Origin of the sequence: Streptomyces sp. NPDC006372 (genome assembly GCF_040612515.1) — a bacterium.
In the GTDB taxonomy this organism is placed as follows: Bacteria; Actinomycetota; Actinomycetes; order Streptomycetales; family Streptomycetaceae; genus Streptomyces.
The window spans coordinates 339037-396707 of sequence record NZ_JBEXQJ010000001.1 but is presented as its reverse complement, the minus strand read 5'-3'; the positions used below and the strand labels follow the sequence as shown (position 1 = coordinate 396707).

The 57671-nt window shown below is 71.6% G+C and carries 48 protein-coding genes and 3 pseudogenes (2 of these 51 only partly in view); 18 read left to right on the top strand and 33 right to left on the bottom strand.

The features are described 5' to 3' along the window. Positions 1-29, top strand: partial view of a FadR/GntR family transcriptional regulator gene (locus tag ABZ016_RS01805; RefSeq protein ID WP_356914551.1) — the end only. The gene continues 679 nt to the left of window position 1, outside the view; 29 of the gene's 708 nt are visible here — the last part of the coding sequence; its start codon lies beyond the left edge, outside the window; its stop codon occupies positions 27-29. A 24-nt stretch (positions 30-53) separates the two neighbouring features. On the opposite strand, the gene ABZ016_RS01800 is transcribed toward ABZ016_RS01805, so the two are convergent. After that, a complete protein-coding gene (locus ABZ016_RS01800; protein ID WP_356914550.1) occupies positions 54-1130 on the bottom strand; it encodes a MerR family transcriptional regulator in 1077 nt (358 codons plus the stop codon). A gap of 156 nt (positions 1131-1286) precedes the next feature. On the opposite strand from ABZ016_RS01800, the gene ABZ016_RS01795 reads away from it, so the two are divergent. Both ABZ016_RS01795 and ABZ016_RS01790 read left to right on the top strand, forming a co-directional pair. Next, positions 1287-2165 (top strand): hypothetical protein, encoded by an 879-nt coding sequence (locus ABZ016_RS01795; RefSeq protein WP_356914549.1) that lies wholly within the window; start codon positions 1287-1289, stop codon positions 2163-2165. Between the two features lie 66 nt (positions 2166-2231). Further along, positions 2232-3602 (top strand): MFS transporter, encoded by a 1371-nt coding sequence (locus tag ABZ016_RS01790; protein ID WP_356914548.1) that lies wholly within the window; start codon positions 2232-2234, stop codon positions 3600-3602. 27 nt (positions 3603-3629) lie between these two features. On the opposite strand, the gene ABZ016_RS01785 is transcribed toward ABZ016_RS01790, so the two are convergent. From ABZ016_RS01785 to ABZ016_RS01740, 10 genes are all read right to left on the bottom strand, one after another. After that, a complete protein-coding gene (locus tag ABZ016_RS01785) occupies positions 3630-4229 on the bottom strand; it encodes a hypothetical protein (RefSeq protein ID WP_356914547.1) in 600 nt (199 codons plus the stop codon). Continuing rightward, positions 4204-5031 (bottom strand): FkbM family methyltransferase, encoded by an 828-nt coding sequence (locus ABZ016_RS01780; protein WP_356914546.1) that lies wholly within the window; start codon positions 5029-5031, stop codon positions 4204-4206. Before ABZ016_RS01780 ends, ABZ016_RS01785 begins: the two co-directional genes overlap by 26 nt. Continuing rightward, the gene (locus ABZ016_RS01775) at positions 5028-5249 is read right to left on the bottom strand and encodes a Trm112 family protein (protein WP_356914545.1); all 222 of its coding nucleotides are present in this window, start codon (positions 5247-5249) and stop codon (positions 5028-5030) included. Before ABZ016_RS01775 ends, ABZ016_RS01780 begins: the two co-directional genes overlap by 4 nt. Then, on the bottom strand, positions 5246-6151 hold the full coding sequence (locus tag ABZ016_RS01770) for a hypothetical protein (protein ID WP_356915031.1): 906 nt from the start codon (positions 6149-6151) through the stop codon (positions 5246-5248). The genes ABZ016_RS01775 and ABZ016_RS01770 overlap by 4 nt, the downstream gene beginning before the upstream one ends. A gap of 15 nt (positions 6152-6166) precedes the next feature. Beyond that, a complete protein-coding gene (locus ABZ016_RS01765; RefSeq protein WP_356914544.1) occupies positions 6167-6940 on the bottom strand; it encodes a class I SAM-dependent methyltransferase in 774 nt (257 codons plus the stop codon). Beyond that, on the bottom strand, positions 6937-8340 hold the full coding sequence (locus ABZ016_RS01760; protein ID WP_356914543.1) for a condensation protein: 1404 nt from the start codon (positions 8338-8340) through the stop codon (positions 6937-6939). Before ABZ016_RS01760 ends, ABZ016_RS01765 begins: the two co-directional genes overlap by 4 nt. Next, complete coding sequence (locus ABZ016_RS01755) at positions 8337-12470, bottom strand: alpha-(1->3)-arabinofuranosyltransferase (protein WP_356914542.1); 4134 nt, start codon at positions 12468-12470, stop codon at positions 8337-8339. Before ABZ016_RS01755 ends, ABZ016_RS01760 begins: the two co-directional genes overlap by 4 nt. Next, the gene (locus ABZ016_RS01750) at positions 12467-13219 is read right to left on the bottom strand and encodes a class I SAM-dependent methyltransferase (RefSeq protein WP_356914541.1); all 753 of its coding nucleotides are present in this window, start codon (positions 13217-13219) and stop codon (positions 12467-12469) included. Before ABZ016_RS01750 ends, ABZ016_RS01755 begins: the two co-directional genes overlap by 4 nt. A 23-nt stretch (positions 13220-13242) precedes the next feature. Then, entirely contained in the window at positions 13243-14394 is a 1152-nt protein-coding gene (locus tag ABZ016_RS01745; protein WP_356914540.1) for a glycosyltransferase family 4 protein, read from the bottom strand. Between the two features lie 218 nt (positions 14395-14612). Then, on the bottom strand, positions 14613-15608 hold the full coding sequence (locus tag ABZ016_RS01740; protein WP_356914539.1) for a DUF3068 domain-containing protein: 996 nt from the start codon (positions 15606-15608) through the stop codon (positions 14613-14615). A 215-nt stretch (positions 15609-15823) separates the two neighbouring features. Here ABZ016_RS01740 and ABZ016_RS01735 point away from each other — a divergent pair, with 215 nt between their 5' ends. From ABZ016_RS01735 to ABZ016_RS01720, 4 genes are all read left to right on the top strand, one after another. Further along, positions 15824-15976, top strand: a complete 153-nt coding sequence (locus ABZ016_RS01735; RefSeq protein ID WP_356914538.1) for a hypothetical protein — start codon at positions 15824-15826, stop codon at positions 15974-15976. A 3-nt stretch (positions 15977-15979) separates the two neighbouring features. Next, on the top strand, positions 15980-17224 hold the full coding sequence (locus ABZ016_RS01730) for a helix-turn-helix domain-containing protein (RefSeq protein ID WP_356914537.1): 1245 nt from the start codon (positions 15980-15982) through the stop codon (positions 17222-17224). Positions 17225-17406: 182 nt separating this feature from the next. Continuing rightward, a complete protein-coding gene (locus ABZ016_RS01725; RefSeq protein ID WP_356914536.1) occupies positions 17407-18180 on the top strand; it encodes an IclR family transcriptional regulator in 774 nt (257 codons plus the stop codon). Then, positions 18177-19058, top strand: coding sequence for an SMP-30/gluconolactonase/LRE family protein (locus tag ABZ016_RS01720; protein WP_356914535.1), 882 nt, complete (start codon positions 18177-18179; stop codon positions 19056-19058). Before ABZ016_RS01725 ends, ABZ016_RS01720 begins: the two co-directional genes overlap by 4 nt. 43 nt (positions 19059-19101) lie before the next feature. Here the strand turns inward: ABZ016_RS01720 and ABZ016_RS01715 are convergent, their stop codons facing one another. The 7 genes from ABZ016_RS01715 to ABZ016_RS01685 all read right to left on the bottom strand — a co-directional run bounded on the left by ABZ016_RS01715 (position 19102) and on the right by ABZ016_RS01685 (position 26847). Continuing rightward, entirely contained in the window at positions 19102-20502 is a 1401-nt protein-coding gene (locus ABZ016_RS01715) for an FAD-dependent monooxygenase (RefSeq protein ID WP_356914534.1), read from the bottom strand. Between the two features lie 202 nt (positions 20503-20704). Then, a complete protein-coding gene (locus ABZ016_RS01710; RefSeq protein ID WP_356914533.1) occupies positions 20705-21862 on the bottom strand; it encodes an MAB_1171c family putative transporter in 1158 nt (385 codons plus the stop codon). After that, positions 21859-23055 (bottom strand): MAB_1171c family putative transporter, encoded by a 1197-nt coding sequence (locus ABZ016_RS01705; protein WP_356914532.1) that lies wholly within the window; start codon positions 23053-23055, stop codon positions 21859-21861. Before ABZ016_RS01705 ends, ABZ016_RS01710 begins: the two co-directional genes overlap by 4 nt. Continuing rightward, entirely contained in the window at positions 23052-23552 is a 501-nt protein-coding gene (locus tag ABZ016_RS01700; protein ID WP_356914531.1) for a toxin, read from the bottom strand. The genes ABZ016_RS01705 and ABZ016_RS01700 overlap by 4 nt, the downstream gene beginning before the upstream one ends. Positions 23553-23684: 132 nt before the next feature. Beyond that, positions 23685-24275, bottom strand: a complete 591-nt coding sequence (locus tag ABZ016_RS01695; protein WP_356914530.1) for an XRE family transcriptional regulator — start codon at positions 24273-24275, stop codon at positions 23685-23687. A 734-nt stretch (positions 24276-25009) separates the two neighbouring features. Then, a complete protein-coding gene (locus ABZ016_RS01690; protein WP_356914529.1) occupies positions 25010-26239 on the bottom strand; it encodes a DUF6545 domain-containing protein in 1230 nt (409 codons plus the stop codon). After that, on the bottom strand, positions 26236-26847 hold the full coding sequence (locus ABZ016_RS01685) for a toxin-antitoxin system, toxin component family protein (protein ID WP_356914528.1): 612 nt from the start codon (positions 26845-26847) through the stop codon (positions 26236-26238). Before ABZ016_RS01685 ends, ABZ016_RS01690 begins: the two co-directional genes overlap by 4 nt. A 239-nt stretch (positions 26848-27086) precedes the next feature. On the opposite strand from ABZ016_RS01685, the gene ABZ016_RS01680 reads away from it, so the two are divergent. From ABZ016_RS01680 to ABZ016_RS01665, 4 genes are all read left to right on the top strand, one after another. Next, complete coding sequence (locus ABZ016_RS01680; RefSeq protein ID WP_356914527.1) at positions 27087-28442, top strand: extracellular solute-binding protein; 1356 nt, start codon at positions 27087-27089, stop codon at positions 28440-28442. Next, entirely contained in the window at positions 28439-29380 is a 942-nt protein-coding gene (locus tag ABZ016_RS01675) for a sugar ABC transporter permease (RefSeq protein ID WP_356914526.1), read from the top strand. The genes ABZ016_RS01680 and ABZ016_RS01675 overlap by 4 nt, the downstream gene beginning before the upstream one ends. Continuing rightward, positions 29377-30210: a carbohydrate ABC transporter permease gene (locus ABZ016_RS01670; protein ID WP_356914525.1), complete on the top strand. Its 834-nt coding sequence runs from the start codon at positions 29377-29379 to the stop codon at positions 30208-30210. Before ABZ016_RS01675 ends, ABZ016_RS01670 begins: the two co-directional genes overlap by 4 nt. Before the next feature lie 82 nt (positions 30211-30292). Then, a complete protein-coding gene (locus tag ABZ016_RS01665) occupies positions 30293-31804 on the top strand; it encodes an alpha-N-arabinofuranosidase (RefSeq protein WP_356914524.1) in 1512 nt (503 codons plus the stop codon). Positions 31805-31820: 16 nt separating this feature from the next. On the opposite strand, the gene ABZ016_RS01660 is transcribed toward ABZ016_RS01665, so the two are convergent. Together ABZ016_RS01660 and ABZ016_RS01655 are read right to left on the bottom strand one after the other, a co-directional pair. Continuing rightward, the gene (locus tag ABZ016_RS01660; protein ID WP_356914523.1) at positions 31821-32756 is read right to left on the bottom strand and encodes a hypothetical protein; all 936 of its coding nucleotides are present in this window, start codon (positions 32754-32756) and stop codon (positions 31821-31823) included. Between the two features lie 262 nt (positions 32757-33018). After that, complete coding sequence (locus ABZ016_RS01655; protein WP_356914522.1) at positions 33019-35997, bottom strand: beta-galactosidase; 2979 nt, start codon at positions 35995-35997, stop codon at positions 33019-33021. Between the two features lie 81 nt (positions 35998-36078). On the opposite strand from ABZ016_RS01655, the gene ABZ016_RS01650 reads away from it, so the two are divergent. Beyond that, complete coding sequence (locus ABZ016_RS01650; protein ID WP_345659485.1) at positions 36079-36537, top strand: Rrf2 family transcriptional regulator; 459 nt, start codon at positions 36079-36081, stop codon at positions 36535-36537. Between the two features lie 289 nt (positions 36538-36826). Continuing rightward, complete coding sequence (locus ABZ016_RS01645; protein ID WP_356914521.1) at positions 36827-37480, top strand: DUF4360 domain-containing protein; 654 nt, start codon at positions 36827-36829, stop codon at positions 37478-37480. Positions 37481-37525: 45 nt separating this feature from the next. Here ABZ016_RS01645 and ABZ016_RS01640 read toward each other — a convergent pair whose 3' ends face one another. Beyond that, positions 37526-38299 carry an alpha/beta hydrolase gene (locus ABZ016_RS01640; RefSeq protein WP_356914520.1) on the bottom strand — a complete coding sequence of 258 codons (774 nt, stop codon included), beginning with the start codon at positions 38297-38299 and terminating at the stop codon, positions 37526-37528. A gap of 131 nt (positions 38300-38430) precedes the next feature. Here ABZ016_RS01640 and ABZ016_RS01635 point away from each other — a divergent pair, with 131 nt between their 5' ends. Continuing rightward, complete coding sequence (locus ABZ016_RS01635; RefSeq protein WP_356914519.1) at positions 38431-38982, top strand: YciI family protein; 552 nt, start codon at positions 38431-38433, stop codon at positions 38980-38982. A 55-nt stretch (positions 38983-39037) separates the two neighbouring features. On the opposite strand, the gene ABZ016_RS01630 is transcribed toward ABZ016_RS01635, so the two are convergent. The 3 genes and pseudogenes from ABZ016_RS01630 to ABZ016_RS01620 all read right to left on the bottom strand — a co-directional run. Further along, complete coding sequence (locus ABZ016_RS01630; RefSeq protein ID WP_356914518.1) at positions 39038-39811, bottom strand: intradiol ring-cleavage dioxygenase; 774 nt, start codon at positions 39809-39811, stop codon at positions 39038-39040. A gap of 943 nt (positions 39812-40754) precedes the next feature. After that, positions 40755-40941 (bottom strand): annotated as a pseudogene (locus ABZ016_RS01625) (DUF397 domain-containing protein). A 32-nt stretch (positions 40942-40973) separates the two neighbouring features. Beyond that, a pseudogene (locus tag ABZ016_RS01620) lies at positions 40974-41435 on the bottom strand (Scr1 family TA system antitoxin-like transcriptional regulator); the annotation flags it as partial. Between the two features lie 48 nt (positions 41436-41483). Here ABZ016_RS01620 and ABZ016_RS01615 point away from each other — a divergent pair. The 3 genes and pseudogenes from ABZ016_RS01615 to ABZ016_RS01605 all read left to right on the top strand — a co-directional run bounded on the left by ABZ016_RS01615 (position 41484) and on the right by ABZ016_RS01605 (position 43071). Further along, positions 41484-41947, top strand: a pseudogene (locus tag ABZ016_RS01615) (ATP-binding protein). Positions 41948-42039: 92 nt separating this feature from the next. Further along, positions 42040-42579 (top strand): RNA polymerase sigma factor, encoded by a 540-nt coding sequence (locus ABZ016_RS01610; protein ID WP_356914517.1) that lies wholly within the window; start codon positions 42040-42042, stop codon positions 42577-42579. A gap of 87 nt (positions 42580-42666) precedes the next feature. After that, complete coding sequence (locus tag ABZ016_RS01605; protein ID WP_356914516.1) at positions 42667-43071, top strand: hypothetical protein; 405 nt, start codon at positions 42667-42669, stop codon at positions 43069-43071. 59 nt (positions 43072-43130) lie between these two features. On the opposite strand, the gene ABZ016_RS01600 is transcribed toward ABZ016_RS01605, so the two are convergent. Continuing rightward, on the bottom strand, positions 43131-46322 hold the full coding sequence (locus ABZ016_RS01600; RefSeq protein ID WP_356914515.1) for a BTAD domain-containing putative transcriptional regulator: 3192 nt from the start codon (positions 46320-46322) through the stop codon (positions 43131-43133). Between the two features lie 265 nt (positions 46323-46587). Between ABZ016_RS01600 and ABZ016_RS01595 the strand changes: the two genes are divergently transcribed. Then, complete coding sequence (locus tag ABZ016_RS01595; protein WP_356914514.1) at positions 46588-47574, top strand: arabinan endo-1,5-alpha-L-arabinosidase; 987 nt, start codon at positions 46588-46590, stop codon at positions 47572-47574. A gap of 103 nt (positions 47575-47677) precedes the next feature. On the opposite strand, the gene ABZ016_RS01590 is transcribed toward ABZ016_RS01595, so the two are convergent. From ABZ016_RS01590 to ABZ016_RS01555, 8 genes are all read right to left on the bottom strand, one after another. Beyond that, entirely contained in the window at positions 47678-49474 is a 1797-nt protein-coding gene (locus ABZ016_RS01590) for a histidinol-phosphate transaminase (protein ID WP_356914513.1), read from the bottom strand. Positions 49475-49635: 161 nt separating this feature from the next. Then, entirely contained in the window at positions 49636-50784 is a 1149-nt protein-coding gene (locus ABZ016_RS01585; protein WP_356914512.1) for an aldose epimerase family protein, read from the bottom strand. Positions 50785-50842: 58 nt separating this feature from the next. Next, the gene (mmsB, locus tag ABZ016_RS01580; protein WP_356914511.1) at positions 50843-52087 is read right to left on the bottom strand and encodes a multiple monosaccharide ABC transporter permease; all 1245 of its coding nucleotides are present in this window, start codon (positions 52085-52087) and stop codon (positions 50843-50845) included. Next, positions 52084-53634 (bottom strand): multiple monosaccharide ABC transporter ATP-binding protein, encoded by a 1551-nt coding sequence (mmsA, locus tag ABZ016_RS01575; RefSeq protein ID WP_356914510.1) that lies wholly within the window; start codon positions 53632-53634, stop codon positions 52084-52086. The genes mmsB and mmsA overlap by 4 nt, the downstream gene beginning before the upstream one ends. A 46-nt stretch (positions 53635-53680) precedes the next feature. After that, positions 53681-54793, bottom strand: a complete 1113-nt coding sequence (chvE, locus tag ABZ016_RS01570; RefSeq protein ID WP_356914509.1) for a multiple monosaccharide ABC transporter substrate-binding protein — start codon at positions 54791-54793, stop codon at positions 53681-53683. A gap of 142 nt (positions 54794-54935) precedes the next feature. Next, entirely contained in the window at positions 54936-55904 is a 969-nt protein-coding gene (locus tag ABZ016_RS01565; protein WP_356914508.1) for a hypothetical protein, read from the bottom strand. Positions 55905-56029: 125 nt separating this feature from the next. After that, positions 56030-57049, bottom strand: a complete 1020-nt coding sequence (locus ABZ016_RS01560; protein WP_356914507.1) for an alcohol dehydrogenase catalytic domain-containing protein — start codon at positions 57047-57049, stop codon at positions 56030-56032. A gap of 64 nt (positions 57050-57113) precedes the next feature. After that, positions 57114-57671 carry the 3' portion of a mandelate racemase/muconate lactonizing enzyme family protein gene (locus ABZ016_RS01555; protein WP_356914506.1) on the bottom strand. The gene runs 606 nt beyond the window's last position, so only the last 558 of its 1164 coding nucleotides appear in the window; its start codon lies beyond the right edge, outside the window — the gene reads right to left on this strand; the stop codon is at positions 57114-57116.

The window sequence follows — 57671 nt, the reverse complement described above, 5'->3', positions numbered from 1 at the left end:
TGGACTGGGAGCCGGAGGAAGAGGCCTGATCCCGCCCGGCACCCTCGGCCGTTTCACGCCTCGACCAGGTCCGCCACGACACAGCTGACGTTGTCCGGCCCGCCCGCCTTGTTCGCCGCGCCGACCAGTGCCTCGACCGTCTCGTCCGGGGTGATCTGCGAGGTGAGGAGGTCGTGGATCCGGTCGTCGGGGACGACGCCCGGCAGGCCGTCGGAGCACAGCAGATAGCGGTCGCCGGGGTGGGCGTCGTGCAGGCGGAGGTCCGGGAGCGTGTCGGCGTCCCCGCCCGTCAGGGCCTTCAGCAGCAGGGCGCGCTGAGGGTGGGAGGCCGCTTCCTCGGCGGTCAGCCGGCCCTCGTCGACCATCGACTGGACCATCGTGTGGTCATGGGTGATCCGGAACAGTTCGCCGTCGCGCAGCAGGTAGACACGGGAGTCGCCGATGTGCACCAGGGCCAGCCGGGAGCCCGTCCACAGCGCGGCGGTCAGGGTCGTGCCGACGTCGTCGGCGCCGTCGGCCACGGCCCGGACGGCCTCGGCCGCTCCCCGGACCGCGTCCTCCAGGAGGTTGAGGACCCCGCCCGCCGGGATCTCATCGGTGTCCAGGAAGCGCAGCGCGTCCACGGCGGCACTGCTCGCGGGCCCGCCGGCCGGCCCGAAGCCGTCGGCGACCGCCAGCAGCCGCGTGCCCGCGTACGCCGTGTCCTGGTTGGCCGGACGCACCCGGCCGGTGTCCGAGTGGGCGGAGTAGCGAAGTTCCAGCATGGCGATGTCCTTTCCGGACTCCGGTGAGTCCGCCGTCAGGTGATCGACCAGGAACGCGGCGAGGTCCCGCCGTACCGCCGTCTCCGCCTCGACCCGCGCCCAGTAGGCGCGGATCTCCCGGGAGGCGGCCGTGGAGTCACGATCGTGCAGCCGGCACACCTCGCGGATCTCGGCCAGCGGCATGCCCAGCCGCCGCAGCCACGCCACCAGCCGGGCCCGCTCCAGCTGCGTGACCGCGTAGTACCGGTATCCGCTGTCCGGGTCCACCCGGGCGGGCGGGAGCAGGTCCAGCTCGTCGTACAGGCGCAGTGCCTTCGGCGAGAGCCGGCAGGCCTTCGCGAACGCGCCTATCGTCAGCATGTCCATGCGCCCCCCCTGGGCTCCGCGCGTTCCTCGCGCTCTCCTGGTTCCGCCACCGATGCTGGGGCTTCACCGAAGGTGAAGGTCAAACAGGCTGTCCCGGTTCCGGGGCGGCTTGTTAGCCTGCGCCGGATCGATCGTTCGTCCGAGGATGGAGTCGCCGTGGCCGGCACCCCGCGTATCGCGCTCGTCACCTACGACCCCCGGGGCGAGGAGAGCAAGGACCGCGACCTGCCGGTGCTCGCGGGCGCCCTGCGGGAGGCCGGGGCCGAGACGGCCGTCGTCCACTGGGACGACCCCTCGGTCGACTGGGCCGGTTTCGACCTCGCCCTCATACGGTCCACCTGGGACTACAGCTGGCGGGCCGAGGAGTTCACCGCCTGGGCCGAGCGGTGCGGGCAGGTGACCCGGCTGCTCAACCCGGTGGACGTCGTGCGGTGGAACGCCGACAAGAGGTACCTCGGCCGGCTCGCGGACGCCGGGGTGCCCGCCGTGCCCACCCGGTACTTCGCCCCCGGCGACCCGGTCGAGCTGCCCGCCGGCCACGAGTACGTCGTGAAGCCCACCTCCGGCGCGGGGGCGCGCTATGCCGCCCGCTACCCGGCCGGGGAACGCGACGCCGCCCTGCGGCAGACCGAGCGGATGCACGCCGAGGGGTTCACCGTGATGGTGCAGCCGTACCTCACCGGCATCGAGACGCACGGCGAGCGCGCCCTGCAGTTCTTCGGCGGACGTCTGCTGCACGCCAGCCGCAAGGGCGCAGTCCTCGCGCCGGACACCCCCTACGACGCCGACAAGATCGCCCACCCGGACCTCCGCCCCTGGGAGCCGACGGCGGCGGAACTCGACGTCGCCGAGCGGGCCCTGGCCGCCGTACCCGGGCAGCCGGAACTGCTCTACGCGCGCGTGGACCTCGTCACCGGCGAGGACGGGCGGCCGTGCGTGATGGAGCTGGAGCTGATCGAGCCGAACCTGTTCCTGTGGCTGCACCCGGACTCCGTGCCGCTGGTCGTGAAGGCGGTCCTGGCCGCCGCCGGCTGATCACCACGGACCACCACCTGTGGGGCGTACGTCCCTGTTTGGGGCTTTTGGTGTAGTGGTAGCTCCATGCCCTCCGAGCGACACTCCTGGGCACCGCTGCTCGCGGTGTGCGCCGGGTACTTCATGGTGATCCTGGACGTGACGGTCATCAACGTCGCCGTTCCGGTGATCGGCCGGGAGCTGTCGGCCTCGCTCACCGGCATCCAGTGGATCACCGACGGATACACCCTGGTCTTCGCCGGGTTCCTGCTGACCGGCGGCGCACTGGGCGACCGGCTCGGCAACCGCCGGGTGTTCTGCGCCGGCGTGGCGGTGTTCACCGTGGCCTCGGCGGCCTGCGCTCTCGCGCCCAGCGCTCCCTTCCTGGTGGTGGCCCGGCTGGTGGAGGGGCTCGGCGCGGCACTGATCGTGCCCGGCTCGCTGGCGCTGCTCCAGCAGGCCTACCCGGAGCGGGCCGCCCGCTCGCGGGCCTTCGGGCTGTGGGGTTCCATGGCGGGCATCGCGGCATCCGCCGGGCCGCTGCTGGGCGGGCTGCTCGTCTCCACCGTGGGCTGGCGCTGGGTGTTCCTCATCAACCTGCCCGTCGGCGCGGTCTGCCTGGCGCTGACGCTGCGGCACGTGACGCGCTCGCCCCGGCGCGCCGACCGGGCCCTGGACTGGCCGGCACAGGTCGCGGTCGTCGCGGCGGTCGCCCTGCTGACCGCGGCGCTCAACGAGGCCGGACGGCGCGGCTGGTCCGACCCGGCCGTCCTCGCCGGCCTCGGCCTGGCCCTGCTGTCCGCCGCGGCCTTCGCACTGCGCGAGCGGCTGGCCCGCTCTCCCGCCCTCCCGCTGAGCCTGCTGCGCTCACGCGCCATGAGCGGCGGCGCCGTCATCGGCCTGCTGTTCAACTTCGGCTTCTACGGCATGGTGTTCACCGCCAGCCTGGAGTTCCAGCACCAGCGCGGCTACAGCGCCCTCGGCACCGGTCTCGCCCTCTTCCCGGCGGTGGCGATGACCATGTTCGCGTCCGTCCTGTCCGGGCGGCTCACCCGCCGCACCGGTGACCGGCCGCTGGTCGTCTCCGGCATGCTCCTGGCCGCGCTGGGCCTGGCCGGCTGGGCCGCGGCGGGCGCCGACCCCGCCTACGGGCTGCTGGTGCTCCCGATGATGGCCGCCGGCTTCGGCACGTCCTTCGCCCTCACCGGCTCGACCACCACCGTGATGGGCGCGGCACCCCCGGCCTACTCGGGCGCCGCCTCCGCCCTGTTCAACACCACCCGCCAGATCGGCAGCGCCACCGGCGTCGCCCTCGGCGGCAGCCTGCTCGCCTCCGCCGCGAACTACGGCACCGGGATCCGGACCAGCATGCTCGTCGGTGCTGTCGCCTACCTGGCCGCCGCGGGCCTCGCACTGCGGTGTGTGCCGTCGAAGGCCGAGCGGCCGGAGAAGGCCTGAAGCTCCTGCTCCCGACCGTCGGTCCCCTCAGTCCTGACGGCCGGTGACGCCCACCCGCTGCAGCAGACCCCAGGTGAACTCCGCGACGACCTCCCGCCGCACGCCCCGCGCGTCCGGCGCGGTGAACGCCAGCCCCCACCGGGTCGGTGCCGTGCCCTCCAGGGGCCGGGCCGGGGCGAAGGCTCGGGCCGCCTCGTCGACCGTGCAGCACCAGGGGGTCAGATCGCCGAGCGTGCGCAGCCCGGGGCCCTCGGCGCCCGGGGCGCGGACCAGCCACTCGTTCCACACGGCGCCGTTCGGGGCGGTCAGGACCTCGAACCGCAGATCCGGCCAGAGGGGCACGGGCCAGAGCCAGGCCTCGCAGTCCAGGTCGCCGATCCGGCGCGGCGTACGGGACTCCGGTTCGCCGAGGACCGAGCGGTACCGGGAGAGAGACGCCCGGGAGCGCGGTGAGCGGACCATCGCCTGCCAGCGCCGGTTCGCCTCGCGCATGTCCGCGATGGACACTCCCAGCTCGTGGCGGGCGTCCTCCACCAGGCCGGGATTGTGGTCGGCCATGCGGCGCAGCAGCACCAGCTGGAAGTCGAGCGGCGTGAAGGGGCTAGCGGGGCGCTTTCCGGAGGGCATGGGACCCATCGTCGCCCACCGGGGCGGTGCCCGGACGGCGGCCGTCCGGCAGGAACAGCACCGAGTTGACGTAGCGCGGGCCCCTGAGGACGGAGGAGGGCAGCACGCGGCGGAGCAGACCGTGGGAGACGACGTGCGAGGCGCCGGCCTGGTGGTCCTCCAGGGGGAACTTCGCCAGCGGCACCCACGTGTCGCCGGGCAGGACCCAGCCGTCGTAGCCCAGCAGGGACAGGTACGTCACCACCGGCGCGATCGGCTGGATGCGGGACTCCAGCTCCACGAACAGGGCCGGACGGTCCCGGGCCAGCAGGCCCGTCGCGCCGCGCAGCACCGCCGGCTCGTTGCCGTCCACGTCGATCTTGACGAAGCCGACGTTCCGCAGCCCCAGATCGTCCAGCGCGACGCAGGGGACGTCCAGCGCCCGGCCGTGGATGTCGCGCCGCACCAGCGACGACACCCCCCGGTCGCCCGCGTCGTCCGACGGCAGCCACAGCCGGGCGATGCCCGGCCGGTCCGAGGCCGCGGCACGGATCACCCGCACGTTCGACGGGGCCTCGGCCGCCAGCAACCGGGCCAGATGAGGCACCGGTTCGATCGCCACGACGTGCTCGGCGAGTGCGGACAGCCGGTGCGTCCAGGGCCCGTACCAGCCGCCCACGTCCACCGCCGTGGCGCACTCCGGGGGGCACAGCTCGGCGAGCCGGGCCAGCTCCGGTTCGAACCGGGGATACAGCGCCCGGGCCGTCGCGGCCACCAGGCGGGTGGGCAGCAGGGGAGCGAGACGGGCGGCCAGACTGGTCACGGTGCCATCCTCTTGAGGAGTTCCTCGTGCTCGCCGTCCGGCACCTGCTCGCCCGACGCGGGCAGCAACTGCGGGATCCCGTCGACGATCGGATAGCGGCGTTGCAGACGCGGGTTGTACAGCGCCTCCTCCTGCCCGGCCGTCTCGGCCAGCAGATGCAGCGGGCCCTTGTCGAGCGGGCAGGCCAGGATCTTCAGCAGCGGGTCGTCGGGCTTCACGGTGAGGCCAACTCCTTGGCGGGTGGGGCGGGGTGGGGAGCGGTGTCGTGCTTCGGCATGGTCAGCAGCACGGCGACCGCGAGGGCCGTGCCCGCCACCCGCAGCGCGAGCCGCAGCGGGTCGCCCGGCAGGGCCTCGCCGAACGACAGCGTGCCGAGCACCGCCGTGAACAGTGAGGTCACGGTCGTGCACACCGGCACGATCAGCGAGGCCCGGCAGCGCTGCAGCGCAGCCTGCGACATCACCAGGCCGAACGCACCGGTGAACAACAGCAGATACGGATACGGGGAGCTCAGCAGGTCCAGGACCGCACCGCCGATCCCGCTGGTCGTCAGCCGGCTCGACACCCCCTTGATGGCCAGCGAGCTGACGCCGTACAGCAGGCCGACCGCCACGCCGTACTCGACGCCGGTCGTCGGACGCCGGTGCCGGTTGCGGGCCCGTCGCTCGGCGGAGCCGTACAGCCACACCCCGGCCGCCAGTGACGGCACGCACACCAGCAGGACCAACGGGTAGGGCGCCTCCCGGCCGACTCTGTCCGCGCCCTCGCGCAGCGACAGCACCACCATCAGCAGCGCGAGCAGGATCGCGCCCAGCGCATACCGCTCCCGGCCGCTCGTCTCCTCCCCGAGCAGCCGCGCCGACAGCAGCACGAGCAGCACCAGACCGGAGACGAAGATGCCCTGCGCGGCGGCGATCGGCAGCGTGCGGTAGACGACCAGCTGCGCTCCGAACCCGGCGGCGAGGGCGAGCGAACCGCCGATCCACAGGGGGCTGCCGAGGACGAGGCGCAGCAGCCGGGCCGGCTCCCGGATGCTCACCTCGGGGAGAGCGGTGAGCGCCCGTTTCTCCAGTACGAAGCCCAGGCTGTACAGGGTGTTCGCCAGCAGGGCCGCGACCACTCCCCACCACATGGGCTACGTCCTCCGGGCGTGCAGCAGCAGGATCGACGCCAGCCGCGGCCGGGCGCAGGCCAGCCGGTCCAGCGGGCGCAGCGGGCGCGGCACACCGTGGAAGGGGGCGCCTTCGAGCCGTACGACCTCGAACCCGGACGCGGCGACGAACTCCCGCAGCGCGCGGGCGGTGTAGAGGCGCAGATGCCCCACGACCTCCTTGCCCGGGCGGCCGTGGATGCCGCGCAGGCTGACCTCCGAGAAGACCGGCTGCACACCGGCCAGCAGCAGGGCGCGGTTGTACCAGGCGGCCAGGTTCGGCGTCGACAGCATCAGATGCCCGCCGGGCCGCAGGATCCGGCGGATCTCGTCCAGCGCGGCGTCCGGATCGACGAGGTGCTCGATCACCTCGCTGAACAGCACCGCGTCGGCCGACCCGGCGGCGAACGGCAGCCCGCCGCCGGTGAGTTCACCGCGGACCGCGTACGGGACGCGGGTGCGGGCGCGTCTGAGGGCGTCCTGGGACCAGTCGACGCCGACGATGCGATGGCCGGGGAGGAAGGGCGCGGCGGTGGCGGCGGCGGTGCCGTCGCCGCAGCCGATGTCGACGACGGTGCGGGTGCCGCCGGCGGCCGGCCCGAGAGCCCGGGCCAGCATGCGGGCCTGGCGGATGCTGCGCGGGGTGCCGGAGGCGACCGGCACAGCCGGGTTCTCGTAGAAGTCGCGCAGGTCGCGGGGCGGGGGCGCGGTGGGGGAGGCCGGCGTCGGTGTCGTCGGTGTCGTGGGCGTCGTCGTCACGGGGTCACCTCCGTGGTGTGCAGGTAGTGCTCGAAGAGGTCCCGGAGATGCGCGCCGTCGCCGTGGCTGAGCAGGGACCGGGACCAGCGCAGGGCCAGGTGGAGGCGGCCGGCCGTGGAGGCGGTGGTGACGGTGAGGCCGCGTGGCATCCGGGCCGGGGCGGAGAACCAGACCGCGTGCGCGCGGCCCGCCTCCGACCCGAAGTCCAAGGGGTACGGAATGCGGCCGATGTTGCTGAGCAGGGTCGTCGACGTCCAGGGGGCGGCGGCCCTGCGCAGGGTGCGGGTGAGGGCGGCGCGGGCGGTGACGGGGGCCCAGGGGGCGGTGAGGAGAGCGGCGCCGTGGCCGAGCTGGGGGCGGGGCAGGGATTTCAGGGCGCGGGTTCGCTCCGCGGTGCGGCGGAGCAGGGCGGGCATGTCGGTGACGTCCAACTCGGCTGGCAGGAAGGGAACTTCGACCAGGCGGGTGCCGTTGCCGATGGGCATCGAGGCGTCGCGGGGGCGGTCGTCCACGGGCATGGTGATGCGGAGCGGGCGGCGGGGGCGGATGCCGTGTTCCCTGTTCCAGTGGGCGACGGTCAGGGCCGTGGTGACCATGAGCTGGTCGTTGACGGTGTAGGGGGAGCCCTTGGGGCGGTGGGGCAGGGAGAGTTCGGTGACGAGCATGCCGTTGCCGGGGGAAGGCTCCGGGATGCCTTGGGCGACGCGGGCGGGGGGCAGCCAGCTGGTCGGGATGTCCTTGGCTTCCTGAGGGGCTTGGGGTGTACGGGTGGGGGGTGCGGTGGGGGAGTTGTCACTGCCGCCGTAGAGCTCCGCGGCGGTGGCGAGGATGCGGAGGCAGGCTGGGCCGTCGAGGGCGGTGTGGTTGATGGTGAGGATGAGGACTGTGCCTTGAGTGGTGCTGGGTGTTGTCGCTGGGGGCGGGGCGTTGCGCAGCCCGGCGTAGCGGGGTTCCGCTGCGCCCACCCTCCCCCAAGCTCTCGGCTTCGCTCGAGCAGGGGGGACCCCCATCGCCCCAGCGGCACGACTGCCCGCAGCTAAGCTCACTGCTTCGAGCCGTATCGGTGGGGACATCGACAAGGGCGGGGCCTCTGTCAGTGCTCGCGTTCTGGCGTCTTGCAACGCGCGCGGGCTCGCCGGTGTGAAGGTGATGGCCTCCGTGTCCGGGTCTCCCGTCAGCTCCCACTCGTAGCGGCGTCGGTACCACGGACCCCTGGCCTCCCGCATCAGGATCCGCGGATGCCGGTGCAGGGCCTCCGTGAACGCCTTGCGGAGGCGGGGCTCGTCGAGAGTGCCGGGGAGATGGACCTCGATGTGGACCGTTTCCGGTTCCTCCTCCTGGAGGCAGTGCCGGGAGACCTCGTCCACCACCGGGAACGGGATGCGGGTCGGAGACGTCATGCGGGGCCGGTCCTCTCCGGGGCGGGTTCGCGCAGGCTCACCAGGCCCGCGAACAGGCCGATCAACGCCAGCAGTTGAGCCAGGTGGCCGAACGCTCCGGCACCCGCCCCCACCGGTTCCCCGGCGCCGGTCGCGGCAGCGACCCCCGCACCCGCCAGGGCCACGAAGGCGATCGGCACCAGCAGCGTGTGCCGTCTGGCCGCGAGCAGCGCCAGGGCCGGGACCAGCAGCGCGAACCAGCCCGCGAGCACCGCTGCGACCAGCGTCAGCGCCACCGTGCCGAGCCACAGCCCGGGCGGCGGCGGGGCCGGTTGCGGTGCGTCGGCGTTGGGGGCGCGGCGGCGCCACAGGGCCAGTCCCAGCAGCACCGCGACACCGGCGCCGCTGCCGATCAGGCCGGCGTCGTAGGTCGTGGCCGGCTCGTACGACAGCTTGACCGTGCCGCCCGCCCCGGCGGGGATCCGCCAGCCCTGCTGCCAGCCGTCCAGCCGCAGCGGAGCGAGCTCCTTGCCGTTCAGGGTGGCCTTCCAGCCGTCGTTGTGGTTCTCGTACGTCGTCAGGTACGAGGCCGCGCCCGAGCCGACCGTCACCTCGCGCCGGTCGCCCAGCCAGTCCCGCACCCGCAGCTCGCGCCCGGCCGCCGCGGCCTCCGGGACCGTCCCGCGGGTCAGCGTCACGTCCGTCAGCGCGAGCGGACCCGCGTCACCGCCCTCCAGCCGGTGCTCGCCCGACCCGAGCTCCACCTCGCTGTCGTCCCGACCCCGTTGGCAGAGCGTCAGCTCGACGGACCGCCGCTCGACCAGGTCCCGCACCGTCCCCTTCGCGCCCGTCCGGTACAGCTCACCGTCCAGCGCCACGTCAGGACCCTTGCCGCACGGCAGCGAGAATTTCCGGGTGCCGTCCGGCTGCGGGGTGCGGTACTGGTCGAGGGCCGGGAGGTACGCCTCCGTCAGGCCCACCGGGAGGCGCAGGTCCTCGTCGGCGACCGGGTTGTGCAGGGTCAGCGGGGCGGTGTCCGTGATCGTGATGTCGAGCCGGTCGGTGGTGATCGGCGGGAAGCGGACCCAGCCGTTCTCGTCGACACCGGCGATCGCCGCGCCGTCCGGGGAGCTGATGTGCACCTCGGACGCGCGGGTGGACAGCCCCCCGGCCGGTGCCAGCACCAGTTCACCGACCGGCTGCTTGCCCTCCCAGCTCAGGTGGATCGTCGGCCGGTCGCCCGCGATCCACGCCGTCGTCAGGTCACCGTCGGTGAGGTTGCGTGCCGCGAGGCCCGCGCCGAGGCTCGCCGTGGAGTCGGCCGTGGCGACGATCCGGGACTGCTGCTCCGGCGCGACCTCGTACAGCAGCCGGTCGAGGGCCTCGCCCGGCACCGGGACCGCGCTCGCCGTCACCTGGTACGTCCCGCCGGCCGGTGTCGTGAAGCGGCGGTGCAGGCCGGCCTCGGTGCCGGTCGCGGAGAGGCCGGTCGGGTCGGACGCCCGGTGCAGGGAGACGACCGTGGCGTCCGCCGTCGCGTCGTCCCCGTCCGCCGGGAGCCGCAGCAGCCGTGTCACCCGCACGTCCGGCAGGTCGATCTCGGAGAAGCCCGCGCCCGTGAGACCGGCCCTTCGCTCGACCGAGTCCACGATCGTCAGCCTCATCCACCGCGTGGCGCCCTCGGGTGCTTTGACCCGCTGCGTCATGCCGTTCGGCTGGAGGAAGCTGGTCTTCGTGCCCTTCTCCGTCTCCACCCGCACCTTCGTCGCCGCCGCCCGCACGCTCTCCTGCGGCAACGGCGTGACCTTGAAGGAGGAAGGCATGTCGTAGCGGCCGGTGAAGCCGATGCGCAGCCACTGCCCGTCCGGCGTGTCCGGCGCACCCTCCGTCCAGGCCGTGTCCGGGTTGCCGTCGAAGGCGTTCACCGGGTCGAACTGCGGCAGGTGGAAGAGCCAGTTGCCGTACGAGGACGCCGTCACCGAGCGGGCGCCGCGCAGTTCGGCCACCGTCTGGTGGTCCGCTCCCTCGACGGGCAGGATCTGCCGCGGCTTCTCACCCGGGTCCTGCTGGGCGTCGGTCGCGTTGCGCTCGTCGCGCGTGTACGTGTACGACGTGTTGGCGTTGACCAGGCCGAACCGGGTGTCGGCGCGCCGCATCCCGTCGCCCAGCACCTGCACGGCCGGAGTGCCGAGACCCGGGTGGTTGTCGCCGGTCAGGACGGCCGGGCGCCCGCGCAGCCGGGACGCCAGCGGCAGCAGCGCCTCCGGGCCACCGGACACCACGGCCGTGTCGGAGACCGGGAGCAGTCCCGCCTGTCCGGGGCGCAGTACGTCGTCCCCGGTCGGCCGGTAGATCTCCACGGCCCGCTGCCGCGCGTACAGTCCCTCGACCTGGAGCGGGGCGTCCTGCGCGATCCGCCCACCGGTCATCATCGGCCCCAGCCCCGTCACCCGCTCGTACCCCGACTGCTCCAGCGTGCGCTTCACGGTCGTCGTCGGCACGGACCCGATCTGGTCCGGATCGAGATCGTTGCGCACGACGACGTAGTACAGGCCCGCCCGGCTCAAGTAGTCCGCCAGCCCCGGCACTTCACCCCCGGACATCAGCGCCTGCTCGACCGCGTCCATCGCGCGCCGGTTGCCCGGCGTGCCGAACGGCACGTAGTCGCGCTGCGCCCAGCGGGACTCGGCGAGCACGTCCAGCGGCTGGTCGATGGGCGAGCCCCAGGTGTACATGCCGTGCGCGGTCGCCGGGACGACCAGGGCACGCGAGTCGGGTGAGTACTTCTCCAGCCAGTCGGCGGTGGCCTGCCAGTACGTGGGCAGCTTCCGGAACGAACCCGGGTTGAGGATCGAGCCGTTGAGGTACGGCCACAGCAGCCCCGGAAGGATCAGCACCGCGGCGACCAGCGGGGCGAAACGCCGGCCGCGCACCGGCCGGGCCCCCCGCGCGTCGGCGGCGACACCCACCAGATGAGCCAGGCCCAGCACGAGCGCCAGGGCCAGTCCGGTCTGGAACTTGTAGATGTTGCGGAACGGCGAGAGCCAGCCGTCCAGCCAGCCCTGCACGACCCCGTGGAACGGCGCCCCGAACGCCCCGCCGTACCCGGCGAGCAGCACCAGCGCCGTCACGAGCACGGTCAGCACGAGCCACCGCCGCTCGGGCAGGTCCCGCCGGGCGAGACCCGCAAGGCCCAGACCGGCCGCGAGCGCCGAGCACACGATCACCACGACCGACGAGGCCACGGCCCACCCCGCGGGCAGCCACGCCTCACCGAAGTGCAGATAGGCGACCCAGTTCCCGGCACCGCGCAGCGCCTCGGTCGCCGACATGGTGTCCGTGGTCGTCTGCGAAGTCTCGATGTAGGGCAGGAAGTTCTCGCCGTAGACCCCGAGCAGCAGCAGCGGCACCCACCACCAGGCCGTCACCACGATCACGGCAGGGGCCCACCAGGCGATCAGCTTGCGCTGTCGCGGCCCGGGCGGCCGGGACAGCAGATACAACCCGACCGGCAGCAGGGACGCCAGCGTCGCCGAGGCGTTCACCCCGCCCATGAACGGCACGAGCAGCGCCGACCGCAGCGCCGCGACCCGGGCGGCGTACCGCTCGTCCGTCAGCGGCAGCAGCACCCACGGCAGGAACGCGCCGGGCAGCGCCGCCGCCGACGTCGAGCCGATGACGGTCGTGAACAGCGGCCACAGCGCGTACGCCGCCGCCCCCAGCAGCCGCGAAGCGCCGCTCCCCACCCGCAGCCGCTCGGCCAGCCGCAGCGCACCCCAGAAGGCGACGGACACCACGACCGACAGCCACAGCCGCTCCGCCAGCCACACCGGCAGCCGCACGAGGTCGCACAGCCAGTAGAACGGCAGCATCGGCCACAGATAGCCGACGTACTGGTCCTGGATCCCGCCGAACGCGCCCCGGTCGTGCCACAACTGCCCCAGATCGGCGAGGAACTGACCCGGATCGACCGTGACACCGAGCTTGGTGTCGAACGTCTGCCGACCCGGGTGCACCACCAGGAACAACACGAACACCACGGCCCAGAAGCCCAGCAGCCAGCGCCGCGACCGGGGGCCCTCGGGCGGACCCGCCGCAGTCGCGGTGGTGGGGACGGCTGCCGGTGGAGGAGCCTGGACCGTGGTTGTCATGAAGGACACCGCCGCAGGATGAGGAGGAGGTTCCAGGTGGCGAACTCGCGGATCCCGGGCGCCTTGACGACGGTCTCCGCGAGGAACGGCCAGTAGCGGGAACGCGCCGAGACGACCGTGACGTCGTCCCGGGCACGCACCTGCCGCAGGGTGGAGCCGATGTGCACCGCGAACAGGTTCTCGCCGAGGGTGTGCTTGGCGGCCCTGCCGGTCCGCCGCGCATACCGGGCCCGGGCCCGTTCGGCGCCGAAGTAGTGCCACGGGGCCCACTCGTGCCCGCCCCACGGCGACAGCCAGTTGGTGAACGACACGTAGATCAGCCCGCCCGGCCGGGTCACCCGGGCCAGCTCACTGAGGAACGTCTCCGGATCGGCCACGTGCTCCAGCACGTTGGAGGAGAAGGTGACGTCGGCGATACCGTCCCGGAGGGGCAGGAGGTATCCGTCGGCGACGACGGCGGCCTCGGGCGGCTTCTTCCCCAACTCCCGTACGTCGGGCTCGAAGAGAAATGCGTGCGCCTTGCGCCGCCGGAACTCCGCGGTGAAGTACCCACCGCCGCCCCCGACATCCAGGACGGTACGCCCGGCTACGGGCCCGTCATAGGCCTCGACCTGATCGACGGCGTCCCGCGCGAGCAACGAGTAGCAGGATTCGGGATCGTCCTGTTCGTGGAGGAAGGCACGAAACAGGGCAAGAGATCTTCGAAACGAGGGGTCTTTCCTATAGGGGCGCGGGGAGCTGCGCGACAAGCCACGACGGACCGCAAGCCGCCTCACGGCTCCCAGCCCCTCACCGCCTCTGCGGCCACCACCCGAAACTGCCGCACAGTCCGCTCCCACCGAAACCGCGCCGCCCGCTCCCGCGCAGCCTTCCCCATCAACTCCCGCTCCCGCCCGGCCAGCGCCAGCGCACACCACGCCGCGGCGAACGAGGACTCACCCCGGGCGAGGACCCCGGTCTCACCGTCCACCACGGAGTCCTTCAGCCCGGGCACGTCGAAGGCCACGCTCGGCGTCTCCCGAGCCGCCGCCTCCGTCACGACCAGCCCCCACCCCTCCACGGCGGACGGGTGCAGCAACAACCAGGCCGCGCACAGCAGCCGGTGCTTCTCGGCCTCGGACACGTACCCGGTGAACTCCACGCCAGGACCGGCGAGTTGCTCCAGGCGTTCCCGCTCCGGCCCGTCCCCGACGATCACCAACCGCCCGCCGGTCACCGGCCGCACCCGCTCCCACAACCGCAGCAGCAGATCGATCCGCTTGTACTCGACGAGCCGCCCGACGGCGACGAACAGCGGCTCCGGCGACCGATCCGCTCTCGGTCCGGGCTCCTCGACTCCGTTGTGCACGACCCGGATCCGCTCCCGCTCGACCCCGATCTCCTGCAGCGCACGGGCCGTCGAGGACGACACGGCGACCAGCAGGCTCCGCTGCCGCGCCCCGGTCAGCGCCCAGTGTTCGAGTCTTCGGCCGATCCGCGCGGCCGGCGCCAGCGGTCCGCCGAAGCGCATCGACCACAGGTCCGTATGGACATGGTTGACCAGGCACAGTGTGGGCCCCCGGTGCCACAGGGGTGCCAGGTACGGCATGCCGTTGCACACCTCCACCAGCAGGTCGCAGTCACCGACCTGGCGGGCGAAGACCGACCGGGCGCGCAGGTAGTGGCCGTACGGGCCGCCCGCCGACACGACCCGGTAGTCGCGGAAGGCCGCGGGGCCCCCGCACAGCAGGGTCACCTGGTGGCCCATGCGGGTCAGACCGTCGGCGAGTCTGTCGACCAGCAGCTCGGAGCCGCCGGCGGAGGGGTTGTCCAGATCGCGATGAGCGAGGAAGACGATCCGACGCGGATGTGGGGGGAGCGCCGGGGGGTGCTGCGGCACGCCGGGGAGCGTGTCGCGCAGCGAGGACGGTACGTGCTGGGGCATGGGTGCTCCAACTCGTCTCGGGGTGCGGAACTCAGTGTGGGGAAACGTGGGGGGTGTGGTCGTTACGGAGAAGTCGGCCTGTGGGGGGCCTGGGATCTTCCTGGGAGGGGAGTGTGGACGGGGTGTGCTCGGGTGGGGTTGGACAGTTTTCGCCCGGACCAACTCCACGGCTACTCACCGGCGTGACAATTTCGGGCTTTGTTGGAGCTGACGTTGTGTCACATCGTGAGGGTGGGCTGGGGCGTATCGGGCGTTTCGGACGGAGCAGGCTGCTCCGGCTCCTTCCGCCCATGCGCGACGAGAACGCCACCCAGCATCGCGAACACGAACCCGGCCACCGCCGCTCCGACCGGCAACGTCACGCCGATCAGGCGGAGTTGGCCGCTGTCCCGCTCGGCCTGTCGCACCGCTTCCCGCTGCGTCCCGGTCGTGAAGGAGATCTTCCGGCTGTCCAGCAGCACCGCCGCGTCCTTCTTCCCGCCCGGCGCCCGCAGGGTGCGCCTCGGCCCGGTCTGCGCGTAGAGCACCCTGCCGGTGGCCTGGTCGACGACCAGCTCGAAACCGTGGTTGGAGTACCACTCCTCGGCCAGCACCTGCGGCCGCTTCGGCTGGCCGACGATGCTGCCCGGCACCATCCGTGTACCCGTCCTGGTCGGCGGCACGGAGCCGGTGAACCGGTAGCCCGTGTAACCCTGGACCTTCTCGGTGCCCCGGTAGCGCAGCACGATGGTGTCGCCGAGGGTGTTGTCCCACCACTGGTACGAGCGTTTGCGCACGTCGAAGGGGAACTTCAGATAGGCCTCGCCCTCGATGTAGGGCTTCTCCCCGCAGCAGTGCACCGGCCGGGTGGTCCTGCGGTCCATCACCCAGCGGTGCGGCGTGAATTCCAGCGCGTCGTGCGGGTCGGCGGCCGGCAGCGACTTGTCCGTGTCGACGGTGGTCGTCACGTCCCAGACGGCCTTGCCGCTGCGTTCGCTGTCCTCGACGTTGCCCCGCACCCGCTGGGTCACGGTGATCTTCCGATCGGGCACCGTCTCGATCCGGTCAGTGTCGAAGACGCTGCCCTTGCCGGTGTAGACGGCGGTCGTGTCGATGTCGATCGGGTTCACCGCGGCACGCGGCTCCACGTACCAGGCCAGCAGGGGCGCCAGCACCAGCAGGAACGTGCCGAGACCCAGCAGGACCAGGGAAAAAGGAGAGGTTGTACGGCGCATCCGGGCACTCCAGTGGCTTGGGACGGCTCGACGTACGAGAGGGCCGACACGGCGTGGGACAGAGCGCGTGCGGCTGGGCCGGGAACCGTAGGCCGCTCTTGACGGGGTGTCAATGCTTGTCGAGACTGGGCGCGACAGGCAGGGACGGGGTGCCGGGGTGGGGACGACCTCCGGACGATCTCCGGACGGATCCGGACAGAGAGGCTGACCCTGCGATGTCGAGACTGCTTGCTGCCACGCTGACCGTCGCGCTCGCTGCCGCCCTCGCCGTGGGCGCGGCGCTGGGTGTCGTCGCACTGCTCGAAGTCACGCCCGAGCAGCCCAACACGCCCCTGATCACGTACGAGCGGTCCGGGCAGGGGAGTTGACGGATGACGGCCGCCCGCACCGGAACCGTCACCACGCGCTCGGCCTGGCACGACGTACCGCGGTTCCAGGTACGCCGGTTCGCCACGATCGCCATGGCCGAGGCGCCCGCGCTCGCCGAGGAGATCCTCGGTGAGATCCAGCGCGAGTACCCCCATCTGCCGTTCGTCGTCGACGACTCCGGCGAACCGATGGCCCTCGTCGGCATCCGCCGCGCCATCGAGGTCTTCGTGCAGCACCTGGAGAACTCGGAAGGCCGGCCCACCGTCCCGCCCGGCGTCTTCCAGGACTTCGGCCGCGGCGAGGGCCTGGGCGGCCGCTCGCTCGACTCCCTCCAGGCCATCTACCGTCTGGGCGTACGGCTGGCCTGGCGCCGTCTCGCCGACATCGGCCAGCGCGTCGAGATCCCGCCCCCGGCGATGTACGAACTCGTCGACGCGGGCTACGAGTACCTGGACGGCCTGGTCGACCAGTCGGTACGCGGCTACGCCGAGGCCGCGGCCCGCCAGGCCGGGGAACGCCTGCGCCTCCAGCGCCGCCTGATGGAACTGCTCCTCGCCGAGCACCACCGCGGCGACCCCTCCGAGGCCCTGACCGAACGGGCCGCCCGGATCGGCTGGCCGCTGCCGAGCAAGGTCGCGGTCGGCGTCCTGCTCCGCCCCGCCCGGGAGGCCATGGCCCCCGCCGTCGGGCAGGGCGTCCTGCTCGACATGGAGTACGAACAGCCCCGCATGGTGGTGCCCGAGCCGGACGCGAAGGGCCGCCCCGAGCTCCTGCACCGGGCCCTGGCCGGCTGGTCCGGCGCGATCGGCCCGCCCGTTCCGCTCATCGACGCGGCGAAGTCCCTGCGCTGGGCCGAAGCCGCGGTACGCCTCATGGAACGCGACCTGCTCCCCTCGGGCGAGGTCCTGCACTGCACCGAGCACACCGAGGCCCTGGTCCTCCTCCAGCCCGAGGAACTGATCGACGACCTGGCCCTGCGCTGCCTGGCCCCCCTGACCCACTGCGGCCCCACCCACGGCCGCCGCCTCGCCGAGACCCTCCTGGCCTGGCTGGAAACCCGCGGCGGAGCCCCCGAGGTCGCCACCCGCCTCGGCGTCCACCCCCAGACGGTCCGCTACCGCCTCCGCCAGATCCGCGAACTCTGGGGCGACGAGATCGACGACCCCGACCGCCGCTTCGAACTGGAACTGGTGCTGCGCGCACAACGGCTACGGGGGGAACTGGGGGCGGCACGGGGACACCGCTGAACGGAGCGCCTCCGCTCGCTGCCGGTTCGTGGGACCGGACATCACGTGCGCCGTACATTACGTGCACCGTACATCTGCCCATTGCCCGGGCAAACCTCTATGGCTAGCCTGTGTTCGTCATGCCGATCGCCTGTTGATATCTCGAACACAGGCGCCTGAGACACATAGGGAGGGGGCCGGTCGTGGGACGCCTCGTACCAGCCGTGACCCGGGCTCTCGACATCCTCGAGCTCTTCCTCGACGGGGACGGGACGCTCTCCGCACCCGACATCGTGCGCAAGCTCCAGCTGCCGCGCACGACCGTGCACGAGCTGGTGACCACGCTCGCCGCCCGGAAGTACATCGTCCCGGTGCCCGGCCAGCCGGGACGCTACCGGCTCGGCGTACGCCCGTACCAGCTCGGTGCCCGCTACGCCGAGCAGCTCGACCTCGCCGCCGAGGGGCAGCAGGTCGCCCGGTCCGTCGCCGAGACCTGCGACGAGACGGTGCACGTGGCGATCCTCGAGGACACGGACGTCATCTACATCGCCAAGGTCGACTCCACGCACGCCGTGCGGATGGTGTCGGCGGCCGGGCGCAGGCTGCCCGCCCACTGCACCTCCGTCGGCAAGATGCTGCTGGCCTCCCTTCCCGAGCAGGAGCTCGCCGCGCGGATCCCCGACGACGCCGAGCTGGCCGCGATGACCCCCAACAGCATCACCGACCCGGCCGCCCTGCGCGAGACCCTGGCCGAGATCCGGCAGCGGGGCGTCGCCGTGGAGAGCCGCGAGTCCAACCCGGACGTGAGCTGCGTGGCCGCGCCGGTCCGCGACCGCACCGGGCAGGTCGTCGCCGCCCTGTCCATCTCCGTGCCCATGATCCGCTGGAGCGACGAGCGCCTCGCCGAGCTGGAGGAGCTCGCCGCGAAGGGCGCCGCCGAGCTGTCCGAGCACCTCGGCCACCGGAGCGTGGCATGACGACGACGTCGTACGAGGTCGCCGTACGGGCCGAGGCCGAGCTCGGCGAGGGCCCCACCTGGGACGCGGCCACCGGCCGGCTCCTCTGGATCGACATCCTCGGCTCCCGTGTGCACACCTACGACCCGGCCACCGGACGTCGCACGGTCCGCCGCACCGAACAGCACGTCGGCGCGGTCAAGCCCCGCGCCGGCGGCGGGCTGGTGCTGAACCTGCGCGACGGGATCGGCCTCCTCGACCCCGGCCCCGACGGCGACCCGGGCGACGTCTCCGGCAGCGGCTTCCGCTGGCTGCACCACGAGCCCGTCCCCGGCCGCCGCGCCAACGACGCCGCCATAGCCCCCGACGGCACCCTCTGGGCCGGCACCATGCGCTACGACGAGGCGCCGGGCGGCGGCACCCTCTCCCGGATCGGCGCGGACGGCTCGGTCGAGGTGATCCTCGGCGACGTGGCGGTGAGCAACGGCACGGGCTGGAGCCCGGACGGCCGGCTGATGTACTACATCGACTCGCCCACCCGCCGCATCGACGTCTTCGACCACGCGGACGGACAGGTCTCGGGGCGGCGCACCCTCGCCGAGATCGAGGACGGCGCCGGATTCCCCGACGGTCTCACCGTCGACGCCGAGGGCTGTGTGTGGGTGGCCCTGTGGGAGGGCGCGGCGGTGCGCCGCTACACACCCGACGGCGAACTGGACCGGGTGATCCCGCTCCCGGTGCCCCGCGTGACGGCCTGCGCCTTCGCCGGCCCCGACCTGACCGACCTCTACATCACGACGGCCCGCGTGGGCCTGGCGTCACCGCCCCCGCTCTCGGGTTCGCTGCTGGTCGTGCCCGGCGCGGGCAAGGGCCTGGCCCAGCCCGCGTTCGCCGGCTGAGGGAGAAGGCAAGTACGACGGCGGGGGCGGGCGCGCCCCCGTCTCAGCGTCCCGTGCGGTCCAGTCCGCGCAGGAGCCCCGCCTCCTCCTCCGTCAACGGCGCCCCCACCGCCGCCGGCAACGGCGGCCCGCTCAGCGTCGCCAGGACCGTCGAGGGCCGCAGCAGCCGCGCCGGGCCCGTCGTCATGCTCATCACGTCCCAGAGCGCCGACGCCGCGGTGTACGAGCCGGTCGCCGTACGGATCATGCGGCGCGTGTAGGCGGTGACCACACGGTCGGCGACCCCGGGAGAGCCCCCGCGCGTCCCGGGGAACCAGACGTCCTGGCTCACCGCCATCGTCCACGCCGCCTGTACCGGCCTGGCGACCCGCCGCTGCACCCGCCGGGCCAGCCCGGCCCCGTCGAGCCCCGCCCGCCGCAGCTCGCGGTCCAGCTCCCGGGCGCCCAGCGCGGCCACCGACATGCCCTGCCCGTACGCCGGGTTGAACGTGGCCAGCGCGTCGCCGAGGACGACGAGGCGTTCGGGCCAGGGGCGGACCCGCTCCAGGAACCGCCGGTGGTTGCTGGTGCTGTGGCTGACGTGGACGTCGGTGAGCGGCTGCGCCCCGGAGACCAGCCGCCCCACGATCGGGTCGGGCAGGTCCAGGAGGTACTGGAGGAAGGCGTCCGGGTGGGACGGCGGCTCACCGCCCCCGCGCGTACCGGCGAGGCTCACCATCCAGCGGTCGCCCTCGATGGGCAGCACCATGCCACTGCGGCCGGGGCGGCCCTGATACGGATCGGCCTGCACCATGGTCAGCGGGAAGCGTTCGGCGCCCTCGGGAGTGCGGTAGAGGCGGGTGGCATTCACCAGTCCCGCGTCCACCGTCTTCTCGCGCACGCTGTCGACGCCCAGCGCCGCCAGCCAGGTGACGATCCGTGAGCCGCGTCCGCTCGCGTCCACCACGAAGTCGGCCGCGAGTTCCTCGTCCCCGGCGGCGGTCGACAGGCGCACCCCCGTCACCCGCTCCCGGGACCCCGTCAGTTCCCGCACCTGCCCCTTGCGGATCACCACCGGCGTGTTGTCCAGCACCGCCGACCGCACCGCCCAGTCGAGCAGTGCCCGCGTGCACGTCAGCATCCGCGGACCGGGATGACGCCAGCGCCGGAACCAGCCCTCCGGCGTGAGGGCGACCATGCCCGAGCCGAGCGGTATCTCGTGCGCCCCTGCGGCCAGCAGATGCTTGCGCATGCTCACCCCCGGCACCAGCTCCTCCATCGAGGCCAGGCCGCCGGCCATGAGGAGATGCGCGTGACGCCCCTGCGGGAGGCCCCTGCGGTGCTCCGGCCCGTCGGGCAGCTCGTCGCGGTCGAGCACGACCACCTCGTCCGCGACGGCGGACAGGGCCGCCGCGGCCAGCATGCCGGCCAGCCCCGCACCGATGACGACAGCTCTACGCGACATGCGACTCCTCGCACTCAGCCATGAAGGCTCCCCCCGCCATGAAGGCATTCCTCGACTTTCGGCCACGGCCGCACCCACGGGACCGTCCATCAGCACCGGCATCGAGCCACGCGAGCCCTCAGCCCCGGAAGGCTCTCACCGTACCTTCACGCACCGCCCCGACAACCCCCCGGTGCAAGGGCGCAGTGACCCCACGGCACCCTCACGACCCTTGCCGCGGAACGCGCAGCGCCTGGGCCAGCTCCACCAGCCCGCCCGCGCCGGACCCCTCCATGGCGTGCAGGCGATAGGTGCTCGGCGACCCCAGCGGCTCCTCCCGCGCGGCCGCCCGGTGTGCCGCGGCGGCGAGCATGGCCGCCTCCGAGGTGACCCGTGCCTGGTGCGCCGAGTGGCCGTCGCCCAGGGCGGCCGTCAGCGCCCGCTCACGCACCCGGTCGTCGAAGTACGGAGCCAGCGCCAACAGGGCGTCGTGGATGGCCACTTCGCGCCAGTGCAGACGCTCCTCGGGCAACTGCCACCAGGACGCGGGCGGCTTGGGCGCCGTGGACACGAACCCGACCCGGTGCCACAGCGGGTCCAGCCTGCGGTAGTCCCGCAGCCCCCGCCAGTGCCCGACGGCCGCCGGCAGCAGCCTCGGCAGCACGAAGCCGGCGGAACAGATCAACGCCGCCAGCGCGGCCATGGGCGGGGCGACCCGGGTGGACAGGAAGTCCAGGTCGTGACCCGTCCAACGCGCCACCACGGCCGTGTACTTGGCCAGCTGGAACCCCACCAGGTCCAGCACCGCCCCCACGAAGATCAGCCGCAGCCCGGTCCTGAGCAGCCCCGTGACCTCCCGGCCCCACCGCACGCACACCACGGACATCGCCACCGTGGCCGCGGTGTGCCCGAGCAGGTACAGCACGATCATCTCGCGCATGCCGGGCGTGTTCGCGTAGTACGTGTCGAGGTCGGTCAGCCGCTCCACCCGCGCGTCCGCCAGCCCGAACAGCAGCACGATCGCCACGATCAGCGGGACGTAGGCCGCGATGCTGCGCAGCACCAGCCCGCGCACCCGGCCCCGCGGCCCGCCCCGCCAGTTGATCAGCAGGATCAGCAGCGAGCAGCTGTACGCGGAGAGCAGGCCGTACGTCAGCGGAGCGCCGAAGTTGGGGATGCCGGTGAGGTCGTTGACGGCGGCCAGCGTCATCGGCGCCGAGCAGAGGAACACCACGGCGCCGAGCACGATCGCCGCACAGGTGGACGCGGTCAGCGGGTTGTACGGGGCCGACGGCTTCCCGGCGGTCGTACGCGGCCGCCGGAACAGCACGGCGGCGGACAGGGCCAGGACCCCGGCCGCCAGGTAGACGACGAGACTCATACCGGAGAGCTCCGTTCCGTCGCCAACGCGCGCGCCCCGGCGGCCCTCCGCACGAGCGGCGAGGTCGCCAGCGCGTCCGCGATGCGCACCAGCGCGTCCGGACCGGGCGCCCGCTCCTGGAACCACTCTGACTCCCGGGCCGGCGCGGGCCGCCGCGTCGGGGCGGGGAGCGCGGCCGTGGTCCGGGCCGCCGCCGCGATCACCGCCGCCCAGGCCGTCGCCACGGCCCGCTCCGCGTCGCCCGTCGTCCGCAGCGCGGCCTCGAGCGTCTCGTCGTACAACTCCCGGTCGGCGTAGGCGTCCAGGTGGCTGAGCGCGTTGTGGATGCTCGTCCGGCGCCAGACCAGCCGGGTGGCGGGGGAGGACCAGCGGGGACGCGGCAGGCGCAGGGCGCGGCGGGCGAGGACGTCGTCCAGCTCGCGCTCCAGGGGCGCGAGGCGTACGTACGTCCGCCAGGCCCGCCGCCACTCGGTCAGCCGGGGGCCGGCCAGCGGGATCAGGACGCCCGCCGCGGTCAGCAGGGCGCCCAGGCCGGCGACCGACATGGCGATCTCGGAGCCGAGGAGCGACCAGTCGCGGCCGGACCAGCGGGCGGCCACGGCGACGAGCTTGGTCACGCTGAACCCGGCGGCGCACACGGCACCGACGCCCAGCGTGACGAGTCCCGCGCGCAGCCAGCCGCGCACCTCACGGGCCCAGCGCAGCGCCGAGACGGCGGTGACGGCGATGGCGGTGAGGTGCCCGGTCAGGTACAGCACGATCATCTCGCGCAGGTACGGCGTGTTCGCGTAGTACGTGTCCAGGTCCGTGCGGCGCTCCACCGGAGCCTCGCCCAGCGCGAACAGCGTCGCGATGCCCAGGACCACACCGCAGTAGGCGAGCACCCAGCGACGCGCGGTGCGGTGCGCGCCCGGCCCGCCCCGCCACAGGGCGACCAGGATCTGGGAGGCGGCGCTGTACGCGGTGATCGCCGCGTACGTCAGCGGCGCGGCCAGGTTGGGGACGCCACTGAGGCGGTTGACGGCGCCGATCGTGGGCGGCGAACCGAGGAAGAAGCACAGGCCGGCCAGGCCCAGCACCGCGCAGATGGCCCGCAGATAGGGGTCGCGCCGGTGCCGGAGCAGGTCCGGGGCCTTCACCACCAGGCCCAGCCAGAGCACCGCGCAGCTGGCGTAGCCGATCAGACCGCTCATCTCCGGGTCCCGCGGTAGTTGAGCGCGGCCCCGATGCGGCCGGCGATGTCCTGGTCGGCGCCCTCGCCGGTGGCGAACACGGAGTCCGAGGAGGCGTCCAGCCAGGTGCGCAGCCGACGGCCCATCAGCATGCCGAAGCGGTCGGCCTCCTGCTCGTCGGCCAGGGTGAAGTCGGAGCGGGCGGCGGCCCGGCGGCCGGCCGTGCTCTCCCGCAGCTGGTGCATGTGCCACACCTCGTGGCAGAAGATCACGATCTGGTGCCACACGGCGGCCCGCTTGTCGACGATGACGTCGTCATGCGTCTCGCGCTCCAGCCACAGCCCGCTCGCGGTGTGCGGCGGGAAGATCTCCCGGTGGACGACGATCGGGCGCCCGCGCCACTGGACGGCCGAGTCGACGACCGCGCGGAACAGGGCCTCGGGGTCGGCGGGGACGGGTACGCGGACGGGCCCGATGAGGGCGTCCGCGAGGCGGCGCATCTCCCTGTTCGTTCGCACGGTTCTCCCCGTGGCTGCTGGACGTTCGACGCTGTGCAATATGCCAACTCCCGCGCCGCTTCAGCCACCTCCCGCGGTGCCGGTCGACCAGGGATGGCCGAAACCGGACGGCGAAGCGCGGGCGTCAGGTGCTCAGAGGCCGTCCTCGTCCGCCGGGTTCCGCTCCGTGATCATCTCGGCCCATTCCGCCAGCGCCTGGAGTTTGCGCGGCGACATGTGCGGGGCGCGTCTGGCCAGCCGGTAGAAGCCGGGGGTGCGCAACGGGGCCAACGGGTCCGCCTTCTCCTCCAGTTCCTTGAGCACCGGCTGGAGCGCGGCGTGCAGGGCCTCCGCCTCGTCCTCGGTGAAGAAACCGGCGGGGAGGCCGAAGTGGCGGCGGAGCCGGTCGGCGTGCTCCAGGCTGGGCAGTCCGCTGCGGCGCCACTCGCTCAGCCACTGCCTGCTCGTGCCGGCGATCCTGGCCAGCTCGTCCAGCGAGTACCGCTTGCCGTCGGGGCGGCGGCGGGTCTCGCGCACGAAGTCGAGCCGCTGCCGGACCCGGTCGCCCAGGCTCGTCTCGGGCACGCGCCGGCCCGCCAGCAGGGCGGTGACCGTCTCGGGGGGAATGCCGGTGCGGTACGACAGCGCGGCCACGTCCAGCACCTCGGACAGCCGGCCCGGCCGGCCGGTCAACTCCTCGATACGCGCCCGCAGTTCGGCAAGGGAAGCGTGGGCGTCTCTCACCGAGTTCTCCCTGTTCTCCCTGGGCGCGACCGCCGATCCGTGACGGAGGGAGAGTATCGGCTCGGCCGGTCGGCGGCCAGCAGCACCGCAGCAAAAGCTGCTGTTTTACGCAGCAATAGTTGACAGCTGCTGTCGCTGCGGGCAATGATCGCGTCACTGAGAGCTGCATTCCGCTTCAAGCGGCCTGCGACTCCCGACGTCCGGCCGCGCACCCGCCTCTTCTCGCGGCCGTACGAAGCCGAGGCCACCCTCAACGGGGGGACGCGAGCACTGCCGTCTCGCGTCACACGAGGCCGCCTCGGCCCACCCAGGGCGTCCTGGGCGCTGCCGACGGGGGAGCAGCGCCCGGGGCCCCCGTGGGGGACGCCGACGTGTCCCGGGCCGGTTCCGTGCCGCACGTCGGATCATGAGGCGCCGCGCCCGAGAGGCTGCGTAGCACCCGATCGAGAGCGTGCTACGGCGAGCATGTCCGCAGGGCGCCCGCACACTGCGGGGCCCAGGGGGCCGCCCGCACACCGCGGGGACCACGCCCGCACACCGCGAGGACCACGCCGACGAGGGACGGCCGCCGGCCACCCGGCCTCCGGCGGCCCCTGCCGCACGGCCCCGGCCGGCGCCCGCCCCCACCACGCCGATCTCCCGCGTGGCGCGTCCTGGAGAGGTCCTGTACGGCGCGACGCCGGGCCAGGGCGCCCGCGACGGCCGGTGGCGCCGACCGCGACGGGACCTCGCTGTCATCCCGTGAGCGAGCGGCCGTCCGGGTGGGGTTCCGTGTGGGCGCGGATCGCGCGGAGGTCGTCCGTGTGGCGCAGGGCGCGGGACACGGATCCGATCTCGCGCAGCAGGTCCGTGGTGTCGCGGGCACCCGTGCCGTCCTCCTCCCGCACCCGGCTCCGGGTGTCGATCGCGTCCAGGATCGCCACCGTGGCGGCGAGTGCCTTCGCCCGGTCCGCCGGGTGGCCGAGGGCGACGGCGGCGGCGTAGGACCGTTCGCGCCGGTCCTCGTCGATGAAGCGGGCGAGCGGGAGCAGGACGTCGCGGATGAATGTCTCCCGGCGGACCAGCCGCAGCTCCGGCGTGGCGCGCAGCAGGAAGGGGACACCGCCGCCGTTCACCGTCTTCATGAGCAGGTACAGCGGCCGCAGCTCGTGGTGGGCCAGCCGGACGTGCACCCGGCCGTGCAGGTACTGCCCGGCGTGCGGAAGGATGAAGCCCACCGCGATCAGCACGGCGGACAGACAGGCGAGCGGCGGCGCCACGGCCGTGCTCAGCCAGTCCAGGTCCCGCCCGGCCCAACGGGCCGCCACGGCGGTGAGCTTGGCGGCGTCGAACAACAACTGCGACGCGTAGCCGGCGCCGAGGAACTTCAGCCCCCAGCGCAGCAGGGAGTCCAGCCCGTCGGTGCGGATCCAGTTCCAGATCAGCCCGTTGGTCACCAGCGCGGCCACGGTGTGCGCGAGCAGGTACAGCACGATCATCTCGCGCATGTAGGGGGTGTTGGCGTAGTACGTGTCCAGATCCCGCAGCCGCTCCACCGGCACGTCCGCGAGCGCGAACAGCACCCACATCGCGACGATCACACACGAGTAGACCGCCACGACCCCGAGCATGGCGCGACGCGTGCGGTCCGAGCGGTCGGACAGCCCGTTGCGCCAGGTGATGATCAGCAGCAGACAGGAGGCGCAGAACGCGGTGAGCAGCGAGTAGACCCAGGGCCCCGAGAAGTTCGCCACGCCCGTGAGCCGGTTGACCCGGGCGATCGTCGACGGCGCCACGAACACGAACACCGCGCAGGCCAGCAGCAGCAACCCGCCGACCGCGCGCAGCAGCGGGTCCTTCCACAGCCGGATGATGCTCGGCAGCTTGATGGCCAGGGCCGCCGCCAGGATCCCGGCGGGGATCCACCAGAAGTTCGGATAGAACTGGTTGACGAACTCGACCGGCGTCAGCGCCACCGTCGTCACGGTGCCGTACCTCCTCGCGGCCCCCGGTAGCCCAGCGACCGCTGCACCGGAGCGAGGGGCACGTCCGGCCCGCGCCCGCCCGGCAGCAGCGGCCGGCAGACCGCGGCCAGCCGGTGCCCGAAGTCGTCGGCCTCGGCCTCGTCCCGCTCCCGCGAGCCGTGGCGCGCGGCCACCGTCAGCGCGACGTCCTCCCACCCCGGCCGGTCGGCGAACGCGTGGGCCGCGGCCGTCCCCACCACGTGGTGGTGGCCGTGTCCCGCGTGCAGGTGCCACAGCTCATGCCCGAGGATGACCAGCTGCTGCACGGCCTCCGCCCGCTCCTCGACGATCACCAGGTCGAAGTCCTGGAACTCGACCCACAGTCCGGTCACCTCGATCTCGTCGGGGAAGCGCTCGAAGCGCAACTCGACGGGACGCCCGCCCCGCCGTGCGCTCATCTCCTCGCACAGCACCCGGCACAGCGCCGGCACGTCGGACGGGACCCGCCCCCTCGCCCGGACCGCGGCGGCGAGCTCGGATGCCAGGCCGCGCATGGCGGAGCCACTGCGCGAACGCCGAAACGCGGCGGCGACTCGGGCGGCCCTGGCCCGCCCGCCCGCGATGTCCATCGCTCCCCCTTCTCACCACCGGCCGACGGCTTGGCAGCGGGTCCGAGACTACGCGCCCGAAACTGTTCGCGTCAGGCGATTCAGGTGCCCGTAGTTCAACGAGGAACGACTGATTCCGCGCGAAAGACGTGCGCAAAGTTCCGGGCCGCCCATTGACGCGCAAGCGCTTCGAACTTACGGTCCCGTTCGAAGTAACGAGCGCCTTTCGGTATACCGAACAACGACAGTAAGGGCAGGGCATGGGACGACCTGGCCTGAATCGCAGGCAGCTTCTCTACGGGCTCGGCGGACTCTCCGTCGCGAGCGGCTTCGGCTTCGCCGCACTCGGCACCGGCGCCGACGCACTCGCCTCCAGCGCCGACACGCGCGTGCGGTACTGGAACCTCTTCAGCGGCGGCGACGGCTCCAACATGATCGCCATGCTGGACGCCTTCCGCACCGCCAACCCGGACATAGCGGTGAAGGACTCCACCCTCCAGTGGGGCAACCCCTTCTACACCAAGCTCGCCATGGCCGCCGCGGGCAACCGCGCCCCCGACCTCGGCGTCATGCACCTGGGCCGGGTCACCGGCTTCGCACCCGGCCGCCTCCTCGACCCCTGGGACATCGGCCTGCTCGCCAAGTACGGCGTACGGGAGCACGACTTCAACCCCGCCCTGTGGAAGCGCGCCGTCGTCGACGGCAAGCTCTACGCCCTCCCGCTCGACATCCACGTCCAGCTCTGCTTCTACCGCAAGGACGTGCTGAAGAAGGCGGGCCTGCTCGGCGACGACGGCCGGATCGTGCCCGTCACCTCGGCCGGCGAGTGGTTCGACGTCCTCGAGGAAGCCAAGAAGGCCACCCGGAAAGGGCTCCAGACCGTCGGCCTGTGGATCAACGACCAGAACTTCCAGTGGTGGTTCTTCGTCGCCTTCTACACCCAGCTCGGCGGCACCTGGTTCGACGCCGCGCGCACCGAGGTCACCTTCGACACCGACAAGGCCACCCAGGTCCTGGAGTTCCTGCGGCGGCACGTCACCGACGGATACACCGACCCCGGCATGGGCTCCGTGGGCGCCGAACAGTTCATCAACGGCGCACCCTTCGCCTGGGAGGGCAACTGGTCGGTCCCCGTCTACGCCGGGGCGAAGCTCGACTACGGCGCGATCCCGCTGCCGCCCGTCTTCGGCAAGCAGGCCACCCACGCCGAGTCGCACGCCTTCGTCCTGCCGCACCAGTCCGACCGCGGCGGCGCCACGAACGAAGCCGCCCACCGGCTCGCCGCCTACGTCGTCCAGCACGCCCGGCAGTGGGCCGCCGGCGGCCACATCCCGGCCCACACGCCCACCCTCTCCACGGCCGCCTACCGGAAACTCGACCCGCAGAGCGAGTACGTCTCCGCCATGGACCACCAGGCCACCGAGCCCAAGGTGTGGTTCGCGGGCTCCACCGGCATCCTCGCCCAGCGCGTCGGCCCCATCGTCGTCGCCTCCACGATGGGCTCCGCCAAGCCGGACACCGCCGCCCGCCGCATGCGGGGCGCGCTCGCCCAGCTCCTCGCCATGAAGAACCCCATGGACGGCATGACCGCCGCGGAAGGAGGTGCGGCCGCGTGACGGCGACCAGCGCCCAGCCCATCGCGACACCCGCCCGCGCGAGAACGGCCGCCGCCGGCGCCACCCTGCGCCGCGGCCAGGGCTTCCAGCACGGCGGCTGGTTCGTCGCCCCGTTCCTGGCCCTCTTCACCCTCTTCGTGATCTGGCCCCTGCTGCGCGGCGTCTACCTCAGCCTCACCGACGCCAACATCACGGGCGAGGGCGAGAGCTTCGTCGGCCTCGACAACTACCGCGAGGCCCTGAAGGACCCCCTGATGTGGGACGCGCTCGGCCACAGCGCCTACTTCACGCTCCTGGTCGTCCCCTGCATCACCGTCCTCGCCTTCCTCCTCGCGATGCTCGCCCACCACATCGAACGCGGGAAGTGGCTGTGGCGCCTGTGCTTCTTCGCGCCCTTCCTCCTCCCCTCCACCGTCGCCGGCAACCTGTGGCAGTGGCTGTTCAACCCCGGCACGGGAATGGTCAACCACGTCTTCGGCATCGAGACGCCGTGGCTGACCGACAAGGCGTACGCCATGCTCGCCATCGTCATCGAGACCCTGTGGTGGACCGTCGGCTTCAGCTTCCTGCTCTACCTCGCCGCGCTCCAGTCCATCCCCGGCCACCTCTACGAGGCCGCCAAGCTGGACGGCGCGAACGCCTGGCACCGCATGGTCCACATCACCCTGCCGATGCTGCGCAACATCACCGGCCTCGTCATCGCCCTGCAGATCCTCGCGTCGCTCCAGATCTTCGACCAGGCCGTCGTGATGATGGACTTCGGCCCCGGCCCCGAGAACGCGACCCGCACCTTCGTCCAGTACACCCTCGAAGAGGGCTTCACCAGCTACCGCGTGGGCTACGCCTCCGCGATCTCCGTCATCTTCTTCGTGATCATCGCGGCCGTTGCCCTGGCGAGGATGTGGCTGCTGCGCAACCGTGAGGAGGCCGCCCGATGACCACCAAGGCGTGGACGCCCAGCCAGATCGTTCTCACTCTCCTCGGCACGGCCGTCTCGATCGTCTTCCTCGCCCCCTTCGCCTGGGGCCTGTTCACCTCCCTCAAGTCGGAGACCGAAGCCGTCGAGGTCCCGCCGCACTGGCTGCCGAAGGACTGGACGGGCCAGGCCTGGAAGGCCCTCTTCGAGTCCGGCAACATCACCAACTGGTTCGTGAACTCCCTGGTCGTCTCGGTCTGCGTGACGTCGGTGGTGCTCCTCGTCAGCGCCCTCGCCGGCTACGGCTTCGCCCGCACCGAGTTCCGCGGCAAGAACGTCCTGCTGGGCCTGGTCATGACGGGCCTGATGGTCTCCCCGGCCGTCCTCGGCGTCCCGCTGTTCACCACCGTCCAGCAGATGGGCATGGTCGACACCTACTGGGGGATGATCCTGCCGCAGTGCGCGCCCGCCGCGATGGTCTACATCCTCTACAAGTTCTTCCAGGGCATCCCACGCGAACTCGAAGAGGCCGCCTTCATCGACGGCGCGGGCCGCTGGCGCGTCTTCTTCACCATCGTCCTCCCGCTCTCCCGCCCCTCCCTCGCGGCGGTCGGGATCTTCACGTTCATCGCCTCGTGGAACAACTTCCTCTGGCCGTACATGGTGACCAACAACCCCGACCTGATGACCATGCCGAACGGCATCGCCACCGTGATGAACTCCTACGGCATCCAATGGGCCCAACTCATGGCCGGTGGCCTGATGGCAGGCCTGCCCCTGATCATCGTCTTCGTGTTCTTCCAGCGACAGATAGTGGCAGGCGTGGCCCACACAGGCTTGGCCGGGCAATAACGCCCTTCCTTTTGGGGGCGCGGGGAACTGCGCGACAAGCCACGAACCACCCGCAGACGAAACTGAACCTCGAAAGGCAAGCATGCACACCGCCCGCTTCACCCTCGACCCCGCCTTCACCGTCGGCGACGTGAACCCCCGCCTCTTCGGCAGCTTCGTGGAACACCTCGGCCGCTGCGTCTACACCGGCATCTTCGAACCCGACCACCCCACCGCGGACGCGGAAGGCCTCCGCCAGGACGTCCTGGACCTCGTGAAGGAACTCGGCGTCACAGCCGTCCGCTACCCCGGCGGCAACTTCGTCTCCGGCTACAAGTGGGAGGACTCGGTCGGCCCGGTCGAGGACCGCCCCCGCCGCCTCGACCTCGCCTGGCGCTCCACCGAGACCAACCGCTTCGGCCTCTCCGAGTACATCGCCTTCCTGAAGAAGATCGGCCCCCAGGCCGAGCCCATGATGGCCCTCAACCTCGGCACCCGGGGCGTCGCCGAGGCCCTCGAACTCCAGGAGTACGCCAACCACCCCGCCGGCACGGCCCTGTCCGACCTCCGCGCCTCCCACGGCGACAAGGACCCCTTCGGCATCCGGCTCTGGTGCCTCGGCAACGAGATGGACGGCCCCTGGCAGACCGGCCACAAGACCGCCCAGGAGTACGGCCGGGTCGCCGCCGAGACCGCCCGCGCGATGCGCCAGATCGATCCGGGCGTCGAACTCGTCGCCTGCGGCTCCTCCAGCCAGTCCATGCCGACCTTCGCCGCCTGGGAGGCGACGGTCCTGGAGGAGACGTACGACCTCGTCGACTACATCTCCCTGCACGCCTACTACCAGCCCGAGGACGGGGACGTCGACTCCTTCCTGGCCTCCGCCGTCGACATGGAGTCCTTCATCGAGAACGTGGTCGCCACCGCCGACCACATCGGAGCGAAGCTGAAGTCGAAGAAGAAGATCAACCTCTCGTTCGACGAGTGGAACGTCTGGTACATGTCGGAGTGGCACGAGATCGAGAACTCCGGCGCGCGGGACTGGGCGGAGGCCCCGCGCCTCCTGGAGGACAACTACAGCGTCATGGACGCGGTCGTCTTCGGCTCGCTCCTCATCGCCCTGCTCCGGCACGCCGACCGCGTCACGGTCGCCTGCCTCGCCCAGCTCGTCAACGTCATCGCCCCGATCATGACCGAGCCGGGCGGCCCGGCCTGGCGGCAGACCACGTTCTTCCCGTTCGCGCAGGCCTCCCGGTACGGCCGCGGCCAGGTCCTGGACGTCCGCGTGGACTCGCCGACGTACGAGACGAAGAAGTACGGCGAGACCGACCTGCTGCACGCCACCGCCGTACGCGCCGAGGACGGCACGGTCACGGTCTTCGCCGTCAACCGCAGCCGCACCGACGCCCTCCCGCTCGAAGTCGCCCTGACCGGCCTCGACCTCACCCGGATCGTCGAGCACAGCGCCCTCGCGGACGCCGACCCCGACGCCCGCAACACGCTCGACGAGCCCGATCGGGTCGCCCCGCACCCCGTCGAGGGCACGGCCCTCCAGGACGGCACGCTGAGCGCCGCCCTGGAGCCGCTGTCCTGGAACGTGATCCGGCTGGCGTGAGAACCGGACGGGCGGATCAGCGCTCGATCCGCAGCTGGGCGGCCGTGGACGGCATCGTCGCCGTCGAGCCGACCGCCCAGTAGCCGTCCGACCCCGGCACAGCGGCGAGGGAGTTCATGACGACGGGGGTCGTGGCCACCGGCCCCCGCTCGCTCACCCAGGCCGTGCCGTCCCACCGGAGGTAGTGGGCCCGGGTCTGGTCCCAGAAGTCCCAGCCCGCGATGCGGTCGGGGCGGCCCTGCGCGTCCCCCACGATGCCGGTGAGCACTCCCACGCCGAACGGTGCCGTGACGTAATCCCAACCGGTGCCGTCCCCGTGCAGCAGCCGTACGCCGGGAGGCTTGCCGGGCGGGCCGCCGACGCCGTAGTCGTAGCCCGTCATCCAAATGTCGTCGCGGGCGACCGGAAGCAGCCCGGTGAAGCCCGCCCGGATGCCGCCCGGTGCCGGCAGCACGGTCCAGGAGTCACCGTCCCAGCGGGCGACGAGCTCGCCGCCGTACACCCAGATGTCCCCGCAGGGTGCGCGGTGCACGCCCGTGGGGGCGACGGTGGTGGTGGCCGGGGGCGCCTCCAGCCAGGTCCAGTCGCCCCCGCGGCCGTGCAGCAGCACCGAGCCGGCGCTGTTCCGCCCGGAGACCCATACGTGGCCCCCGGGGCCGGTCGCGACCCCGGCGAGGGAGGTACCGGCCACCCCGCGCCCGGGGAAGTCGGCCTCCTTCCAGGTCAGTCCGTCCCAGGCGAGAAGCCGGGCGGTGCCGGAGGTGTCGGTGCCGACGGCCCAGGCGGAACCCCCGGTCGTGGCGGCGACCGAGCCGAGGTAGCCGTGGAAGCCGGGGACGGTGCGTTTCCAGGCCGTGCCGTCCCATACGAGGGCCAGCGCCGTCCCCCGGACGCTGCCGCCGCGCCCCTCCTCGCCCACGGCCCAGGCGAGGCCCGGACCCGCGGCCGCCACGTCGAGCAACTGAGCCGCAGGGGTGGTCTCCGGGGCGGTGACCGCCTCCCACTCGCGTGGTGCGTCGCCGTCCCGGCCGGACGCGGCGCCCGCCGGCCCGACGCTTGCCGAGGCGAGTCCGAGACCCGCCCCCGCACCGACTAATCCGTTGATGAAACGCCGTCTTCGCACGAGGTTCCCCTCCCTGTCGGCAGCCCTTGAAAGGCCCACACGGTGAACCAGGTTGCCCGAGAAGGCAATGCGCGCGAACGCCTCGATCCGGTCACACCGGCTTGACCGGCACACCTCCGGCCGCCGCCCCCAGCAGGGTCAGCCGTACGTCCTTCGGCCCGGACGGTGTGGTGCCGTCGGACAGCACCGCCAACGCCAGTGTGTTGGCGCCCCGTGTGCGCAGAATCCCGTTCGGCAGCACGAACGTGTGCTGCGGCCCCACGTCGTTGATGTACTGGCCCATGTTCCAGCCGTTGAGGAAGATCTGGACGCGATAGGCCCGGTCCGGGTCGTCGTCGAGGACCAGCCCGACCGAGGCGTCGACGCCCGGGGCGACGTCCAGCCGGAAGTCCGTCCGGTACCAGGTGATGCCCTGGCGCCGGTCGTCCCGCGGGAGTTCGGCGTCCTTCCAGTCCGCGTCGTCGTGCTCCGGCAGGTGCCAGCCCTCACGCTCCCCGTACAGCCCGCCGTTGTTCATCGGCCCGCGCACCGGATCCGGCGTGGACGCGCCCTGGACGCGCCACTTCACCTCGGGGGAGCCGCCCTCGAAGGTGACGGCGGTCAGCCCGCGTGCCGCCTTGTGCGTGTCGAGCGCCTTGCCGTCCATGTCGTGCTGCATCGGCCGGACGAGCACGGACAGCACGTGCCGGTCACGCTTCCCGTCCCGCGCCTCACGGAAACTCGCCCGCAGCTCCTCCGGCAGGCCGAAGACGGCCTTCGCCGTCCAAGTGCCCTGCCGCGCCCGCTTCTTGTCCGGCACCGGCATCCGGTGCGTGCCCAGCGGCTCCCCGTCCAGCCAGGCCATCAGCAGGCCCTGCGTGCCCGTGCTGTACGCGAGGGACACGGACTCGATGCCGTTCTCGTCGCTCCACTCGCCCCGGTACCAGACGTCGCCGTAGTGGAAGCCGTAGTCGTCGGCGAACAGCACGGGCTGCCCGTCGGGCACGGGCGTGGTGCTGAACGACGTCGTCCGGTCGGCCGTCGTCCAGCCGGAGTCGTCGAAACCGGGCTCCGCCTCCGGGTTCTCCGTCCGCCGCCGCCAGCCCTCCAGGGCGGGCAGGGCCGGCCGGGTCACCCCGGGGAGCGGCCGCAGCGCCAGCAGACTGCCGGAGGCGCTGATCCGCGTGGGCACCGCACGCCCGTTCCACGTCACATGGGTGATCCCGGGTGGCCCCCACACCTCCAGGCCGGTCGCGCCGACGGTGTCGCCGGTCAGGTGGACGGTGGAACCGCGCAGGGTGGCGGACCGCAGCAGCGACGGGCCATAGACGAGGAGCCGGCCGGAGGGGGTCTCGTAGGGCCACAGCCGCACGGCCGTCGCGTCGTCGGCGAACAGCAGCAGCATCGGCGTGTCCACGCCGTCGCCCTCGACCCGCACCCGGCTCAGCCCGCCGGACCCGAGCGGAGCGCTGACGTTCAGCTTGCCCAGGTTGTAGGCCCAGGCGGGCTCCGCGTCCAGCCGCATGGGGGTCGGCTCGTCCGGGCAGTCCAGCACGACCTGCGCCAGATCGCCCCGCCGGCCCGTGAACACGGCGATGTCCTGCCGCCCGGCGGTCAGGCTCAGCATGGGCTGCACGGTGGAGTGCACCATCGTCCGCCTCCCGAGCCGCAGCCCGGCGGCGATCAGTTTGGCGTCCCGCGCAGGGACGGTGACCGGCACGTCGATCCCGGCGTCCGGCAGCGTCGAGGTGACCGCCTCGCCGGAGTCGTTGCGCAGGACGTAGACATGGGCGCCGGTGTCGGGGTTGGCCAGGTGGTAGACCTTGATCCGCTCGTCGGTGGCGCGTACGGCCTTCGCCCGGTCCAGTCGGGCGAGGTCCGGCACGTGCCGCAGCAACTGCCCGATCTGGTGCATCGGGGCGAGCTTGGGCGTGGCGTTGCGGGCCTCGTCGAAGGCCGCGCCGTAGTCGTACGAGGTGTAGACGACCGGCGCGGGCAGCCAGCCCCAGGAGGTGCCGCCGAAGGTCATGTAGACGTTGTGCAGCGTGATGCCGTTCGCGAGGTTGGTGAGGTAGAAGCGCCGCTCGTAGGCCGCGTCCCGGGTCCGGCGTGCCTCGGCGTACCCCTTCCCGTCGAACCAGGACCCGCCCCACGGGTCGAACCAGCCCCCGCCGAACTCGGGCACGAACCCGGGTGTCTTCGGACTGGCCGTGGCGCCGCCCTTCGCCCCGCCGGCCCCGAAGTGCCCCCAGTCGGGCGGCACCTCGCCCGGCTCGGGATACCCGTCGAACCCGTACAGCCAGCGCCCCTTCTCGCCCCCGGTGCCGAACGAGCCCGGGGCCCAGGTCCCGTTGCGCCCCTTGTCGTTGTGGAACAGCGGCACGTCGATGCCGTCGGCGCGGACCTTCTCGTACAGGTACGACATGTAGGCACGCCCGGACGGCTCGTCGACGTGCGCGTCGTACTCGTTCTCGAGCTGGTACAGCAGGACCGTGCCCGTGCCCCGGGTGAACAGCCGCTTGGCGACGACGGCGTTGACGGCGGTCAGCCACTCGTCGACGTACCGCAGGTAGGTCGGGTCGGAGGTCCGGGCCCTGCCCTCGGTCGCGGTCAGCCAGCCGGGGAAGCCGCCCGCGTCGACCTCCGCGTTGATGTACGGGCCGGGCCGCAGGATCACGTACAGACCGGTCTCGGCGGCCGTTCGCAGGAACAGGTCCAGGTCGCGCACACCGGTGAAGTCGTACCGGCCCGGGGCGGGGGAGTGGTAGTTCCAGGCGACGTACACACTGACGGCGTTGTAGCCGTAGGCACGCATCTTCTGCAGCATGTCCCGCCAGAGCGACGGGCTCGGCAGCCGGAAGGGGTGCATCTCGCCCGACCAGAGCACCAGGCGCCGGCCGTCGACCACCAGCGAGTAACGGTCGAAGCCGATCTCGTGCCGCCTGCCGTCCGCGCTCGGCACGGGCGGCGGCGGGCCGGTGGGCACGCGGCGTCCCGGGACGGCGGAGGTCGGCGACCCGCTGCCGGTCAGCGCGAAGCCGAGCGCCGCCGTGCCGGCGAGAGCGTGGAAGGTACGCCTGCTGAGCTCCAAGGGAGCGCCTCCTGTTGTGCTGCCGTGCCGTACGTGGTGCTGGTGCGTCATTGTCTACAGGCCGACCGCGACAATGGTGCTATGAGGATCTCGGCACGTGCGGACTACGCGGTACGAGCGGTCGTGGAGCTGGCCGCCCGGCAAGGTGAGGGGCCGGTCAAGGCGGAGGCCGTCGCCTCCGCGCAGGACATTCCCCACAAGTTCCTGGAGGGGATCCTCGGCGATCTGCGCCGCGGGGGTGTCGTCGACAGCAGGCGCGGCGGGGGCGGTGGCTACCGGCTGGCCCGGGAGGCCGCCGAGATCACGGTCGCGGACGTGATCCGGGCCGTGGACGGCCCGATCGTCTCGGTACGCGGCGAGCGCCCGACCGGCCTCGCCTACACCGGCACGGCCGAGCCGCTGCTGCCGCTGTGGGTCGCCCTGCGGGCCAATGTGCGCAGGATCCTGGAGGGCGTGACGGTCGCCGACCTCGCGGCCGGGGCGCTGCCCGAGCCGGTGGAGCGGCTGGCGGCGGAACCGGCGGCGTGGGAGAACCCGTGACGGGCCGCGTCCGTGCCGGTGGGTGATCCTCATCGCGTCCTCGGGGAGTCCTGGGTCTGACGCACTGCACCGCACCTTATGTGTCCACCGACATCCCGCGTGAATTCACGCCACTGTGAATGGCCGGAGAGCGCTCTGGCCGACCCCTCCCGCCCTGCGTACGATGCCACCGCTCCCGGCCTTCACAGCTCCTTCATGGAATGGTCACAGGTCGGGGGTGCATGTGCTGTCGTCTTGACATGCCCATGCCCGCCTAGTGATCCACCCCCCACGAACGGATGGGAGAACCATGGCCGGTGGCCTGCTCCTGAGCGGCGCGATAGCCGCGCTCCTCACCAGCGCACTCCCCGCACAATCCCCGTCCTCCGGGTTCGACGACCCGCCCCCGGACAAGATCGTCATCAAGGTCGCCACGGTGAACGGCTCCGGCTGTCCCGCGGGCACGGCAGCGGTCGCCGTCTCCGAGGACAACACCGCGTTCACGGTCACCTACAGCGACTACCTCGCCCAGGCCGGCGGCGGCTCCGACCCGACCGCGTTCCGCAGGAACTGCCAGCTCAGCCTGATCGTCCACGTCCCCGGCGGCTTCACCTACGCCATCGCGAGCGCCGACTACCGGGGCTTCGCCTCCCTCCAGCCCGGCGCGAGCGGTGCCCAGCGGGCCTCGTACTACTTCCAGGGCTCACCGAGCACGGTGCAGAAGAACCACCCCTTCAGCGGCCCCCTCAATGACAACTGGCAGGCCACCGACGAGACGGACTGGGCCCAGCTGGTCTACGCACCCTGCGGAGTCCAGCGCAACTTCAACATCAACACCGAGCTCCGGGTCAACGCCGGTTCCCAGTCGGCCAACAAGGTCAGCTTCATGACGATGGACTCGACGGACGGGGACATCAGCACGGTGTACCACCTGGCGTGGAAGGAGTGCCCGCCGAAGAAGTGACGTGGTGAACGGGGGCGGCCCACCCGCGCGGTGGGCCGCACTCGGCTACCGCTCCTTCAAAGCCGCCGCGGTCGCCGCCACGAAGGCCTCCGGGTTGTCCAGCATGATGTTGTGCCCGCAGTCGGGGATCGCGACGACGGACACCCCGGCCCCGACCAGGGCGTCGGCGCCCGGGAGCGGTCCGTCGTCCTCGGGGAGCAGGAACGTACGGGGAATCCTCAGCTCCAGCAGCATCTCGCGCATCGTGGGCACCGAGCCGCGGGTGAGGTGGACGGCACTGCGGTGCAGTGCTGCCAGGCCCGCCAGTCTCATCGTGGACCACCAGTGCGCCCCGACCCGGTCGCGCACCTCCTCCCACCCCCCGCCGTTCACGAACTCCTCCTCGGAGTAGGAGGCGATACCGCTGCTGCCCGACGAACCCGGAGCACGCGGAATCGGATCGAGGTTGGCGTCCACCAGCACCAGGCGCGAGACCAGACGAGGATGCCGGGCGGCCAGGACGATGGCGACGGAACCGCCCATGCTGTGCGCGATGACCTCCGCGCCTGCGACACCCGCCTCCTCCAGGGCAGCGGCGAGGGCGTCGGCATGCGACTCCAGCGTGTAGTCGAAGGAGATCGGCCGATCGCTGATCCCGTGGCCCAGGAGGTCGACCAGCAGCGACCGCCGCCCGGCCAGCCGGTGATCGACCGCGACTTCCGTGAAGTAGGCGGGCGACGTGGCACCCAGCCCGTGCACGTACACCCGTGGCGGCTCCTGCCCCGGCAACTCGACCCAGCGGATGTGATCGCCCTCGGGGGTCACTGCGGCGCTGCGCACGGTCTGCTCTCCTCTGTTCACGGTGGATTCGGTGCGGAGAGTGACGAGCGTAGCCACAGCGACGCGAGGCGCCGGCCCGACCCCGGAAAGGCAGTTGAGATCCGGCGCGTGGTGGGCAAGGCTCGGCGACCATGGAGTTCGTCTGCTACCACCGCGACCGACCCGGATCACTGCCCCTGCGCGGGAAGCTGGTGGAGGACCACTGGTCCTACATGGACCAGTACGCCGCCGAGCTGATCGCCCGCGGCCCGACCTTCGCGGCCGACGGTGAAACCCCCACCGGCAGCATCCACATCGTCGACCTGCCGGACCCCGCCGCCGCCCGGGCCTTCGCCTTCGACGAGCCCAACTACCAGGCGGGCGTGTACCGGGACGTCCTGCTGCGCCGCTGGCGCAACCTGCTGGGCCGCACCATGTGGGAGTTTCCCGGCGGCCCGACGGCAGGCAACCGCTTCCTGGTACTCGGCCTCAGTTCGGGTCAGGCGGCTGACCTCGAGGTTCCCTCCGACCGCAGGGACGAACTGATCGCGTACGGACCGCTCCTCTCCGACGACGGCGATGCCTGGCTGGGCACGGCGGCGCTGGTGCGGGCGCCTGACGCGGAGGCGGCGCGTGGGGTCCTGACGCAGGGGCGGTACGCCGACATCGAGGTACACGACTGGGAGTTCGGCGGACGACGGTGACGAGTGGCCCCGGAGCCCACCGAAGCGGCTGGGCCCGGGGCCGTGCGGGTCGGCGTCAGCCCTGTTCGACGCCCAGTGTCAGCGCACCGGCGTAGCCGGCCGACGTCGTGCTGCCGAGGGCGGTGAGGGTGAGGAGGCCTGAGCGGGCGCCTCCGTCGTCGTAGATGCCGTCCTGGGCGAGGGTGGTGCGGGGGACCGTGTTGACCGCGTACTGGGAGAGTCGCGCGACCTTGGCCGTGATCGTCTCGGCGAAGAAGAGCTGGCCGGTGTGCAGCTCCTGACCGCCCTCGAAGGAGCCGTCGGGGGTCAGGGTGACGTCCGTGTGGACCTTGACGTGGATGTGCACGCAGCGGCCCCGGTACCAGCCCGGGTAGATCGTGGTGATCTTCGCGACGCCGCTGGAGTCGGTGAGGACACCGCCGCGCAGGAACGTGCCGTTGTCGGGCTCGTCGTGGCCGTTCTCGCCCACGAAGCCGGAGTACTCACCGAGGGCGTCGCAGTGCCAGATCTCGACCAGGGCGTTCTTCAGCGGCGCGCAGGTGTCGTCGTCCACGACCGTGAGGGTCAGCTTCAGGGGGATACCTGACTTGCCCTCGCTGATGTCGGCGCGAACGTACTGTCCGTCGAGGTAGTAGGGGCCTTCGGTCATCTCCTTCGTGAGGGTGCAGACGGCTGTGGCGGCGACAGGGGCGGTGCTGTCGGCTCGGGACGCGGGGGCGTCGGTCGACGCGGCGACTCCGACGGCCAGTGTCGCGGCGGTGGCGCCGGTGGCGAGGAGGACGGTGCGGCGTCCGACGGGGGATGAGTTGGTGCTCGTCTCGTCTGTCATGAACACGGCAGAGTAGAGGCGGACTCTGTCCGTGCGCTGTGAGTTCGGCAAAGTCCCGCGGCGTCAAGTATCTGATGAGACAGGCACTTTGCGGCCCTGATGAGGCCACTCGCTTCTTGCCAGTGTCGTGCTTCCACGGCCTGCCTCAAGGGCGCTCCGCGTCGCCTTCGGCGATGGCCCTACGGGCCACCCTTGACCCAGCCCGCTCCAGCACGGGAGAGAAGCGAGCGAACGGCCGGAGAGGAACGGGTGGCCACAGCTTGCCCACCCTCACGCCCCTCAAGAAGCCGACCGGCGAGAGGGGGCGCGCTCGCGTCTCGCCTGCACGCCGGGAGGGCTTAGCGGCGAGCGGTGGGTGGGGGCGCCTCCGCGGGGGTGGGGTACGCCGGGTGGGCTCGGCGGCGAGCGGCGAGCGGCGGGTTGGGGTTGGGGTGGCGCGTCTGCGGGGGTGCGGCATGTCGGGTGTGCTCGGCGGCGAGAGGCGGGTTCGGGGTGGCGGCGGCGCGACGGTCCTCGGCAATGGGTGTTCTGCAGGCAGTTGGAGCCTTTCGGCCGCCACGGACTCCGCCCACCTGGGCTGATGTGCGGCAGCAGTGGCCCAATCGCTCCACTTACTGCTTTCCGCCTTCGCCGAACCGGCCGGCCGGGCATGCCCCCGGCTCTGCTGCCACGCACCACCCACCCACCGTTCGTCGCTGAGCTCGCCCGGCGTGCTGGCGAGGCGCGGGGGCGTCCGCCCGATGCCGGCCGGCGATGCAAGGGGCCGGTGATCGCAGGCATGGTTTGGCCACCCGCTTTTCGGGCCGCTCGCTCGCTTCTCTCACGTGCTGGAGCGGACTGTGTCAAGGGTGGCCCGCAGGGCCATCGCCGAAGGCGACGCGAAGCGCCCTTGAGGCAGGCCGTGGAAGCACGGCACTGACAAAGAAGCGAGTGGCCCCGACAGTTACTTGGTGGCGTGCGTGAGGAAGGCCGACCAGGCGGTGGGGGAGGCGGAGCTTGGGGCCCTGCCTGTTCTTGGAGTCGCGGATGTGGACGGTGCCTGGGCGGATGGCCATCTCGACGCAGTCGCAGTCGCCGTCGCCGCTGCTGCTGTAGCTGGACTTGAACCAGGCCAGTTCGACGGTGCTCATAGGGCTCCTCGCATCCGCTGCAACAGGCTCAGCCGTTCCCTCAACAGTTCCTGTCGCTCGGCACGAGCGGTCCACCGCTCTTCGATCTGGGCGTCGTCCAGCGGGGGCAACTGATGGACGAACAGTGCTCGCGCATACGCCTCCGTCTCCAACAGCCCAGGAATCATGCGGCATTCGTAGGTGTACAAGCCGTGGTCTCCAACCCAGCCCACCGCCGAAACCAAGCCGCCAACCCTGGCTGTCGCTCCAAACACCCCGCTGCCTTCCGCAACGCCCCCGTCCTCCCGAACACCTCCTCCGCGCGCTGCACGAATTCAGGATCCGGTATCCGCCTCCCCAACTCCACAGAAGCCACCGTGTGCTTCGAAAACCGCACCAGCTCCCCGAACTCCTCCCGGCTGAGCCCCGCATGCTCGCGCAAGCTCTGAACCACCGCCCCGAACAGTCCGCAGACTGTCCGACGACTCAGGCTCGCCGCCCGTTCCCGTGCCCATGTCCGTCCCCGCCACCCCGTCAACCACTGTCGGTCACCTCCCGACGGCATCATCACGGGCCGTAACCGGTACTGCCGTGGCGCCCGGCTCGCCCGGCGCCTCGCCGCCAACCAGCTGCATGCCTGGGGCATCCCGCACGGCACGGACGTGTCCGATGCCGTCGCCCTGATCGTCGCCGAGCTGGCCGCGAACGCCGTGACGCACGGGCGCGTGCCAGGGCGGGACTTCGAGCTGCGATTGTCGCTCGTCCCCGGCAGGGTCCCGTCCCCGGCAGCGTCCGTGTCGAGGTGACCGACAGTCGCAGTGGGCCGCCGTTCCCGCCGGCCGGACCGAACGGTGTGCGACCGGCCCACCCCCTCGACGAGTACGGCCGGGGTCTCCTCCTCGTCGGGGCACTCGCCGACCGGTGGGAGGTCGTGGACCGCGAGTCGTCGCCCGGCAAGTCCGTCCGCGCCGAGATCGATCTGCCCGGGTGGTCGTCACCGGTCAGTCCGGCCAGGGCCGGTCAGTAGCCGCTCAACGTTCCCTCAATCCCCGTTCCACACGGCCCGAGAAGACTCCCCGCGCAAACGCTCCGCACACACAGACGGGGGTGTCTGAAGCCATGAGCAAGTCACTGACCGATGTCCGCGATCAGCCCGGCAGCGCCTCGTTCGACGAGGTGTTCTGCGGGCTGCTGCCCAAGCTCTACGCTCGGGCCGCCGCCCTCACCGGGGCAGCGCAGTGCGGTGAGGACGCGGTGCACGACGTGTATCTGAAACTGGCCTCGCGGCCCCGGAGGTTCCTCGAACATCCGGAGCCCGCCGCGTACGCCTTCTCCGCCCTGGCCAGTGCCACTCGGGACGGCTGGCGACGTGAGAAGAGGCAGGCGGAGGAGCGGCTACGGCATGCCGCCGGCGCCTGGGACGGCGGAGTCGAGGAGCGGACCGGTGAGATCGAGGCCGTGCGGCTGCTGGATCAACTGCCGCGTCAGCAGGCCCGCGTCGTGATCCTCGTGGACCTCGACGGCTACACGACCGAACAGGCCGCCCGGATCCTCGGGATAGGGCGTGGAACCGCCGCCCGGTACCGGACGCGGGCCGTGCGCCGGCTCCGTCGTCTGCTGGGACGTGACGTCGACACGGGCGGGACCGGCGCACAGTGACGCGCGTCACATTGGAGTCGGACATGCGGGGCGGCAGGCCCGTTCATGTACCCCGTGAAAGCCCGACACGACTACGGGGAGCAGAACATGATCAAGCGTCGGATACTGACCGGAACCCTCGCCACTGTCGCGGTGGCGGGCCTCGCGACCCCGATGGCCTCGGCCACCACGTCCTCCGCGCCGCAGACGGAGACGCAGCCGAAGGTCAAGGCCTGTGAGCTGTACTCCAACAACGTCGTCCAGACCGGGAACGACCTCTCCGGCGTGGGTGGCCGCCGGGGCTGTGCCGGTGACGACTCCCAGACGGTCACGGTGACGGTCTACAAGTGGGTCAACAACGGATCCGATGTGAAGGTCGGCTCCGCCACCCAGTCCGCCGCCAACGTCGAGCTGAACGCCCGGGGTGCCTGCCAGGGCAAGGGCTTCTACTACACGTACACGCAGGACAGCGCGGGCGGGGAGAAGTACAGCCCCCGCGTCGAGATGTGCTGAGCACCCGAGCCTGAGGCGACGTGCGGGAGCGGCGGCAGCGGCCGTCGCTCCCGCACGGGTCACGGTCGCGCACCTGTCTCCGCGTAGATCGTGCGCGCACCTTGCCGTGCCGGCTCGGCGGAGGGGTCGTCCAGGGCGCTCAGGGCGTCGCTCAGGGCCACCAGGGCTCTGGCCTCGCCCAGGCGATGACCTGTGCGGCGGTTGAGGGCGACGGCGGCGCGGGCCCGGGCACGTCCTGCTGACGGTCGTCCGCACGCCGTGTGGAGGGCGGCGAGCTCCGTCAGTGTCCGGGCCTTGACGACGTCGAAGCCGCCCTGGTGGGCCAGGGCCAGCGCCTGACGGGCGCAGGCCAGGGCCTCGCGGTGATGCTGCCGTGCCCGGTGGGCTTCGGCGAGGCCGAGCAGGATCTCGGCCTCGGTGCGCTGGTTGCCGACCTGGCGGGCGATGGGCAGGGCCCGTTCGTGGACACGGGTGGCTTCCTCCGTGTGGCCCGTTCTCAGGTGGGCGTCGGCGAGTGTGCCCAGGGCGATCGCGAGCAGCCGGCGTCGTCCGGTGGTCTCGGCGAGCCGGAGCGAGTGCTCGGCGTACTTCAGGGCCTGCTGGTGGTGTCCGAGGTCCAACTCGATCCTGGCGGCGATGTCGAGAGTCGTGGGGTTCGCGTGCTGCGGCTCGGCGCTCGACGTCCCGGCGTTCCCGCCGTCCCCCGCCCGCAGCGCCCGGGCCGCCTTCTCCAGTCTGCCCTGTTCCCAGTACGTCGCGCTGAGCGCGGGCAGCCGGTGGGTCTCGTCGCCCGCTCCGGCTTCGCGGAGTATGCGCAGCGCCTGTTCCAGGTGCTCGGCGGACAGCGCCAGGCGCCCCCGGTCGCGGTAGGCCAGGCCCAGGCCGATCAGGGCCTGTGCCTCGGCGTCCGGGCGGTCGGCCTCGCGGGAGAGGCGCAGGGCCTCGGTGAAGTGGGCGAGGGCGGCGTCGAGTCGGGCCGCTTCCGTGTCGATCAGTCCCAGTCCGCCCAGGGCCAGGGCCTGGCCCAGCGGGTCGCCGCTCTCGCGGTGCAGGTGCAGGACACGGGTGTGGTGGTGGACGGCCTGCGTGTGGTGGCCCATGTCCCAGTGGGCGATGCCCAGACTGCGGTGCATGGCGGCCTGGCCGGGACGGTCGCCGTCGGTCTCCGCCGCGTGCAGTGCGGCCTGGGCGGCGGTCTGCCAGACGCCGCGCGGCAGGCCGAGCCAGCAGTAGCGGAGCAAAGCGGTCATCAGCCCCCAGGCGAAGTGCCGGGGGCCGGAGCCGGCTGTGTGCTCCACCGCGGCGAGGAGATTGGCCTGCTCAGCTTCCAGCCGGTCGAGCGCGACGGTGACTTCGTCCGGGGTCGCGGGCGGGTCGTCGGGGCCCGCCGGGTCACGCGGGAGTTGCGGGTACTGCCAGGGGAGGGCGCCCCCGCACATCTCGGCGGTGTGCAGGTAGGAGGTGTGCAGCCGCTCCTCGGCCGCCGCCCGCGAGGCCGGTGGCTCCTCGGCCGTCGCTCGCTCGCGGGCGTAGTCGCGCAGCAGGTCGTGGAAGCGGTACCGGTCGTGTGCGGGGGACTCGATCAGGTGGGCCGTCGTCAGGGTGGTGAGCAGCGGCCCCGCCACGGACTCGGACGTGCCGAGCAGCGCGGCTGCGGCAGGCCGGGTGATGTCCGGCCCCGGGACCAGCCCGAGCAGGCGGAAGAGCCGAGCGGCGTCCGGGGCCAGCGCACGGTAGGAGAGGTCGAAGGCGGCGCGCACGGCGGAGGAGCGGTCGTCGTCCAGTTCCAGCGTGGCCAGCCGGTTTCCGGCCGCCAGTTCGGCGGCCAGGTCGGCCAGGCGCCGGCACCGGTCCGCGAGCAGCTGGGCGGCGGCCACTCGCAGAGCCAGGGGCAACCGGCCGCATCGGCGGGACAGTTCCTCGGCCGCCTCCGGTTCTGCGGCCACGCGCTGCTCGCCCAGGACAGCCGCGAGCAGTTCCCGCGCCTCCTGCGGGGCGAGGGCGTCCAGCCGGAGTGGCTCGGCGCCGTTATGGGCGACCAGGCCGGTCAGGCGTTGGCGGCTGGTGACCAGCACGCGGCAGGTCGGGCTGCCGGGCAGGAGGGGCCGGACCTGTCGGACGGAGGCGGCGTTGTCCAGCACGATCAGCATCCGCCGCCCGTCCAGCAGGGAGCGGTAGCGGCGGGCCTGTTCGTCCGGGTCGGAGGGGATCTGCTGGGGTGTCAGGCCCAGGCTGCGGAGCAGTTGGCCGAGGGCCTCCCGAGGTGTCACGGGCGCGCTTTCGTGGTCGTAGCCGCGCAGATCGACGTAGAGCTGTCCGTCGGGGAAGCGGTCGCGTGCACGGTGGGCCACGTGGATGGCCAGTGCGGTCTTGCCGACGCCGGCAGCGCCGCTGATCACCGAGAGCGCGACGGCCTCCCCGGGGTGCGCGTCCAGCAGTGTGCTCAGCCGGGCCAGTGCTTCCGCGCGGCCGCTGAACCCCACCACGTCATGAGGCAGTTCGGCGGGCGCCAGCCGTGTTCCGCCGAGGCCGGTCTCCGACGGTTCGGGCGGGCCGCGCAGGATTCCGCGGTGCAGGTTCCGTAGTTCGGGGCCCGGGTCGACGCCGAGTTCCTCGGCGAGCCGGCGGCGGGTGTCCTCGTAGGTCTCCAGGGCCTCGGCCTGCCTGTCGCCGCGGTAGAGCGCGGTCATCAGGTGCCGTACCACTCGCTCGTCCAGCGGGTGCGCGGCGAAGAGTTGCCGCAGGCGTTCCAGTGCCTGGTCGAGATGGCCCAGCCGTAAGCCGAGCGCGTGGTAACGGAGTTCGGCGGTGAGGTGCTCGTCGGCCAGTCCGGCCCGGGTCTCCTCCGCCCAGACGCCGGTCAGACCGGACAGTGCCTCCCCCCGCCACTGGGCGAGGGCGTCGCCCAGCAGCTGGGCGGCCGGCTCGTCCTGGCATGCGTCGGCTGCCGAACGGGCCTCGGTCACGAGGCGGCGGAAACGGTGGACGTCGACGTGTTCGGGGGCGACGTCGAGCAGGTAGCCGCCGGAGCTGCGTGCGAGGCGGACGCCGTGGGCACCCGAAGAGCGCAGAGCCGTACGCAGCCGGCCCACGTACCCCGACAGGATGTTACGGACGGAGCCCGGCGGGTCCTCGCCCCACACCCTGTCGATCAGGCGCTCCGCCGAGACGACCCGGCCCGCGTCGCACAGCAGCACCGCCAGCACGCACCGTTGCTTGGCATGTCCGAGAGCCACCGGGCGTGCGGCCACACGCGCCTCCACAGTTCCGAGCACACGGAACTCCACAGCCTCACCCCCTTCGTACCGAGCCTGGATCCCCCTTTTCAGCCTCGATCGTCCCGCGTCGGCATAAACAGTCGCCCAACGGATCTTCAACAGATCTCCTGTGCCGGTCACACCTGTTGCCGCCCCGCCCCATTGACGCGCAAGGTGTTCGATTCTACGGTCCGTTCGAACTTGCGATCGCTGTTCGAGATGCCGGGCAGCGCGTCACCCCCACCGCAAGGAGGACCGTATGAGCCGCTCCCGCTTCGTCCTGCGCAGGAGAACCGCCCTGCTCGCCCTCCCCGCCGCCGCCCTGCTGGCACTCGTGCCGAGCACGGCGTCCGCGTACCCCAACCCCGGGCGGGTCACCGGCGATGTCGTCACCCACGACCCGTCGATGATCCGCACCTCGTCCGGCCAGTACCTGCTCTACGCCACCGGCGGCGGTATCGCCAACAAGACCTCCGCCGACCGCACCGCCTTCCGGAACGGCGCCGACGCGTTCGCGGGGAGGCCGAGCTGGTGGCGGAACTACTCCTCCGTCCCGGAGGCCTGGGCGCCGGACATCTCGTACCAGGGCGGCAAGTACCTGATGTACTACTCCGTCTCGAAGTTCGGCTCGAACACGTCCGCCATCGGACTCGCGACCTCCAGCACCGGCCAGCCGGGCAGCTGGACCGACCAGGGCACGGTCTACACGTCGAACTCCGCGAGCGACTTCAACGCCATCGACCCGAACCTCTTCGTGAACGACGACGGCAAGTGGTGGCTGTCCTTCGGCAGTTGGTGGACCGGCATCAAGATGATCCAGCTCAACCCGTCCACCGGGAAGCAGCTCTCCTCCAACACCACCCGCTACTCGCTCGCCTCCCGCCCGACCGGCACCAAGGCCGTCGAGGCGCCCTTCATCGTCAAGCGGGGCGGCTACTACTACCTCTTCGCCTCGTACGACACCTGCTGCGCCGGGACCAGCTCCACGTACAAGGTGAAGGTCGGCCGCGCCTCCAGCGTCACCGGCCCGTACCGCGACAGGAACGGCGTCGACCTCATGAACAACGGCGGCACCCCGGTCCTCGAGTCGCACGGCAGCGTCATCGGACCGGGCGGTCAGTCGATCATGAAGGACGCCGACGGCGACCTGATCGTCTACCACTACTACGACGGCAACGACAACGGCACGCCCAAGCTGGGCATCAATCTCCTGAACTGGAGCAGCGGATGGCCCGTCGCCTACTGACGGCGGGCCCCTGAAGGGGCGCGGGGAACTGCGCGAGCAACCACCACGCACCCGCAGCACCCGCACCCCCACCCGCGCAGAAACCGCCGACGGCGAGAGGGCGCTACCCGGCCTGCCCCATCCCCGCCGCGTTCGGCCAAGCGGCCTGCGCCCCCGGCCAGCCTGTGGCAGGCGCCGGGGACAAGCCGTTCGTACCCCGCACCTGCGCCGCGGTCAGCCCGCCCCGGGCGGGGACTCCCGGCGGGGTGGGACCCATGGGGGCCGGTGTGGGGACCGGCGCCGGAGCAGGGACCGGCGCCGGGGCTGGAGTCGGGACCGGGGCCGGCGCCTGGGCGACGGGAGCCAGCGGCGGTGCCGGAGCGGCCACCGGCTGCGGAGCCGGCTGCGGCACCGGCTGCGGGGTGGGTTGCGGCACCGCCTGAGGCACCGACTGCGGCACCGGCTGAGGCACGGGCTGCGGCATCCGCTGCTGCCCCATCTGCCCCATCTGCCCCATCTGCCCTGCCTGGCCCATCTGTCCCAGATGCGCGGCAGCCGGCATCGGCACCCCGCCCCCCGGAGCCGCCGGCACGGCACCCGCGCCCACGGACGCCGCCGCGGGAAGCGGCATGCCCGTGCCGGCAGCTGGGGCGGCAGCGGGCCCTGGACCGCCGATACCGGCGGCCTGAGCGGCAAGGCCCCGCATGCCGGACCCGTTGGTCTCGCTCACCAGGCGGTCCACTGCCGCCGTACCCGAGCTGTAGCTGGTCCCGTTGCCCAGCTCGGGTACGGCGGCTCCCCTCCTGGACGTCCCGTAGAGCACCTGTTCCAGGCCGGACACCAGGCGACGCACGTCCACCTGGGGGCGCACCACGAGACGCAGGAAGCGGCTGGACGAACCGATCTTGTTGCCGCACTCGCGGACCAGGATCCGGTGCTCGGTGAGCATCCGGTCCCGGACCACCGTGCCTTCGGCGCCCACGGGGAGGCGCACGAAGAGGAAGTTGCCCTGCGACGGGTAGACCGTCAGTCCGGGCAGGGCCGACAGCTGGCTGGCCATGTCGAGGCGGTCGCGGCGCACCTGCTGGAGGCTCTGCGCGTACTCGCTGCCGTGCTCCTTGAGCATGAAGACGACGTGCTCGGCGAAGGAGTTGAGGTTCCACTTGGGGAGCATGGACCTCACCCGCCCGGCGAGCGCCGGGTTGGCGACCAGGTAGCCGAAGCGGATGCCGTGCAGGCCGAAGTTCTTGCCGAGGCTGCGCAGGACCACGACGTTCGGCCGCAGCATCGCCTCCTGGACGACGGACGGCTCCGCCTCGGCGTCCGCGAACTCCAGGAACGACTCGTCGATGACGACCAGGTCCAGGTCGGCCATGGCATCCATGAACTGGACGATGGCGTGCTTGTGCAGGAAGCCGCCGTCGGGGTTGTTGGGGTTGCAGATGACGGCGACGCGCGTGCCCCTCGCGCGGATGAACTCGGCGTACTGCGCGAGGTCGAGGGCGAAGCCGCTGGACTCCTGGAGCGGGTACATGTCGACCCGCTTGCCGGTCTCCATGGGCTGGTCCGTCCAGCGGCCGAACGTGGGGACGGGGATGGCGAGGGACTCGCGGACCAGCAGGTGGTCGATCCAGGTGATGAGCTCGGTGGAGCCGTTGCCCATCGCCACGCACTGCGGCGGAAGCTGGAGCAGGTTGCACAGCTCGGCCGTGATGGTGTCGGCGCTGCTCGGGTAGTACGTGATGATGTCGCGCAGTCTGCCCGCCATGTCCTCGAACATGGCCGGGGTGGGGAAGTAGGGGTTGCAGGGGATGCAGAAGTCCACGGGCCCGGCTCCGTCGCCGCCCTCGCGCGTCAACGCCGCCATCGAGGGGCTGTGTGCCGCAGTGCTGCGGAACAGCGAGGTGACGTTGTCGGCCATGGAACCTCCGTATGAGGCGGGCCCGTGGGGACGGCCGGACCCGACGTTCAAGGGTGGCCCGCGCGGGGGAGCGCGGGCCACCCTTGGATACGGAGCTTGTGGTGACACCGTTCAACCGTCAGGGAAACGGCCAGAACTTGTGTCCTACCCGTGAAGGGCTGTCAGCAACCGAATGTGTGGATGGTCGTCGTGCGGTACGTCTGCCCGGGCCGCAGCACCGTGGACGGGAACGACGGCTTGTTCGGCGAGTCCGGGAAGTGCTGTGTCTCCAGGCACAGCGCGTCGCCCTGCCGGTAGGTGCGGCCGGACGGGCCGGTGAGGGTGCCGTCGAGGAAGTTGCCGGAGTAGAACTGCAGGCCCGGCTCGTTCGTGGCGATCTTCAGGGTGCGGCCGGAGGACGGGTCGCGCAGGGTGGCGACGTGCTCGGGCCGGGCGGTGATGCCCTTGTCGAGGACCCAGTTGTGGTCGAAGCCCTTGGCGGTGACCAGCTGCGGGTGCGAGGTGCGGATGTCCCGGCCGATCGGCTTGGCGCGGGTGAAGTCGAAGGGCGTGCCCGCGACCTTGGCCAGCTCGCCCGTGGGGATCAGGCCCGCGTCGGTCGGGGTGTAGCGGGAGCCGGCGATCCGGAGCTCGTGGTCCTCGATCGTGCCGCTGCCCTCGCCGCCGAGGTTCCAGTAGACGTGGCTGGTGAGGTTGACGACGGTGGCCTTGTCGGTGGTGGCCTCGTAGTCGATGCGCCAGTCGCCGTGCCGGGTGAGCGTGTACGTCACCTTCGCCTTGAGCGTGCCCGGGTAGCCCATCTCGCCGTCGACGCTCGTGTAGTACAGGTGCAGGCCGACGTCGGAGCCCTGGGTGAACGGCTCGACGTCCCACACGCGCTTGTCGAAGCCCTGCGCGCCGCCGTGCAGGCTCTGCTCACCGTCGTTGACGGACAGCTGGTAGTTCTTGCCGTCGAGGGTGAACTTGCCCTTGCCGATGCGGTTGCCGTACCGGCCGATCAGGGCGCCGAAGTACGGGGTCTTCGCGACGTAGTCCTCGAGGTTGTCGAAGCCCGCGGAGACGTTGGCGTACCGGCCGCGGCGGTCGGGGATCTCCAGGGATTGGACGACACCACCCCAGGAGAGGACCTTCAGCCGGGTGCCGCCGTTCTCCAGCGACCAGCTGTAGACCTTGGTGCCGTCGGCGAGCTTGCCGAAGAGCGTCTTCACCGGCTTCCTGCCTCCCGTGGCGTGCGCCGTGCCGCCGAGGGTGGTGGCGGCCATTCCCGCCGCCGCTGCTCCGGCGATGACCGTGCGTCTGTTCAGTTCCATGCGTGCGGCTCCCGTATAAGGAGAGGGCCCCGCCTTCCCGGCGGGGCCCCGATCTGACTTACGAACCGACCTTGCGCTTGTTCCACACGTCGAACCCGACCGCCGCCAGCAGGACCAGGCCCTTGATGACCTGCTGCCAGTCGGTGCCGATGCCGACGAGGTTCATACCGTTGTTCAGCACGCCCAGGACCAGGCCACCGATGATCGCGCCGAGCACGGTGCCGACACCGCCGCTCATCGACGCGCCGCCGATGAACGAGGCCGCGATCGCCTCCAGCTCGAAGTTGAGGCCGGCCTTGGGAGAGGCCGCGTTGAAGCGGGCGGCGAAGACCAGACCCGCCAGGGCCGCGAGCATGCCCATGTTCAGGAAGACCAGGAAGGTGACCTTCTTGTCCTTCACGCCCGACAGCTTGGCCGCGGGCAGGTTGCCGCCGATCGCGTAGATGTGGCGGCCGATGATCGCGTTGCGCATCACGTAGCCGAAGCCGACGAGCAGCACGCCCAGGATGAGCAGCACGATCGGGGCGCCCTTGTAGCTGGCCAGCAGCATCGTCAGCGTGAGGATGGCGGCGCCGATCGCGACCAGCTTCAGCAGGAACAGCTTCGTGGGCGGGACGTCCAGGTTGAACTCCTGCTGCCGCTTGCGGTCACGGACCTCCTGGAAGATCACGAAGGCGATCATCGCGAAGCCCAGCAGCAGCGTGAGGTTGTGGTAGTTGGTCTTCGGGCCGACCTCCGGGAGGAAGCCGTTGGCGACCTTCTGCAGCCCGTCGGGGAACGGGCCGAGGGTCTGGCCCTCCAGGAAGATCTCGGTCAGACCGCGGAAGATCAGCATGCCCGCGAGGGTCACGATGAACGACGGTATGCCGCCGTACGCGATGAAGAACCCCTGGATGGCACCCGCGATCGCGCCCACCGCCAGGCACAGCACCACGGCGAGGACCCACGGTATGTCGTGTTTGACCATGAACACCGCGGCCATCGACCCGACGAACGCCGTCAGCGAGCCGACCGACAGGTCGATGTGGCCGGCGATGATGACCAGCATCATGCCGATCGCGAGGATCAGGATGTAGCTGTTCTGCAGCACCAGGTTGGAGACGTTGCGCGGCAGCAGCAGGTCGCCGTCGGTCCACACGGCGAACAGGACGACGATCAGGCCCAGGGCGATCAGCATGCCGTACTGCCGCATGTTGCGGCGCATGCCCTCCATCACCAGCTGGAGCAGGCCGTCGCCCGCGGCCCCTCCGCTCTTGCCCGGCGGCGCGGGGGCCGGGCTCTTGGCGGTCACGTCCGTGCTCATCGGGTTACCTCTTTGTCCTTCGTCATCTGACGCATCAGCGATTCCTGGGAGGCCTCGGCCCGCGAGAACTCACCCGTCAGCCGCCCCGCGGCCATCGTGTAGATGCGGTCGCACATGCCGAGCAGCTCGGGCAGCTCGGAGGAGATGAAGACGACCGCCTTGCCCTGGGCGGCCAGCTGGTCGATGACCGTGTAGATCTCGTACTTGGCACCGACGTCGATACCGCGCGTCGGCTCGTCCAGGATCAGCACGTCCGGACCCGAGAAGATCCACTTGCTGAGGACGACCTTCTGCTGGTTGCCGCCGGACAGCTTGCCCACCGGCTCGAAGACGGTCGGCGCCTTGATGTTCATGGACTTGCGGAAGCCCTCGGCGACCTGCCGCTCCTCGTGCTCGTCGACCACACCCCGCTTGGCGACCTTGCCCAGGGCGCTCAGCGAGATGTTCCGGTTGATGGTGTCGATGAGGTTGAGGCCGTAGTGCTTGCGGTCCTCGGTGACGTACGCGATGCCGTGCTTGACCGCCTGGGGGACGGTCTTCGTACGGATCTCGGTGCCGTCCTTGAGGACGGTGCCGGCCGCGTACCGGCCGTAGGTCCGGCCGAAGACGCTCATCGCGAGTTCGGTGCGGCCGGCGCCCATCAGACCGGCGATGCCGACGATCTCGCCGCGCCGCACCTGGAGGGAGACGTCGTCGACGACCTTGCGCTGCTGGTCGATCGGGTGGTGCACGGTCCAGCCCCGGATCTCCAGGGCGGGTGCCGCGCCCTCCTCGGGCTCGTGCGGCGACCGCTCCGGGAAGCGGTTCTCCAGGTCGCGGCCGACCATGCCGCTGATGATCCGGTCCTCGGTGGTCTCCGCGGCCTTCACGTCGAGGGTCTCGATGGTCTGGCCGTCGCGGATGATCGTCACCGAGTCGGCGACCTTGCGGATCTCGTTGAGCTTGTGGGAGATGATGATCGAGGTGATGCCCTGCTTCTTCAACTCCAGGATCAGGTCCAGGAGTTTGCCGCTGTCCTCGTCGTTCAGGGCGGCGGTCGGCTCATCCAGGATGAGCAGCTTCACCTTCTTCGACAGGGCCTTGGCGATCTCCACGAGCTGCTGCTTGCCCACGCCGATGTCGGCGACGCGGGTGTCCGGGTGGTCGGAGAGACCGACCCGGCGCAGCAGTTCCGAGGCGTGGCGCAGGGTCTCGGTCCAGCTGATGATCCCGCGCGTGGCGTGCTCGTTGCCGAGGAAGATGTTCTCCGCGAGGGAGAGGTAGGGCACCAGGGCCAGTTCCTGGTGGATGATCACGATGCCGCGCTCTTCGCTGGCCCGGATGTCCTTGAACTGGCAGACCTCTCCCTCGAAGAGGATGTCGCCCTCGTAGGTGCCGTGCGGGTGGACGCCGGAGAGGACCTTCATCAGGGTCGACTTGCCGGCGCCGTTCTCCCCGCAGATGGCGTGGACCTCGCCCTGCTGGACGGTCAGTGTGACGTCCGACAGCGCCTTGACGCCGGGAAAGGTCTTGACGATCGAGCGCATTTCCAGGACGGGTCCCGCCATGGTCGTGCCTTCCAATCAGTGGTGAATCGTCGGTCGGTGGCGGGGACTACTTGAGGTCGCTTGCCTTGTGGTAGCCGGAGTCGATGACGACCTTCTGGTAGTTGGACTTGTCGACGCTCACGGGCTTCAGCAGGAACGCGGGCACGACCTTCACACCGTTGTCGTAGGTCTTGGTGTCGTTGAGCGCCGGCTTCTTGTCGTTCAGCGCCGCGTCGACCATGTCCGTGGCCACCTTGGCGAGTTCGCGGGTGTCCTTGAAGACGGTCTGGGTCTGCTGGCCCGCCTCGATCGACTTCAGGGAGGCGACCTCGGCGTCCTGGCCGGTGACGACCGGCAGCGGCTTGCTCTTGGAGCCGTAGTCGTCGGACTTCAGGGCGGACAGGATGCCGATGGAGATGCCGTCGTAGGGGGAGAGGACGGCGTCGACGCGCTCGGTCTTGTAGGCCGAGGTCAGGATGTCGTCCATGCGCTTCTGGGCGGTGCCGCCGTCCCAGCGCAGGGTGGTGACCTGGTTGAGCTTGGTCTGGCCGGAGCGGACGACGAGCTGCTTCTTGTCGATGTAGGGCTGCAGGACCTTCATCGCGCCGCCGAAGAAGTAGCGGGTGTTGTTGTCGTCGTTGGAGCCGGCGAACAGCTCGATGTTGAAGGGGCCCTTCTTGGAGCCGTCCTTCAGACCCAGCTTCTCGACGATGTAGCTGCCCTGGAGCTCGCCGACCTTCTCGTTGTCGAAGGAGGCGTAGTAGTCGACGTTCTTCGTGCCGAGGATCAGGCGGTCGTAGGAGATGACCGGGATGCCCGCGTCCTTGGCCTGCTGGAGCACGTTGTTCATCGACTTGTTGTCGATGGCGGCGATGATCAGCGCCTTGACGCCCTGCGTGATCAGGTTCTCGACCTGGGAGACCTGCTGGTCCGGGTCGTCCTCGCCGTAGACCAGCTTGGGCTTGTAGCCCTTGGCCTCCAGGTTCTTCTTGACGTAGTCGCCGTCGAGGATCCAGCGCTCGGAGGACTTGGTCGGCATCGCGATGCCGATGGTCCCGCCCTTGGCGTCTCCGTCGCCTTCCTTGCTGCCGCCCTCGCTGTTCTGGCCGCAGGCGGACAGGGTCAGGGCGAGGGACGCGGCTCCGGCTATGGCGGCGAGAGCGGCTCTGCGGTTACGCATGATGATCATCCTTGATCTGTGTGCAGGGCTCGGTCCGGTAGGCGCGAAGTCGCTCCGGGTGGTCGTGCCGGAAAGACCGAGAAGAGATGTGTCGGATTGTGGTCGGCTGTGTCTTCTTTTGTGAAGCCGAGTTTCCGGAACGTTATGCCGAGATTTCGAACCGTTGCAGATCGCCCGGCAGTCGGGACCCGAGCGGCGCCATGTCGCCGTCCGCGCCGTGACGGGCCAGCAGGTCCAGGGCCAGCCGGCCGCGCCGCACCCGCTCCTTGGCGGTGGCCAGGGTCAACTCCCGCATGTGGTGCCCGTACGGGTAGATCCCCGGGGCCTTGGACAGGCCGAACTTCAGGTACAACGGGGCCCCGCGCCGGATGAGTTCGGCGACCTCGTACATCCGGACGTAACCGCCGAGGTCGTCGGGCGCCTCGATGTACATGTCCATCGGAGCGCCGGACACCCGGCGGATCTCCGTGAGGTGATCGAGCGTCAGATCGCTGGGCACGTTGACGGAGTCGGCGCCGAGACGCTCGTAGACCGCGTACGCCGCCGGGTTGACGGGCCCGATGAGCGCACTCACCTTGAGGGTGGTGTCGGCCGGGATGATGCCGGCCGCACGCGCCCGGTGCAGCGTCCACAGCACGCCCTCGTCGGCGACGAGCAGGCACTTGACGCCCAACTCCGTGGCCCGCACGGCGTCTTCGACACACCCGGCGACGGCGTCGTGGCCCCGTGCGCGCAGTCCGGCCCCCCGCGAGTCGGTGCGCGTGGAGCCGCCGATGTCCCAGGTGCCGCGCGGGCCGGTGAACAGGCACAGCTCGATGTCACGCTCGCCGGTCGCCTCGACCATCTCGGTGATCTCGGCGTCGGTCAGCATCCACACGCCGCTGCCCTGGCTGATCCGGTGGATCGGCACGTCCAGCCGCGAGGCCTCCTTCAGGACCACCGCCAGCGCCTCGGGACCCTCGCAGGAGGGGATCTCGGTGCGCCAGCGGCCGCCGCCGGGGAAGGAGTGCGGCGAGGCGTCGGCGGGGTCGAGGGCGGGCGCGTTCAGGCCGAGCGTGGTGAGCGCCTGCTCACCGGGCCTGCGGGCTGCGGTGGCGGAAGCGTCGGTCACAGGAATGTCCTTCGGTTCGATATTTCGGACGAGGTTCGCGGCTCTGGGTAGGGCGAGGCTGGGTAGGGCGAGGCTGGTGTACGCCGGCACGGGAGCCGTCAGGTTGCCCCCGTACCGGCGTACGTCTACGGGCGGAGCAACACCTTGCCCACCTTCGGATCGCCGGCTCCCACCAGCTCGATGGCCCGCGAGAACTCGGCGAGCGGCAGCTCGTGCGTCACCAGCGGCAGCGGGTCGAGCAGACCGGCGGCGAACACCCGGACCGTGTGCGCCCAGGCGTCCGGCGGAGCACCGAAGACGGTGTGCACCTCCAGCTGCTTCACGACCAGGTCCGTCGGGTCGAGACCGTCGGCGCCGGGCGCCGGGATGCCGGTCAGGACCAGCCGGCCCCCGCGGCGGAGCAGGGCGGCGGAGACCTGGGCGGCGTCCGCGGACCCGGCGGTCTCGATGACCACGTCGAAGTCGTCCGGGAGCTCCTGGTCCTTCGTGCGGAAGTCGGTCGCCCCGTACTGCCGCGACAACGCCTCGCGGTCATTCCGGGTGCCGACCACCAGCAGCTCGGCCGGCGAGTTCGCCTTCAGGAACTGCACGGCGAACATGCCGAGCGTGCCGGTGCCCACCACGGCGACCCGCTCGCCGGGCCGCGCGTTCGCCTTCAGCGCGGCGGCGGCGATGCACGCGGCGGGCTCCAGGAGCGCCGCCGCGGTGAGGTCGCAGTCGTCCGGGAGGGCGTGCAGGAGACGGGCCGGCAGCGTCAGCGTGGTCGCCATCGCACCCGGCTGGGTGAACCCGGTCTCCTCGTAACCGGCCGTGCACAGCGTCGTGTCGCCCGCGTGGCAGCGGTCGCAGACCTGGCAGTTGCGGAACCCCTCACCGACGACCTTGCGGCCGACGAGGGACCCGGGGACACCGGCACCCACGGCCTCCACCGTCCCGGACCACTCGTGGCCCGGGGTGAGCGGATAGCGCACGTAGCCCTCGGGGCGGTTGCCCTGGTACACCTCGCGGTCGCTGCCGCAGATGCCGGAGGCGTGGACGCGCACCAGCGCCTCGCCGGCGGCGGGCTGCCGGGGCTCGTGCGGGACGAGGCGATGCTCGCCCGGGGCGTCGATGACGACCGCGGTGTTCGCGTCGGCGGTGCTCACGTCGCTCCTGAGGTTTTCGAAGGTTTCGGTTGCCGGGTCCGGGTTTCGGCGGGCCGCCGGACGGTCACTGGCCGCCCTTGGGCTTGCGCTGCTCCCAGCCCTCCGCCCAGAGGTCGAAGCGGGCCTGCTGCTGGGGGAACTCGGCGGCGGCGTCGACGTCCAGCTCGACACCGAGACCGGGCGCGTCGGAGACGTGGAAGCAGCCGTCCTCCGGGTTCACCTGCGGGGCACCCTTGATCACCTTCTTGATCTCCGCGTCGGCGAAGTCGTTGAAGTGCTCAAGGATCTTGAAGTTCGGGGAGGTGAAGCCGACCTGGAGGGAAGCGGCGGTCAGGACCGAACCACCCACGTTGTGGGGGGCCACCAGCATGTAGTGCGTCTCGGCGGTCGCCGCGAGCTTCCGGGTCTCCCAGATTCCACCGATATGGCCGACGTCCGGCTGGATGATGTCCACGGCCTGGCTCTCGAACAGCTCGCGGAACTCGATCCGGTCGTGGATGCGCTCACCGGTGGCCACCGGCATGTCGACCTTGGCGGCGACCTTCTCCAGGGCCTTGAGGTTCTCCGGCGGAACCGGCTCCTCCAGCCAGGCCGGCTTGAAGGGCGCGAGCTCCTTCGCCAG

Bases quoted from the DNA above. Each gene is read 5' to 3' on its own strand.
- ABZ016_RS01800 (WP_356914550.1), bottom strand. From the start codon at position 1,130: ATGGACATGCTGACGATAGGCGCGTTCGCGAAGGCCTGCCGGCTCTCG.
- ABZ016_RS01790 (WP_356914548.1), top strand. From the start codon at position 2,232: ATGCCCTCCGAGCGACACTCCTGGGCACCGCTGCTCGCGGTGTGCGCC.
- ABZ016_RS01785 (WP_356914547.1), bottom strand. From the start codon at position 4,229: ATGCCCTCCGGAAAGCGCCCCGCTAGCCCCTTCACGCCGCTCGACTTC.
- ABZ016_RS01760 (WP_356914543.1), bottom strand. From the start codon at position 8,340: ATGACGTCTCCGACCCGCATCCCGTTCCCGGTGGTGGACGAGGTCTCC.
- ABZ016_RS01755 (WP_356914542.1), bottom strand. From the start codon at position 12,470: ATGACAACCACGGTCCAGGCTCCTCCACCGGCAGCCGTCCCCACCACC.
- ABZ016_RS01745 (WP_356914540.1), bottom strand. From the start codon at position 14,394: ATGCCCCAGCACGTACCGTCCTCGCTGCGCGACACGCTCCCCGGCGTG.
- ABZ016_RS01740 (WP_356914539.1), bottom strand. From the start codon at position 15,608: ATGCGCCGTACAACCTCTCCTTTTTCCCTGGTCCTGCTGGGTCTCGGC.
- ABZ016_RS01735 (WP_356914538.1), top strand. From the start codon at position 15,824: ATGTCGAGACTGCTTGCTGCCACGCTGACCGTCGCGCTCGCTGCCGCC.
- ABZ016_RS01730 (WP_356914537.1), top strand. From the start codon at position 15,980: ATGACGGCCGCCCGCACCGGAACCGTCACCACGCGCTCGGCCTGGCAC.
- ABZ016_RS01720 (WP_356914535.1), top strand. From the start codon at position 18,177: ATGACGACGACGTCGTACGAGGTCGCCGTACGGGCCGAGGCCGAGCTC.
- ABZ016_RS01715 (WP_356914534.1), bottom strand. From the start codon at position 20,502: ATGTCGCGTAGAGCTGTCGTCATCGGTGCGGGGCTGGCCGGCATGCTG.
- ABZ016_RS01710 (WP_356914533.1), bottom strand. From the start codon at position 21,862: ATGAGTCTCGTCGTCTACCTGGCGGCCGGGGTCCTGGCCCTGTCCGCC.
- ABZ016_RS01705 (WP_356914532.1), bottom strand. From the start codon at position 23,055: ATGAGCGGTCTGATCGGCTACGCCAGCTGCGCGGTGCTCTGGCTGGGC.
- ABZ016_RS01685 (WP_356914528.1), bottom strand. From the start codon at position 26,847: ATGGACATCGCGGGCGGGCGGGCCAGGGCCGCCCGAGTCGCCGCCGCG.
- ABZ016_RS01680 (WP_356914527.1), top strand. From the start codon at position 27,087: ATGGGACGACCTGGCCTGAATCGCAGGCAGCTTCTCTACGGGCTCGGC.
- ABZ016_RS01670 (WP_356914525.1), top strand. From the start codon at position 29,377: ATGACCACCAAGGCGTGGACGCCCAGCCAGATCGTTCTCACTCTCCTC.
- ABZ016_RS01665 (WP_356914524.1), top strand. From the start codon at position 30,293: ATGCACACCGCCCGCTTCACCCTCGACCCCGCCTTCACCGTCGGCGAC.
- ABZ016_RS01650 (WP_345659485.1), top strand. From the start codon at position 36,079: ATGAGGATCTCGGCACGTGCGGACTACGCGGTACGAGCGGTCGTGGAG.
- ABZ016_RS01645 (WP_356914521.1), top strand. From the start codon at position 36,827: ATGGCCGGTGGCCTGCTCCTGAGCGGCGCGATAGCCGCGCTCCTCACC.
- ABZ016_RS01635 (WP_356914519.1), top strand. From the start codon at position 38,431: ATGGAGTTCGTCTGCTACCACCGCGACCGACCCGGATCACTGCCCCTG.
- ABZ016_RS01630 (WP_356914518.1), bottom strand. From the start codon at position 39,811: ATGACAGACGAGACGAGCACCAACTCATCCCCCGTCGGACGCCGCACC.
- ABZ016_RS01610 (WP_356914517.1), top strand. From the start codon at position 42,040: ATGAGCAAGTCACTGACCGATGTCCGCGATCAGCCCGGCAGCGCCTCG.
- ABZ016_RS01605 (WP_356914516.1), top strand. From the start codon at position 42,667: ATGATCAAGCGTCGGATACTGACCGGAACCCTCGCCACTGTCGCGGTG.
- ABZ016_RS01595 (WP_356914514.1), top strand. From the start codon at position 46,588: ATGAGCCGCTCCCGCTTCGTCCTGCGCAGGAGAACCGCCCTGCTCGCC.
- ABZ016_RS01590 (WP_356914513.1), bottom strand. From the start codon at position 49,474: ATGGCCGACAACGTCACCTCGCTGTTCCGCAGCACTGCGGCACACAGC.
- ABZ016_RS01585 (WP_356914512.1), bottom strand. From the start codon at position 50,784: ATGGAACTGAACAGACGCACGGTCATCGCCGGAGCAGCGGCGGCGGGA.
- mmsB (WP_356914511.1), bottom strand. From the start codon at position 52,087: ATGAGCACGGACGTGACCGCCAAGAGCCCGGCCCCCGCGCCGCCGGGC.
- mmsA (WP_356914510.1), bottom strand. From the start codon at position 53,634: ATGGCGGGACCCGTCCTGGAAATGCGCTCGATCGTCAAGACCTTTCCC.
- chvE (WP_356914509.1), bottom strand. From the start codon at position 54,793: ATGCGTAACCGCAGAGCCGCTCTCGCCGCCATAGCCGGAGCCGCGTCC.